This is a genomic window from Nitrospinaceae bacterium (assembly GCA_018669005.1).
GTDB lineage: Bacteria > UBA8248 > UBA8248 > UBA8248 > UBA8248 > UBA8248.
The window spans coordinates 1-52,214 of sequence record JABJAL010000112.1 but is presented as its reverse complement, the minus strand read 5'-3'; the positions used below and the strand labels follow the sequence as shown (position 1 = coordinate 52,214).

Here is a 52,214-nt window from a genome sequence, read left to right as displayed (position 1 = left end):
GACGTGGTTATCGGCGACTTCACCGAGAAAGACCCCGCTCGCCCCTTTGAGAAAAAAGGCGCTCTACACCATCGGTAACCAGTGGAAGCAGCGCTACATCACCAAAATCGACGATGAGCTATACATACTCCCCGCCCAGTACAATCTCGAATCGGGCCGCTGGGTTCCCTACCATCCCAACAACTGGAAAGAGCGCCCCTGGTTGAAGAACTGCGGCGGCTGCCACGTCACCGGGCTCGACTACGAGAAGAAAACCTTCTCGGAAACCGGCGTGGGCTGCGAGGCCTGCCACGGCCCCGGCGACAAGCACGTAGATGCCAAACCCGGTGAATTCGCCCAGCACATCGTCAACCCGTCCAACCTGCCCGTGGGCGCCGCCGTTCAGGTTTGCGGCTCGTGCCACACGCGCGGCAAGGACAAGACAAAAAAACACGGCTATCCAATGGGCTACAAACCGGGCAAAACGCTCTTTGCCTACTACAATGAGGTTAAACCCGGAAAAGACAAGAAACGCTTCTGGCCCAGCGGCGATTCAAAAAGCCACCATCAGCAATACCTCGACTGGAAGCAAAGCCGCCACGCGAAAGAGGGCGTGACCTGCATCAGTTGCCACACCGTTCACTCCACCGGTTCGGCCACGCGCTATCAAACGCGCCTGCCAGGCAATACGCTCTGCATGTCGTGCCACCAGCAGCTCAAGCAAAACCCCTCGCTCTCTCACAGCATCCACGACTTCGGAAGCTGCGTTGGTTGCCACATGGCTCGCATCGTCAAATCGGCAGAGTCGGGCGACCTGCACAGCCACACCTTCCGTGTAACGGAGCCCAAGGCGACTATTGCCGCAGGTGGCGAGAAAAAGCAGCCCAACAGTTGTAACGCGTGCCACGCCCACAAAGGGGACGACCCGGCCAAGCTCCAGGCCGCCCTCGACAAGGTACGATCAAACAACAATTGGTACGGCGATAAATAGGCTGGCTGCCGGCGCCCTCACCTGGGGGCGCCGGCCCAACTTTCATCCTATGAATCGAATGGGCGGCTTTCTATGAGACTTACATTCGGCGTTGTATTAACAGCTGTGATAGTTCTTTTGCTCTCTTTGAGTGCGGGCGGGTTTTACTACACCTCAAGTTCCAAGACCTGCGGCACCTGCCACGAGATGCAGACGATGTACGTCTCTTGGCAAAACTCGGGCCACGATCAGGTCCAATGCATGCAATGCCACTCCGATCCCGGTTTCGTTGGCCAGATAAAAGCCAAGATGCAAGGGGCCAAGCGGCTCATCTCGCATTTCAGGGGAAAATTCGACTACATCAAGGCCACGGTTGATAACGAAATTTGCTTGCAGTGCCATGCCGACTTCAAGGATAACGACAAAAAGGTTGCTCTCTCTAGCCATCCTCTTGTTGCGACCTTCCCGGTCCACCAGAGCCATGAGGCGCTAAAGCTCCAGTGCAATGATTGCCATTCACGAATGGTCCATGGCGCCCTTTACCGAAACCTTCCGGTGACGGTTGAAAACTGCCGGAATTGCCATGAGGAGCGAGGGGTGCTTAATCCCAGCGGATTGCTCCCGAACCTTATTCGTGCAGGCAGAAACCTTCAGCCACTGCTCACCAAATCCAACTAATTTCAAGAACACCAAGCTAGTCCAGCAAGTCCCTTTCCAGGGGCTTGTTGCGTCCGGCACGCGCGGGTAAGATCCTTTTTTACAATATGAAATCCCCAAGGAGGGATCTGCGTGAACGATCATCATGGTCATCACGACATGGGCGGCGAGCCGGGCGGCGGCCCCATCGACCAAAATGAGCACGAATACGCCCTTTGGGAAAAACGCGTCGATGCTTTCCTCATGCTCCTCTCGAACAAAGAGCGCGATCTCGTCAAGGTCGATGAGCTTCGAAAGGGAATCGAGGCTATTGGCCCGCAGGCCTACGAGGAAATGAGCTATTACGAGAGGTGGATTACCTCGATATCGAACGCCCTGCTGGAGCGGGGCGTCTATACCTCAGAGGAGCTGAGCCGCAAAATGGCCGAGATCGAAGTACGCTTGAAAGGGGACTGAGGATGGCGGCAAAATACCAGCCGGGCGAGGCGGTTTATGTAAGACGAGCGCCCTCCATCGGCCATGTCCGAACCCCCCACTACATCAAAGGGAAAACTGGCGTCATCGAACGAATTTGCGGGGACTTCGCCAACCCCGAAGAACTTGCATATGCACGGAGCGGCTTGCCGCTAAGAACACTCTACCGCGTGCGCTTTAACCAGCATCGCATCTGGCCTGATTACGCGGGCCCTGACGGCGATACGGTGGATATCGAAATTTATGAGCACTGGCTGGAGCCAGCCGGAGATTTGGAGGCATGACTATGAACGATACACATCATGACCACGCCCATCCGCCCAACCAGGATGGACCTCTGACTCACTACCAAATACTCGAATCGGCTGTGCGTGAGCTTCTCATTGAAAAAGGCGTGTTCACTGCAGACGATGTACGCCGCGAGGTCGAGAAGATGGACCAGCGCACCCCCGCCCGGGGAGCGAAAGTCGTCGCCCGCGCATGGACCGACCCGGCTTATAAAGAGCGGCTTCTAGAAAACGGAACTGCCGCCTGCGAGGAACTCGGCCTCGACATGGGGCAAACCTACTTCCTCGTCGCAGTCGAGAACACCGAGAGTGTGCATAACGTCATCGTCTGCACGCTCTGCTCATGCTATCCGAGGAACCTCATCGGTCTTCCGCCGGATTGGTACAAATCCCGCGCTTACCGAACACGCGTCGTACGCGAGCCAAGAGAGGTGTTGAAAGAATTTGGGCTAGAGCTTCCCGAGAGTACGACGATCCGGGTGCACGACTCGACCGCCGACATGCGCTACATGGTGCTCCCTCGGCGGCCTGAGGGCACCGAGGGGATGAGCGAGGAAGAGCTTGCCGCCACCGTCACAAGAGACTGCATGATCGGTGTGGCAGCGCCGACCGCCGAGCCAGTCACTACGTAAACCATTGCACTACAAAGGCTTACATATGGACGTGTCCGAAAAGATCCTTGAATGGTACACGAATCTCACCTTCAAAGACCTTCCGCCCGAGGCCGCCGAGGCCACCCGCTCCCTCGACCCCAACCGCGTTTCAGAAGCTCTCAACTGCCTTGAAGCCGCCGAGACCCAGCCCAACCTCCCCGCCGTCTGCGGCATGCTCATCGCGCAGGTGGCAATGGTCTGAGCGATTTATTTCCTTGCTAGATATTATTGGATTCGCAAATACCTAAGTTGAATCACACCATCTGAATATGACTCCGTTCCAACTAATCTTAGATTCTCTGGCATGCTGTGCGGTTCGAATAAGGGAATACCAGCACCAAGTATCACCGGCATGACTGAAATTATATATTCAGTTATCAAACCTTCTTTGCGGAAGGCGGTAGCAAGTTTCGCTCCTCCAACAAGCCAAATTCGGCGTAGATTGCGTCCCTCCAACTCAGGCACGACTTCTTTAGGACTTTTGTTGGTCAGGGTAACTTCGGGTTGCTTTGTTTTGAGATGTCGCTGAGAAAACACACAACAGGATTTTTCCGGATACGGCCACTCACCGAATGAAAGAATCTGCTCATAGGTCCTGCTACCCATAACAGTTGCTTCGACCGATTCGTAGAACTTTGAGTAACCATAGTCTTGGTCGGAGGACTCAAAAGGGGAGAGCCAATTAACATCACCCTCAGGCGTTGCGATATAACCATCAAGACTAGCCGCGACGTAATAGATGAATTCGGGCATTGGATTTCCCCTAGAAATTTACTGCCCTGCTTAACGATATCCGGCGAAGCAATTTTTTTGTGCAGGCAGCCCACCCCCTACAGGCTGATCACCGACCTCAAGGTCTCGCCTCTTTCCATGGCCTCAAAAGCCGCCTCGGTGTCGCCCAGTCCGATGGTGCGGGTGACCATGCGGTCGAGATCAAGCTCGCCTGATTTGTACCAGTTCGCGAGCAGCGGAAAGTCCCGCGAGGGGAGGCAGTCCCCGTACCAGCTCACCTTGAGCGCGCCCCCAAGTCCGAAAAATTGCTGAATTGGAAGCTCCATCACCATCTGGGGGTCTGGCACGCCAATCAAAACGGCGGTCCCGGCAAGGTCGCGCGACCAGAGCGCCTGAAGGAGCGTTTCGGGCGCTCCCACGGCCTCGAAAACAAAGTTCACCCCATTGCCGCCGGTCAGCTCTTTAATTTGCTCGACGGGGTCGCCGTTTTTCGCGTTGACGGTGTCAGTTGCGCCGAACTCGCGGGCCCACTCAAGCTTGTTCTCGGCGATATCGACCGCAATTATCTGCTCGGCGCGGGCAAGTTTGGCACCCTGGATGACACTACAGCCAACACCGCCGCAGCCAAAAACGGCGACCGAGCTTCCCCGCGTGACGCCTGCGGTGTAGAGCGCGGCGCCCACCCCGGTCATTACGCCGCAACCGATAAGACTGGCCTGCTCGGGCGGACACTCTGAGGGCATGGGTATGGCCTGCTTAGCCGAAACAACAGTGTGGGTGCAAAAAGTGCCGATGCCGAGAGAGGGGCTCAAAACGAGACCGTCTTTTTTCGCGCGCATCCGAGGCTCGGCATTAAGACTCGCGGCGCAAAGATGAGGCTGGCCGATTGCACAGAAGCGGCAGTGCCCACAAGGGGCACGCCAGGCAAGGACAACATAATCGCCCTTCTTTAATGTAGTGACGCCCTCGCCCACCTGCTCGATAACACCCGCCCCCTCGTGGCCCAAAAGATAGGGGAACTCATCGCCAATTTTTCCAAGCTTGTAGTGCAGATCAGTGTGGCAAACCCCGCTCGCCTGAATCTTCACCAACACCTCGCCCGACCCGGGCGCATCTAGAATGATGTCCTCCAAAAGCGCGGGCTCGCCCGCGCGCCGCGAAATGACACCCTGACCTTCTATTGTCACATCACACCTCTATGCGTTTGTCTGCTGCATTTCGGATAATTTCCGGTGGCCTCATCTTACCCCGCTTTCGCGCGGAAATGAAATTCGGCTGGATTGAGACACGCCGCCGGGGTTTAGGGACGCCCGAATATGCTAAGATCCCTTCTATCCACCAATCCTCGCTTCGATAGGCGGGAGGCTTCATTCATTCCGGACACGATGAGGGGGGGAGTCATGCCGGAAAAATTCACCGCAGCGGTTGTTCAGGATTGTTCCGTTGTTTTCGACAGGGAAAAAACCATCGAGAAACTTGTGCGCCTCACCGCCGAGGCGGCGGGAGGGGGCGCCAAGCTCGTTTTGTTTCCCGAGGCGTTCGTCTCGGGCTATCCCAAGGGGCTGGACTTTGGGACCCGGGTGGGAGGGCGATCCCCCGAGGGGATGGACGAGTTCCGCCGTTATTACGATAGCGCGCTCGATCTGGATGGACCCGGCAGCGCCGCCATCGGCACCGCCGCGCGGGAGAACAACGTCCATCTCGCGGTGGGCGTCATCGAGCGCGGCGGGGAAACGCTTTATTGCACAGTGGGTCTCTGGGGGCCGGACGGCGAACTCCTTTCCAGGCACCGCAAGCTGATGCCGACCGCGATGGAGCGCCTGATCTGGGGATACGGCGACGGCTCGACGCTCACGGTGACGGACACCCCGCTGGGCCGGATCGGGGCGGTCATCTGCTGGGAGAACTACATGCCCCTTCTTCGGACGGCCATGTACTCGAAAGGCGTCCAGATCTACCTGGCCCCGACGGCGGACAGCCGGGACACCTGGCTGCCCACCATGCAGCACATCGCGCGGGAGGGCGGCTGCTACGTCCTGTCCACCTGCCAGTATCTCACGCGGGGCGACTGCCCCGAGGATTACGACGCCATCCAGGGAAACGCGCCCGAAACCGTCCTGATGAGCGGGGGCGCCTGCATCATCTCCCCGCACGGCGAAGTTCTCGCCGGACCCCACTTCGATGGCCCGGCCATTCTCACGGCAGAGATCGACCTCGGCGAGATTACACGCGCCAAGTTCGCTTTCGACGTGGTGGGCCATTACGCCCGGCCCGATGTCTTCCGCCTTCACGTCGATGAGCGGCCCATGCCGCCCGTGGTTCATACGGCGGCCGACCCACGGGATTCGGACCATGGCGGCAGAGAATAAAAAAATAGGCCCCGGCGACTTTTAAGCCGCCAAGGCACACCACCGGGAGACACAGCATATGCCAGACGATCAAATTCGAACGAAAGAAGATCTTAGAGATTTTTTCGGAGAACCTGTTCCGAGGACGGTGCAGCGCCAGCTCGACCATCTCGATAATCATTGTCGCCACTTCATCTCACTTTCGCCTTTTCTGGTAATAGCCACCTACAGTCCAGATGGCGCGGACGCATCTCCCAAAGGCGACCCGGCGGGTTTCGTGAAGGTGGTAGACGATAATACCCTTCTCATCCCTGACCGGCGGGGAAACCGGCGGGTGGATTCGATGATGAATATACTCGACAACCCTGGAGTGGGGATAATATTCTTCGTCCCTGGTGTCGAGGAAACACTTCGAGTAAACGGCGAGGCGCACATTACAACAGACGAGGCGCTGCTAGCGCCATTGTCGGTAAATGGCAAGCCCCCCGAAGCGGGACTACTCATCACGGTGAAAGAAATTTTTTTTCACTGCGGGAAATCAATCATCCGATCAAAACTCTGGGATGAGGAAACAAAAATTGATCGGAGCGCGTTTCCTACTCTGGGCAAGATTGTCGTGGATCAGGTACCGGGCAAGAATTTAGAGGAAGAAGACGCTCTCACCGAAAGAATCTACCGAGAGGAACTTTATTAGACTAAAATTTCTTTAATTTTGCGTGGATAACTACAATTAATTCTGTGCTATAATTACTTCAAATTCTAGCTGGTGCGGTTTTTAGGTAATTAAGACTGTTGACGAAACTTGACTGAGTCACATTTACCTGATTTTTCATTTCTCGTTTAAAGGAGCTAATAAGCCATGCGGTATTCGAACATCCTGAAAAGCGGCGCCATTCTTCTTCTTGGCGGAGTAATTGTCGCTGGCTGCACCCAGGTTAACCCTACTCTTGTAGAGGTGCTTCAAAGCCCAGAGATAACAGCCCGCAAAGCCGTAATGCGTGGACTCGGCAAAAACATGAAAGCCATGAAAGCCGCTGCGAAAGCAGGCGACAACAAGGCAGTGGGCAAAGCAGCCGGCAAAATTTATAAATTGGCTGGAAAAATTAGCAAGACCTATAAGAAAAAAACCATGGACGGCATTACTCGCGCCAAGGGAAACATCTGGAAGAACATGGGTGATTTTAAGCAAAAAGCTGAGTTTCTCGCCGTAAGCGCAGCCGTTCTTGCGCAGGTCCACTCCAAGAGTGGGAACAAGGCGAGAATTGGCAAGGCTATTAAAAATGTCGGCAAGAACTGTGGCGGCTGCCATAAAGTCTACCGTGCCAAGAAAAAGAAAATGTAGCCAACCTTTTCATCAAAAATGCCCTCCGGCATCAGTCGGGGGGCATTTTTTTGCTTAGCTCATTTATTTTATCAAACACACAGTATCGCGATACGGGCTTCTAACCTTTCTAATATTCTGTTCAGGCGGCACTGCCCTCCTCACGGAGCCGTTTGATATCGTCCTCGGATTTTCCAATCTCACGCAACACCTCGTCGGTGTGCTGACCGAGGAGAGGCGCAGGGCGGCTAACTTTCGGAGGTGTTCTGGACATCTTCGGTGGAATCGCAATCACCCGCATGGGCCCTGCCACTGGATGCTCCACCTCGACGGCCATCTCGCGCGCCTGAATCTGAGGATGATCAAACGTCTCTGTCATGTTGTGTATTGGCCCACAGGGAACATTGACCGCCTGAAGGCGCTCGATCCACTCATCGCGCCCCCCCTTCATCAAAGCCTCCTCAAGCTCACGGGCAAGGACATCCTCGTTTTTCCCTCTATTCCGCGGGGTGGCGTACTCTTCCCGCTCAAGGAGATCCTCGCAGCCAATCGCTTGGCACATACGCTCCCAATTGAGTTGGCTCGTCCCACCAATAATGACGTAGCCATCCGCACACCGAAAAGCCTGATAGGGTGCCGATATCTCATGCTTCGTCCCCTTCGGCACAGGCACCTCTCCTGAGGGGAAGAACTGAGATGCCTGCCAGACAGAATAGCCCAGACCAGCGTCGGTGAGAGAGGTGTCGATCCACTGCCCCTCCCCGGTGCGGTCGCGATGATGCAAGGCTGCGAGAATGGCAATCACCGTATACATCCCGCCGTTCAAATCACAGAGGGGAACCGGAATCTTCACCGGATCGCGACCCGGCTCGCCAGTGAAACTCATCAAACTAGAGAACCCTTGCGAGATAAGATCGTAGCCACCATGTTCGGCATAAGGCCCCGTGCGCCCAAAACCCGAGATGGAGGCATAAATAATTTCAGGCTTTACTTTCTTCAAATCCTCATAGCCAAGCCCCATCCGCTCCATCGCGCCGGGCCGCACATTCTCAACCAGAATATCCGCTTCCCTCACAAGCTCCTCAAGAACGTCCTTGGCACCTTCCTTTTTAAGATCGAGCACTACACTCCGCTTGCTTCGATTGAGCGTCATAAAAGCGTAGCTTTCATCGCCCGCGAAGTGCCGACCAATGCCACGAGAGTGATCTCCACCGGGCGGCTCCACCTTAATGACTTCAGCCCCCATATCTGCCAAGACTGTACAACAATAAGGGCCCGCCAAATTTTGACAGACCTCTATAACGCGTAATCCGTCGAGTGCACCCCCGCCTTTGGCCTCTGCATTCATCTTTCGGATTCCGCCCTTTCTAAGTAGTTCGCTAGTTAAATTTTCGAATCAAATCAGCCAGGTCATCCAACTTGGGAAGCAATTCATCGGCGCCCTTGGGCTCAAGGTAGAAAATAAATCGGTGAAAACCCTCCTCACGATATTTCTCCAGCTCAGCCTCATCCGTGGGAGCAAAAAACATGGTCGCTGGAATCGGATCGCGACCCGCTTTGGCGGCAAGCTCGTTCAGCTTTTTTATTTCGTCCGCATAGGAAGTATCCCCCCGACGAAGAGGCATCCATTCGTCCCCATACCGAACCACCCGCTGATGCGTACGCTCGCCATGACCACCTACGAGAACCGGGGGGTGAGGCTTTTGCACCGGCTTGGGCCAGCACCAAATTGAATCGAAGTTAACATGCTCACCATGGTAGCTGGCCTCATCCTTGGTCCAAATTTCCTTCATCGCCTCGACACGCTCGCGGAGCACTTTCCAGCGACTACCATACTCGGTGCCATGGTTGGCCATTTCCTCTACATTCCAACCTCCCCCGATCCCGAACAGAGTACGCCCCCCGGAAATATAATCCACACTAGCCAGCTCCTTTGCCATAATAATCGGGTCACGCTGTATCGCCAGGCATATGCCGGTTCCCACCTTAAGTTTTTCCGTTGCCGTTGCCGCAGCAGCCATGGCAACGAACGGGTCAAGATTTCGGGGATACTCGTAGGGAAGATCGGAACCACCAGGCCACGGCGTTTTACGCTCGGAGGGAATATGGGTGTGCTCGGGAAAAAGCAAAGACTCAAAACCACGCTGTTCGGCCTCCTGGCCCAGATTGGCAGGCGGCAAAGTGTCCGCCGTTGGAAAAATAGCTAAGCCGAATTTCATGATATAGACCTCCTAAGATTTCTAAAAAATTAATTGAACGGCGCAAGACCTTTCAGTGTACGCCGCATCGCCGCTGGATAATCCTCTCCCGGCACGGCCGGATCTATCATCATGATTGGCACATCCACGCCACTCTCCCGAAACGCATCCAACCTTTCACCACAACGCTCAGGCGGACCGACCAAACAAAACTCATCGATAATAGCATCCGTGATCCCGTTGCGAAGGGCCTTTTGATCACCCCGGGCGAAGGCATCCCTCAACTCGTCAGCCTCCTTTTCGTAACCACTCTCACGGATAGAGGCATTATAGGCCGGAAGCGCCAGCCAGTAAGTCAGGGTCTCTCGGGCCTTGTCGCGAGCGACTTCCAAGTCGTTTGAGAGAAAAGTGTGAACACCCAGGTTAACCTCTACCTCAGAGGGCTCGCGCCCCGCCCGTTTGGCACCGTTGTCCCGTGCTTCAATAAGCCTTTTCAACCGCGAATGCGGCACCATGTAAAGCATCAACCCGTCTGATAGCTCCCCTCCCAACTGGGTCATTTTCTCGCCCACCGCCGCCGTGTAAATCGGCAAAGGATTTTCAGGAAGCCTAAACCGAAGCTCCTCTCCTTGGTAAGTCTGAGTAGGAATATCATAAACGCGTTCTCCGTTGAGCAGGGCGCGCACTTCATTCACATAATTACGTATATCCTCTGAGGGCTTGCCCATCTTCATGCCCATCCCTTTAACACGCGGGGGATGGCCAAGCCCCAGACCCAAAATATAGCGCCCGCCCGACATTTCGCTGATGGCAACTGCACCCTGGGCGACGATGTGCGGATGCCGGTGATAGATGATGGCGATGAAACTTCCAACAATGATTCTGCTCGTTTTCATGGCCATCACCATGTGAATGGCCAGTGAATCTGTCAACGATTCAGTCGTGTAGGCGCGATCATAGCCCAGTTCCTCGGCTTCATGCGCAATCTCCCCCATCTCCCCAATCGGCATATCCACGAACGACAAAAGACAATATCCAAGTTTCTTGGTCATCGAATTTCCACACCTTAAGCAATGCACCATTAAACGGGGAAAAAACCGGAGCAATGTCTCGGGTCCTTCTACCTACTCAAACAATGATACCGATATCTGTTTTTATCACGAGGAGGCGAAATACTGAAAATGCCCTGGGATTGATTAAATTCTGGGTGGCCCGACAAATAATTAATTCACTCAAACAGGTCCTGGTCGGGCATAATGAAAAAGCATGCGATAATAACTTCTCACCGTATTTTATTGTTATTTGCTCAAAAAGGGTGACCATCATGAAAAGCATTCCGTTCTGGATTTGGTCACTCATCCTTGGTGCCATAGTATTGGTGGTCACTTTACTTATCCCTTCCCACATCACACAGGCCAACCCTTGGTCATTCGGACTCTTATCCCTCATCGGCGGCATCGCCTGGATCAACGCTGCGAGCGAATCGCTTATCCACGGTTCGGAAATTCTTTCGTCCAAAAAGAACTGGAATCATTTCGTAGGCGGAACGATAGGCGAGATTATTTCGACTTTGCCCGAATTCGTTGTCATCGCCTTTATCGTATCTGTTGATCCGATAGCCGCTTTGCTCATCGCCATCGTGACAATTTACAACAACGCAGTTATTTTTTCGATTTACTCTTTTTTCCTACCCAAAACGACAAACGAAGGCGAATATGCGCTACCCGCCCCCATATATAAAATAGGGCGTGAAATTCTCATCGTTGGCAGTACGGTGTCGCTCATCATCGGACTCGTTTTCATAACCGGCCGCTTAGCCACCCCGCCCAAAGAAGTTTTGACAAGCACTGAATCTGCGATTATCGGCCTCGTCATGCTCTTTATTTTCACTCACTATCTCGGCTCACTAATCTCTCATTACAGCGAAAATGAAGTTCCGGAAACTCATCGTCCTGAGGAGCGCTTTAATGAACCCTCCGGCCGAATGACCCTTCTGTTCGCCACCGGCACCCTGGCAGCCTTTGTCGGGGGCCACATGGTTTCAACATTTGCGGAAATCATGCTTCACAAGGTGCACCTCTCGCCGGTACGCGCCTCCCTCGTTCTGGCCTTTTTCGCAGGCATCGCCGAAATTTTCATCATTATCGAAAGCCACCACAAAAAAGAATATGAAATAGCCCTCTCTAACGCCTTCGGTGGAATTACACAGGTAAATTTTCTGGTTTTCCCGTTTACCCTACTCCTCATCTCCGTTGTGCAAATTTTCGGACTAGCTCCCGCAGGTTTCATCGGAATTCCCATCGATAGCACTTTGATTTTCCTTATGGTCCAGCTCTTTCCAGTGTTTTTTGTGCTCTTCGAATTAATGCAGGACGGCCATACGCTCTCGAATTTCGACGGAGCGGCCATGTTGGGACTTTTCCTGCTAATTCTCTATTTCCTGGTGACAAACGGCTAGAGGAAGTACGCGGGCGCTACAAAAACCAATTTCGGCATCCACATCCTCCGGTGGTGGCGTGCCCCTCTCTTCCCATTTACAATTCAGCCACGGCTTTAATTCGGCTATTTAATTTCATATTCACGAGGGGAGAAGCGCCATGTTTGAAACAACTAAGGGCAATGTCGATATCGGTCTTACAACACGAGACATCAAAGCCATGCGCAATTTTTATATTGATGTTCTGGGCCTTGAAGAGGTGGCAATCGTCGATATCCCAGGCGATTTTATTTCTAGCGTAGGTTTCGGTACAGGCTCATGTAAGCTCCACGCCCTTAAGTTCGGCGATATCCTCATCAAGCTTCTTGAGTGGAACGAGGCACCACCCGCAGCGGATCCTCTTGCCGACAAACTGGCGGGCTTTCGCTATCTAACGTTCTGGGTAAAAGACATGGAAGCAGCTGTGGACCACCTCAAGGCCAAGGGCGTAAAACTTGAGTGCGAAATTACTTCGCGTGTTCCCGAACGAAAGCTCGTCTTTTTCAAAGACCCGGACGGAAACCTACTTGAACTCAACTGGATCGATCCGGCATCAGTGTAACCACAACTCCTGTCTCTACTAGAGGAAGTCCCATGGACGAGATCAAACAAAAAGCACTCAACTACATTGATTCGCAAAGCGGCGAGGCACGGGAGATTTCCCGCGAGATATGGAAGTTCGCCGAGGTGGCACTTGAGGAATTTCAGTCCGCAGAGCTCTTGGAAGACCTGCTTGAGCAAAATGGCTTCACGGTCCAGCGAGGGGTGGGCGATCTGCCCACTGCTTTCATCGCACGGTCGGGCAAAGGCGGACCTGTCATCGGCATCCTCGGCGAGTACGACGCACTACCCCATTGCGGCCCCACCCATGATGCGCAAGGACACGGGTGTGGACACAACCTTTTTGGAACGGCCTGTGCCTATGCGGGCATCGCCATCGCACGCGCTCTGCGTGACTCTGACACACCAGGCCAGGTTGTCGTATACGGTTGCCCGGCCGAGGAAACGCTAGAAGGAAAAGTCTACATGGCGCGGGACGGCGCCTTCGACGGCCTAGATGCAGTACTCACTTGGCATCCGCACTGGGGAAACTACACACGGGCCGGCTCGACGAACGCGATGGATTCAATGGCGTTTGAATTCTTTGGCGAGAGCGCCCATTCGGCTCGCGACCCCTGGAATGGTCGGAGCGCCCTCGACGGCATCGAGATCATGAATTACGGCGTCAACATGATGCGCGAGCACATGATCGAGGAGGCACGAATACACTACGTCATCATGGACGGCGGTGTCGCCCCGAACGTAGTGCCCTCCTATGGTCGGGTTTGGTACTACGTGCGGGCACCGAAGCGGACCATCGTCGGCGAATTGAGCGAGCGGGTGCGCAATTGCGCCCGGGCGGGAGCACTGGCCTCTGGAACCGAGATGAAGGAAACCCTACTAACCGCCGTCTATGAAACCTTGCCTAATCTCGCAATGTCGAACTGTGTTCAACTCAACCTTGAGGCCATCGGCGCGCCAACCATAACAGACGAAGAGCGCGCCTTCGCTAAAAGCCTGGGCTTTGAGGAGCCGCTATCAGAGGAGATTCTTCCCCTCAACCCCGAGCACACCCGTCCCAGCAACGAGCGCGGCAACGTGAGTTGGCTGGCACCTCTAGGTAATCTCTACACTGCCTGTCACGCACCGGGGACACCAGGCCACAGCTGGCTCGCCACCCAGCAATACGGCATGGAAATCGGCGAGAAGGGCATGATCACCGCCGCCAAGGCAATGGCCGCCTCGGCCCTAGATCTAATCATCGACAAGGACTTAATGAAGGAAGTACGGGCGGAATTCGAGGAGAAGACCCGCAACTTCACCTATGACCCACTCATCCCTGCGGGCCAGAAACCCAACCCGCTTGGGGTGCGCTAGGCCCCGAGCTTCTCGGCAGTCCAGTCGGCCATATAGGAAATGACGGGCTGAATGTAGTCCATATGGCAGTGTTGCGCCCCGCCTTCGGGACCAGAGTAGACGCGCAGCGTCTTGTCTTTTGAGCCCGCCGCCTTTAAAAGCTTTTTCGCATCGACCAAGGGAATTTGCTGGTCGTCGTCCCCGTGGACAATCAAGAACGGGCACTTCATCTTTTGCACCACACCATCGAGACGGAACCCTTCGAGTTTTTTGAGAGCCTCCTCGGATGTTTTAGTATTGAAGCTCCAGGCTAAGTGCGCCCCCGGGGAGGGAAGCTGAATCTTGTAGGCTGCCTCGATGCGCCGCTTCCAGATTTCGTGATAGTCCCACTGCGCCCCCCAAGCGATGCAGGCTTTGAAGCGCTTCTCCATCGAAGCCGTGCGCGGAGCATAGTAACCGCCGAGGCTTGAGGCGAAGATGGCGGCCTTTTTGGCATTCACATCCTTTCGCTTCTCCAGCCAATTGAGGATCGCGGTCCCGGCGACTTCGTAGTCATGCCGGAGGTAGATTCCCCTGAAACGAATAGCCTCGCCCACCCCCGGAGTGTCAGGAACAACAACGCTCATCCCGCGCCGAACCAACTCAAGCGTCGCCATCGAGAAACCACCTTCTTTTGTTCCGTCAAAGCCTGTGTACTGAACGACGACAGGTGGCTTGGCCTTTTTTGTGTTCTGGGCATGGACGAAGTAGGCGGGCAGCTTCTTTTTGCCCTCGAAGGGAATTTCAACGATTTCTGTGCGCGGGCTATCGGTCAGTGTGACGTAGCGGTGAAAACAATCGATAGACTTCCGATAGAGCGCTTTTGATTTTGCGTTTTTGGGAAACATGAAGCGATCCGCCGCCTGATAGTAATTACAGGCCCGATTATAGAAATCGGCCGCGCTATAGAGATTTTTCTTTCGCTGGGCAGCTTGGCCCATCTCCCGAAGGCGGTCGCCCATCCGCGTCCATTCGCGCACCCAGGCTTTATCGTCGCCATCTTTTCCCTTGAGGCGTCGGCAAATTTCGAAAATCTCTGAAGTGTTGGCAGCCCCACCCGACACACGCTGAAGGCTGATCGAAGTGATAAACGACCAGCGGTAGTCTTTGGGAAACGCGGTGAACCACTCTCTTTTACGCTTTGCATTGACGGCCATTTAGAATCTCCTTTGAGAAAAAACCAGATTGCGGATATATATATCAGCTTACCATTTAAACGATTCCAAGTGCGCTTGATGCGGCAGGGAGTGAGACCTTTCCAATATTAAAATCTCGCCTCAATCTGCAACAAATCCCATTGACTCATCGCTCGGCTGGAGTTCGAGCACACCTTCTCCTTGGTTGGTGACAATCGATCCAACCCATTTAATTAAATGGAAAAGAATATCCTTATTATAGTTTGATCCCTGACGCTACGAAACCGCAAATGAGCAATTACACCACTCACCTCACGTGTACCGACACAAATCCTCGCGGCATTCAAAAGTCAATTTTCACATTAGAACGGCAAGAAAAATACGATGGAGAGGTCAGTCAAGAAATGAATAACCATTCGGTGAGGTGGTAGCCTAACGAGGAGACGTAAAACCAGCGATTAATAATTTGACCTTTTCTTAAAATAATTTGGCGGACGGTACATTAAGCTGGGTCGGCCCTCCCGTAGGCACCATCTCCAGCAGCCCGCTCAACATACCGTCCGCCAAAATCTTTTTTCCGGCCTGTTGCTGCCGGACCTTAAAATTTTATTGACGGACGATGCATCAAGATGGGTCGGCCCTCCCTCAGGCACCGTTTCCAGTAGCCCGCTCAACACATCGTCCGTCAAAAATCCTCCCTTTAAAAATAGCCTTTTAGTTCCCTCTTCCAAATAAATTGCAAATCTTGAGCCAATTCCCAACACAAATTCCAAACCATCATCTATCCATAAGTCTTTTTATTTCAACGTGTTACTTTTCCCCTCTTCATATCTAAAAAGCGGCAAGAGCAACAACGTCTCATTATGGCAGACCTGTCAGGACACAATGTCCCAATCAATAGGTATCCACCCGAGCAAACACCACACCAAAATCAGTCACCTGCGACTAAGAGTTCCCTCTAATGACAAAAACCGGACATGGCGCGTGACGAATTACACGCTCAGCTACACTGCCCATGAGAAGGCGGCTCAAACCTGTTCGTCCGTGGGTGGACATCACAATCAGATCGTAGTCACCCTCTTTCGCCATACGCACAATTTCATTGCTCGAATCGCCCATGAGGGTTTGTCGCTCCACCTGTTGATCCGCCTCAGCTACGGCCACAAGCGCCTCCAACTCTTTTTCGGACTCTTGGTATTTCTCTTCTCTTAAAGCCTGCCAGTTCGCATGGACAACGGACTCCTGGCCATACGTGTCTGGAAAGGAAGGCTCCTCGGATACGTGTAGCGCCGTAACCCTTGCACCCCGAATTTCGGAAATTTCCAGAGCCGTCTTAAGAGCCTCGATACTGAATTGGGAGAAATCGACTGGGGCAAGAATTTTTTTTGGTTCGAAACGTTTCATGGCATCACCCCTCAAAAATATAGGAAGGGAGGGCCTATATCAGAAAAGAATGCATATCTTGTGCCCTATAAAGGCTATAAAATAAGGTATTCCGCCATTTAAAGCGTTATTTGTCGGGGGTAAGTATGACTTTGAGGCAATCTCCCGTACCGGTGATTTCGATGCCCGCCTGTACCTGAGAAAGCGGCATCCGGTGCGTAACAATGTCATCGATGGGGAGTGTGGTTCTCGACAGCATATCGAGCACCGTCTCGAACTGGACCTGGGGATAGGCCCAGGAGCCAAAGATGTCTACATCTTTATTACAAATCTGATGAGGCCGAATTTCGACTCCGCCCGGATCGCCATAGTGTCCGACCTCGACGAGTTTCCCACCCCGGCGAACCAGATCAAGACCCTCCTCAAAAGCCGCTGGGACGCCCGCAGCCTCGAGCACCACATCGGGACCCACTCCATCTGTCCAGGAGAGAACCTGCTCCTTTCGCTCCTCTCGGGAGAGTTTCGAGAGATTCACCGTACGGGTAGCACCCAATTTTCTAGAAAACTCAAGGCGTGCATCTGATAAATCAAGGGCAATGATCTCCCCCGCCCCCATGTTTCTGAGCGAGGCGACGACAAACAAACCAATTGGCCCCACACCCATCACCGCACAACGAGAGCCCGCGCCGAATCCCTCGCCTGCATATGGAACACCGGGGGAAAGGGCTCGGCTAACCGCTCGCTGGGCCACCGCAAGCGGCTCGGTCATCGCAGCACGCTCAAGAGAGAGTCCATTCGGGAGTTTGAGAACAAACGCATCACCCGGAACATAGACATATTCAGAAAATGCCCCGAACAGATGGGGCGACTCCGCAGAGGACCGAAACCCGAATACGCTGCGATTCGGGCAAAGCTGCGGGCGATGAGGAACGTGGATACAATACCAGCACTTACCACAGGCCTGGGTTCCCGGAACAACCGTCACGGCATCGCCTTCTTTAAGAGGACCTCCCACAACCTTCATCGAATCATTCGCCCGAGGGCCAATGGACTCGACAATACCGCTGAATTCGTGCCCCGGAATTACGGGCCAGTCCAGGTTCATCTTTCCGGCAAACATGTGTTTGTCCGAGCCACAGACACCGACCGCCGAAACTTTCAGCAAAAGGGCATCATCGGCCACCTCGGGCTTCGGGTATTCACGAAGGGCGATCTCTCCCGGCTGGATCATGGTAGCGGCCTGGACGGTAGCCATGGTAGTTCTCCTTGTATAAAAGAAAATTCGACAGATGTGTTGCAGAACGTTGTTCTCCACCGTAATCTAACCTATCTTCCCGGAGCGCAAAAGGCGCAACATCCGGATGATTCGACTTCGATAAAGGAGTAATCCGTTGGCCCTGGAAAAAACGCTCGCGATCTTCGGCTACCCACTTGGCCATACCATGTCACCGACCATGCACAACGCCGCCGCCGAAGCACTAGGACTCCCTTACCATTTCCTCGCCTTTGAGGTGCGGCCTGAAAATATCGAGGCGGCTTTCCGAGGCTCACTGGCAATGGGATTCGGCGGCCTCTGCATCACAATTCCCCACAAACTCGCCATACACGATCTCGTTGACGAGCTCAGCGAGGATGCCCGGATAATGGGCGCGGTCAATGTTGTCACATTCGGCACCGACGGAAAAACGATGGGCCACAATACCGACGGCATAGGATGGCTTCGCTCGCTTGAGGAGGAGACTGGAGAAACACCCAAGGACAAGCGCTGCATGATCATCGGAGCTGGTGGGGCGGCAAGAGCTGTAGCGATAAAACTTGCACAAAGCGGTGCCGCACACATCGAAATACGAAATCGAACAGTGGAGAAAGCTGGTGCTCTTGCGCAATTTATCGAGAAAAAAATTCCGGGCGCCAGGACATCTAGCGGCGGTCTCGATGACATCTCCTCTGCAGCGGCGGATTACGAAATCATCGTCAACACAACGAGCCAAGGGATGAAGGGCGACCCGGCCCAGGAGGCGGCCACCCCGCTTGACACAAAATCTATTCCTGAAGGGGCAATCTGCACGGATGCCGTCTACAATCCCGTGGACACGACTTTTTTAAAAGGGGCAAAAAGCCGAGGGGCACGAACGGTGAGCGGGGTCGGATGGTTCGTCAATCAGGGCGCCGCCGCGTGGGAGCTCTGGACCGGCACCAAAATGCCCACGGATCTAATTCGAAACAAAGTGCTTGAGGCGCTTGGCGCCGTCTAAAACCATCGCACGAGATAATTCTTTCTTGTTAAATAAGGACCATTGCCATGACCTCTCCACTCGAAGGACTTAGAGTTCTCGACCTCTCCCGCGTTCTCGCAGGCCCATTTTGCACCATGATGCTTGGTGACATGGGTGCCGAAATCATCAAGGTTGAACACCCCGAGGGCGGAGACGACACGCGGGGCTGGCCACCTTTCTATGACGGTGGCGAGAGCACCTATTTCCAGTCCGTCAATCGTAATAAGAAAAGTCTCACTCTCGACCTCAAAGCCGAGGAGGGAAAAGAGATCGTCCGCCAACTGATCGAAAAATCCGATATTCTCATTCAAAATTTTCGCCCCGGCACAATCGAGCGCCTGGGATTCGGTTGGGATACATGTAGCGCCATCAATCCGAGGCTCATCTATGCCTCCGTTTCGGGTTACGGACAGACGGGCCCTAACCGGGAACGCCCTGCATATGACATCCTTCTTCAAGCCGAGGGTGGCCTGATGAGCATCACCGGTGAGCAGGAAGGCGGCTCGGTCAAAACCGGAATCGCCATCGCCGATCTCACCACCGCCCTGTTTTCCATCCAAGGGATACTCCTTGCCATCATCGCCCGCGAAAAAACGGGTCGCGGCCAGTACATCGACATGGCGATTCAAGACGGCCAAGCAGCGCTAATGAGCCACGCTGCCGGCAATTTTTTTGGGACAGGCGTGCCCCCAGGTAAAATGGGAAACCGCCACCCGAGCATCTGCCCCTACCGGGACTTTCAATGCTCAGACGGCACCCTCATCGTAGCCGCCGCAAACGATAGCCTCTGGGATCGTTTTGCGCGGGCAATCGGTCGGGCCGATCTTGCCGATGACCCAAAATGGAAAATAAATGACGATCGAGTGAAGGGACGCGATGAGCTTGAGGCTATCCTTGATGAAACCATGAAAAGTAAAACCCGAGCCCAATGGGCTGAAGCCATCTCAAAAGGTGGTGTTCCTTGCGGACCGGTAAAAAATGTTGGAGAGGTCGCCTCGGACCCGCAGGTGCTACACCGCGAGATGGTCATCGAAATGGAGCACGCCACAACAGGGACCCTCAAGATGATGGGAATTCCCGTTAAACTTTCGGATACCCCGGGAGAGGCAAAACTCCCTCCCCCCCTCCTTGGCGAGCACACCGACGAAATTCTGGGGGGCCTTCTCGGCCATTCCGACTCAAAAATAACGGAACTCCGGGATAAAAATGTGATTTAATCTATTTATCCACCACCTTTCCTTTTCGCTTATCCAGCCTGAATACAACTCCCTTCAAGGGCGACAGACTTGATTCCCAGCCAGAAATCTAATCGACCCCTAGCTTCCGTCCTGGTCTCTAACCAGATAGTATCTGGTCAAAGAAGTTTTCATCAGCCTTTCCGATGGGGGCATAAATTGACCCAGAGAGTCATCACGTATTCTGCTAATTTCACGCTGGCGACCACACTGTGGTGCGTGAATCGCTGCGGCTACTGTAGTTTCAGAAGCGATGCACCAATCATGATGCCGCTAGATGAGTGCGAGCGCGTCGGACGGGCGGCAATTGAGGAAGGGGCTGTTGAGGCGCTGATAATGACTGGCGAGGGTATCGACCGCCACCGTGGGCTTCGCGACCAGCTCGCGGGCTGGGGATTTGACTCCTACGCCGCCTATACCGCCGAAATATGTCGGCGGTATCTAAACATGGGTCTACTTCCTCACACCAATATTGGCACCCTTGAGGAATGGGAGCTTGAATTACTCAAACCCTACAACGTGAGCATGGGCATGATGGTCGAAACCGTGAGTTCCGAGGCAACTCGCATCGCCCATCGCGCCGCCCCGACTAAAATGCCTGAACTACGCCTTGCCAGCCTTGAGGCTGCCGGGCGCCTCGGCATTGCCTTCACCACAGGCATTCTTGTTGGTATCGGAGAACGCCCTGAGGAGCGCATTCAGGCCCTTGAGTCCATTGCCGAAATCCATTCGCGCCACGGCCATGTACAGGAAATTATCCTCCAGCCGCTCAACCCTCAAGCAGAAACTCCGATGGCCAGTTGGATGAGACCGACAGACGAGGAAATCGCCACTTTAATTTCCGAGGTGCACAGACTCATGCCAGGCGTTCATGTGCAGATTCCCCCGAACCTGGTGGACGATCTTTCTGCGCTCCTTGAAGCCGGTGCGGATGACATCGGCGGAATCGCCCCTGAGCCCGACTACATTAACCCCGACCGCCCATGGCCAAAGCTCGCCGCCCTAAGCGATCAATTGGCCAAAAAAGGCATGTCGCTACGACCACGCATGCCGATCTATGATGAATTTATTGAAGCTGGCTGGTGCCCCGAACCTGCAATTGAGGCACTAGACAACCAACTTACTCGGCGGGCTGAAACCATAGCCGCTGCCTTGGAGATGTCATGATCTCGCCTACGAGTTTAGAAATTCTTGACGCCTTCGAAGCCGGGGAGGCGCTTTCGATTTCGAGCGCCAGTGCCCTAATCGAGGAAACCTCCTCCGGCACCAACGAGCGGATCAATCATCTCGCAGATGTCGAAAGAAAGGCCGCTGTTGGTGATGAAGTAACTTACATTGTCAACGCTAACGTCAACTTCACGAACGTTTGTTATACCGACTGCAAATACTGCGGTTTCTATCGTCGACCAAATGACCCGGACGCCTACACACACGACGACGATGTGCTGCGAGAAAAATTTGCGCGCGCACGCGATTTCGGGGTGACCGAAATTTGTATGCAGGGTGGCCTGAATCCAGCCATCTCTCTCGACCGCTACGAAGAGGTATTGCGCTTGGCGCAAGAGGAAATCCCCGGTGTTCATATGCACGCCTACTCGCCTGCCGAAATCGATCACATCCAGAGAAAGACCCGTCTTCCCCTAGAAGTGATTTTAAAAAGGCTAAAGGAGGCGGGCCTGGGCTCGATACCCGGTACCGCCGCAGAAATCCTCGTCGAGCGCGTAAAAAGCATGATCAGCCCGAGACGTATTCCTGTTGAGCGCTGGTGCGAAATAATTCGGGCAGCCCATTCGGTTGGCATCCCGACTACATCCACCATCATGTACGGGCATATCGAATCTGCCGCCGATGTGGCCGAACACATGGGAATCCTTCGCAGCATACAGGCAGAGACAGACGACGAAGAGAAGGGCCGCTTCACTGAATTCGTGCCTCTGCCCTTCATACCCTACGACAATACAATGGGCCCCGAGTTTGGCATCAACAAAGTTGCTGACCTTGACTACATTTTCCGTATTCATGCTGTCGCGCGGCTTTTCCTCAAAGATTCCATCAAAAACATCCAGGTAGCCTGGCCCAAAATCGGAATCGGCGCGGCCAAACAAGCTCTCTCGCTGGGCGTTAATGACATGGGCGGCACATTGCTCGAAGAGAACATCACGCGAGAATCTGGTGGGGAGTACGGACAGGCCCTGACTGTCGGCCAATTCCGAGAAGCCATCGCCACTGCAGGACGGACACCCGTTCAACGCTCGACGACCTATGAGAGAATTCCCGAGGACGATCCGCGCTACCGCCCCCCTCGCCCAGGAGACGACGAAATGCTTGGGGAAAAGTCCACGGGCGGCGAAAAACTCATCTCCCTGTAAACCTTCCAAGGAAAATGAATTGAGCGATTCTCTTTATCATCCGTTGTTCAAGGACATGATGAACGATGTGGTGGATGCGGGAAGCTGCTGCCAGTGCGGAAGCTGCGTTTTAGTTTGCCCCCACAATATCATTGAATACATCGACGGATATCCGAAACAAACGGCTAAGGCGAGTGCTGCTTTCGACTACTGCGGTATCAGTGAGGGTGTGGGTTGCGATGTATGCGCTTCGGCCTGCCCGCGCCTCTGGCCTCGGGAAATTCACCTTCGGGACACCGTATTCCAGGACGACCGGCCTTATGAGGGCATCTTCGGCGTCTATCGGAGAGTTTTCGTAGCCCGCACCAATCGGGATGAAATCATGGCTCGTGCCCAGGACGGTGGGATTGTCACCGCGTTGCTGTCCTGGGCGCTCAGAGAAGGTCGTATCGATGGCGCCATAGTATCGGCGGTCGGAGAGGATGACCCTCCCTGTTTTCCAAGCCCGAAGCTTGCCACCACAGAGGAAGGCATCCTGAATAGCGCAGGAAGCTGGTACACCTACTGCCCAAACGACCTCGCGCTGGAGGAAGCCAAGGAAAAAGATCTGAAAAAAGTTGCTTTCATCGGAGTTCCTTGCCAGATCACGCCTCTTCGAAAGATGGAATTGATCGATCCCTCGTTTCTTCTGAGCCATAAAAAACGCCCACAGCATATTGAAAAACAGCGGAGCTTCCTTCGCGGATTTCAAGAAAGGGTGGCTTTTAGTGTCGGGCTGTTTTGCACCGAAGTATTCACCCCCGAACTGATGACAGAAAAAATTGAAAAGGAAATGGGCATCCCGCTTAGAGACGTCACCAAATTCAACGTAAAGGGCGAAGTACTCATCTATAAAAAAGACGGGGATGTAGCGACACTTCCTCTTGCGGAGGCAATGGAGAACTACCAGCGGCCCGAGTGCCGACACTGCGGCGATTTTTCAGCCGAGTTGGCTGATATCGCCTGCGGTGGAGTGGGAACGCGCGGCTGGACAATCATTGTCCTGCGCACGAAAAAAGGAGAGGACATATGGCGCGAATTTGAAAAAGACGCCCTTGTGGAAACGGCTCCCATACAGGAAAACAAAAGGGCCTGGAACATCCTCCAGATACTGGCACGTCGGCAACGCAACCGGATTCCAGAGCTCGGCTCAAGAAGCGGAACCACTTCCGGGCTAGCTCAATACAATCCCGGAGAGGAGGCCGATCATACATCATCTGTCATGGCCGATAGCGGCAAAGCCACCGAGGAGCTAGATGCGTGCATAGCCGCCGCATACCAGGATGAAGAACAGCCAGGAGAGGTCTCGGGTTTCATGGCTGGAAATCCCATTCCTGGTGACCCTGGCGACCCAACACCCAACGAGAAGCGAAAACTCCCGCCGCCGCCGACACCAAATCAAGGGGGAGCGTCACCAGGATGGTCGATAGGCGACAACTCTAAATGAACGAAATCCTTTCCAAAACCTCAATCGAATCCATCTCGCTGGGAGATGCCCTGAGAGGGCGCCGTTCCATCAGGCATTTCACCGACGAACCCGTCGATCCGGAAATTATAAAGCGCGCCATCACGGCGGCGACACTCGCCCCCAGCCCGCACGGAACCGCGCCATGGCGATTTTGTGTACTATCCTCAGAATCATCGAGGAAAAAACTCGCAGAAGAGATGGGACGAAATTTCCTCAGCGACATGGAAAAAGAAGGCGTGCCCATTGAAGAGCGTATGCGCAGGCATAAAGGAAGCATCCAACTTCTTAGCGGAGCGCCCGCCCTTATACTCACGGCGCTTTCCTTCGATGCACTCGACACCTATGACGATTCCGAAAAACAAGAGAGAGAGAACATGATGGCCGAGCATAGCCTCGGCGCGGCCCTGCAGAGCCTGATGCTTGCTCTCACGGCGGAGGGCATGGCTTCGGTTTGGCGGTGCGCCCCACTGTTTTGCCCCGAGACCGCCCGTGATGCGCTAGCGCTTCCTGCCGATTGGGTACCACGCGCACTAATTCTCGTGGGCCACCCCGCCGCGCCGCCACCTCCGAAAAAAACATCCAGCCCCGAGATCATCACCCGATGAGCGCTGAGGGTCCCGTTGTCGCGCTCGCTGGAGGGGTGGGCGGAGCGAAACTCGCCGTTGGACTCGCTAAGGCACTTCCATCGGGCGCCCTGACAGTCATCGTCAACACGGCCGACGATCTGACTCTCCACGGGCTTCATATCTCCCCCGACCTCGATACGGTGATGTACAACCTCGCGGGGTTATCCGACCCCTCGCAGGGTTGGGGAATCAAGGGTGATACCTACGGGGCGCTAGATTTGCTTGGCCTCTACGGCGGCCCTACCTGGTTTAGGCTGGGCGATAAGGACATGGCCACGCACATAAGGCGAACCCAACGACTCTCCGAGGGAACCCGTCTTACGGTGGTGACAGCCGAGCTATGTGCCGCTCTGGACATAAAATCTCGTGTGCTTCCGATGACTGATTCTCCAGTTGCCACACGCGTCCAAACCCCCGAGGGAGAACTTGAATTTCAAGATTATTTCGTCGCCCGCGGAACACGACCAAAAGTCACAGGCGTCCGTTTCCAGGGAGCGGACGAGGCAAGAGCAACACCCGAAGTACTTGAAGCCATTGGCGCGGCGAGAACCATCGTATATTGCCCCTCGAACCCAATGGTCAGCCTGGGTCCGATTCTGGCGATAAAAGATATCAGCGAAAAATTACAGAATCTACCAGGAATCCCCAGAGTGGGGGTCAGCCCTATCATTGGTGGTGCGGCTCTGAGGGGCCCGGCCGCCGATATGCTCAATAGTCTGGGACATGAGGTATCGGCGCTTGGTGTGGCAGAAATCATGCGAGAATACTTGGATGGATATATTTTTGACGACAAAGACACCCATCTAATGCCGTCCTTCGAGGAGAGGGGCATTGCCGCGATGACCGCGCAGAGCGTGATGACCGACACTTCATCTAAGACTACCCTGGCCCGAGTTGTTTTGGATTTCGCCGACAAATTTCGCGACCCTCCCCCAACCAACTGATGGTATGATAGATTCCAACATTCTCACTTGAGTCGAAAGGTCGCCTGATGGACTCTCAACATTCATGCATCGCGCTTGTGCCGGCGAGAGATTTCAGAACAGGGAAATCACGTCTGGCTGGCACCCTGAACGACGATGCACGATGCGAGCTTGGGAAATGGATGTTTGAGCGCGTTCTGGATGCTGCCGCAGCGGCCTCGGGCATCGACACCATCTCCGTTTTAAGTGACGGGGACTTAGCGCTCTCTCTCGCGGAATCAAAAGGCGCCGTGGCTCATAAGTGTCCAGGAATTGATCTGAATGCCGACCTGGAAGCGGGAAGGAAATGGGCGGTCGAAAAGAATGCGGAGATGATTTTGGTCATTCCCGCCGATCTTCCCGCTCTCGCACCCTCGGATATTGAGGCGATACTCGACCTGGCGACTAGAAATACCAACCCCGGCGGATGTTCAGTGATTACGCCCTCTCCCGACGGCGGGACAAATGGCCTTCTGCTTCGCCCGCCCGGTGAAATGCCCTTCGTTTTTGGGCCAAACAGTTTCGCCCGACATCGTTCAGCAGCCATCGACAACTCTATCCAACCTGTCTTATTTGAAAATCCAGGATTTTATTTCGACATCGATACGGCCTCAGACCTAGTCCTCCTCGCAGAAAGAGGCATCGAGGTTCCGGAATGGCTGTCGGCGATCAGTCACGCATGAATTCAGTCGAACTTATACCGCTGGCAGGTATCCCCGAAGTGCGAGCCGAGGATAATCTCTCCGAAATTATCCTTTCCGCCATTGGCGAGTCTGGTCTAACTTTCCTTAAGGGAGACATTCTCGCGATTGCCCAAAAAATCGTAAGCAAGGCCGAGGGACGTTACGTTCGCCTATCCGAAATCGAGCCCTCGGAAGAAGCTACTCATATCGCCGAGCGTGACGGCAGGGACGCGCGACTTGTCGAAGTTGTTTTGCGTGAATCCAATGAAATTGTAATCGCCTCTAACAAAGCCTTGATTGTCGAGCATCGCTCTGGTGCCGTATGTGCCCATGGTGGTGTTGACCATTCCAATCTCGCAGGGGATGCAGACCAAGTCCTTCTTCTTCCCGAGGACGCGGACGCATCCGCTCGAAAAATGAGAAAGGAGCTGGAAAAGAAAATCGGTTTCCCCCCGGCTGTACTGATAGTGGATACACAGGGACGCGCTTTTCGAAGCGGTGTAGTCGGTGTTTCCATCGGCTGTGCCGGAATCGAACCGCTAGTGGATATGCGCGGGGAACTTGATCGTTCGGGACAAAGACTTGAAATCACACAGGTCGCCCAAGCTGACGAAATTGCCGCAGCAACCAGCATCATCATGGGACAGGGAGCAGAAAGCATTCCCGTCGTCATCGTACGTGGCTACGCATATCACCCCGGCGAGAACTCTGCTTCCCGTTTATTTCGAAAAAAAGAAGACGATCTTTTCAGGCAATAGGTCCTAGGAGAGGGCTAAAAGCAACTTTCCTTTATCGCAGCCCATCTTTCAAATTTAATTATTTTCAGCGATTGAATGAATCCTGCCTAGCTTGATACTATATTAGAGGTAAGTTGGTAGGGGTCGCCTATACACTGGCTGGCCTGAGCCCCATCGTAAGCTGAGGAGATCACGATCTTGTCTGGCCCTACTGGAATGAATCAATCGAGTGCTGTTTTGTCCGAAGCATCTGGGGGGGCAGCATCTCTTTCCTCGCCTTCCATTTCGCAATCTCGACCTTGCCCATTCCTGGGCTCTCGAAAAGGGCAAAGCACACCTTTCGAGAGGCCATCCAAAGGCAACGTCTGCTTTGCCCAAAGCCGGATGAAATTCAAATATTTCCGACGCGTATCGGTCCCCTACACTGCGGTATCGCGAAAAATTCAAACAGATCTATGTATGGGATCATTCGATGACTGTTCGATACATAATGAATATTCCTTGCAACTCACAGACAAAGCAGCATCTGACTTTACATCAGAAACGGGTCAACTTGCAGGTATCGAACAAACGTCAACTAGTCATCATCCGACCCAAAAGAGAACAAGAAAAAAAAGAGCCTCTCATGGGTTTTCCTATCACGCCCTCTCAAAGCGAGGAAAAACTACCGTCCAGGCAGGGGCGGCTTTCACGGCTTGTATCATCGCAGCTATGGGGCTATCCCTGTTAATGTCCGCAAGACCCTCGTCGTTCATTGAATATATTTTCATGACGGTAATGCGAAATGACATCAAATCCTTCGGAATGAAGCATCTTGGGATAAAAGACAAATTTGGCTCTTCGGGTGGATTGGTAACTGGGGGGAATTTACGCTCCCTAAAAACAATGTCCAGTTCAACCAAGCAGAAACTAAAAAAATCTAAAGCGTTCAAAAATATGTCTCGGGCTCAAAAAGAACGCCTTCGAAAACAATTCAGCGGCAAATAATCTTCGTGGTTTATTTAATCTTGCAACCATAATTCACATCGTAAAGTTAAAATCTTCTACAAGAGCGCCTGGCATGCGGCTGCTGGAAGTGGAGCGGGCTTTGTAGGTGCCGGCGCTAAGGAACACTTCGCGCTCCCGCGTCAGACCGATCAAATTCTCTCCTAACACACGTTGGAGCGTTTCATCAAAGCGCATAACATTAATTGGCGCCTGAATTTCACCATCCTTCACCCAGAAACTAGCGAACCGCGTCAGGCCCGTCATCCGGCACGATGTTAAATCCGAGTAGTTCAGATACCATAAATCACCGATATAAATACCCTCATCCAACCTTTCCAATACTTCAGAGGCCCGAATATCTCCAGCTGATAGCTCCAACGCTTCCGGCATCTCGCGATCCGATGCCCCGTTCGACGAAGTGGACCACTCTTTTTCTGATCGGGGAGACACCAGACAATCAGCAGGCTCGCCGGACAATATTAGCGGCACCCTCGGCGGCTTGATAAAACCCTGCATTTGGAACTCCGGGCCGAATCCATCCTCTGTATTTTCTGTCAAATTTATCTCGGGATGAAGTCGATCATTATTTTCAATTAACTTTTGCAGCGAACTCTGTTTCGTTTTACGTCCCCGCAACCCAAATCCACTTCTCGACACCATCCACATAAATTCAGACAATGCCGATGGCGAGAGATAAACACAAAATTTTCCGCGTGGCAGAGTCACCGATGGGCGCGAGAGCACTTCCAAATGTCTTACTGCCCCCTGAATTTTTTCAAAAAAAACATCCGGCTCCCAACGAGAACCCGCATAATGACTTTTTGCCGCCTTGTCACCCTCAAAATAAAAAGTCCAGTCGAAGTTGAAATTAAATGTTGAATACCAATTGCGCTGCCCGATCGAATTAGAAAATCCGGCATAAATTCCGCCCGAGGAATAAATACCAACGAGGTCCCTACCCTCACCCGCATTTATAATGGCATTCAAAACATTTCCTTGCGCTGGGAGATTATTTTCACCGCTCTTTTCGCTTGATATTCCATCGGTGGAGTAAGCCAGATGAGGATCTTCGGGCAATTCAGGGAGCATTTCCCGCAAATCTTCCACGACATTTTCCACGTTGGCCCTGTCGTCATCCCACTCCCCGGACAGCGAAACATTTGCTTGCGCATGACGAAGTCCAGAGATCAGGTCAATTCGAAAAAACATCTGCGTAACGGCACCTGCCTGGCGAACAGAATTCTTATTAAAACGCACAAAATCTGAATCTTCGGCAGTAAAAAAAGACGTGCATATTTCTTGACCTCGGACGAGGCCGTTGAGGTGATCAGAAATTCGTTCAAACACTTCTCGCAAAATTATTCTCCGCCAAAGACTTCAATATTGTTGAACAAACAAGCCGGAGTCGCATGGCCGACACGTACCATCTGATTAGGCTCTCCCTTGCCGCAATTTGGAGTACCCAGTACTTCAAACGTATCTCGATTCCCTAGCATCGTCAGATTTTGCCAGAACTGATCTGTGACACCCCGGTAATTAGGGTTCTTGACAACGCTCATAAGCTCCCCATTTTCAATTAGACGAGCCCATTCACAGCCGAATTGAAATTTTCGCCTCGAGTCGTCTATCGACCAAGAACAATTAGTCTTCATGTAAACGCCGCGCTCAACGGAAGCAATCATTTCCTCAAGACTGGAATCACCAGGCTCGATATTAATATTCGCCATTCGATCAATCGGCGGGCGATTCCATCCCACCGCACGAGAGCAAGACACACCAGGAACTCCTGATCGTGCCTGTGAGAGCTCGCCACCGATACCTCTAACCAAAATTCCGTTTCGAATTAAATACTCCCTACTCGCCGGGCTCCCCTCATCATCAAAGGCATAACTCGCCAGTTCACCTAGTTCACCCGGATCAAATACGACATTCAGAAGATTCGAGCCATATCGGAAGTCACCGAACTTATCGAGCGTAATGAAACTCGTCCCTGCATAATTCCGTTCATCACCCAAAATACGGTCAAGTTCCAAGGGGTGTCCGATTGATTCATGAATTTGCAATATCATTTGATCGGGAGAGAGCAGAAGATCCATATCCCCTTCGGGACAATTGGGGACGAACAATAATTCTTCAGCCTCACGAGTCACTTCAGGAGCTGCACCCAGCATTTCGCCTTGTCTTACGGACTCCCATCCGCCTTGCCGTGCATGACCTCTTCCGCCATAGGTTCTTCGCTGGGATTCGGATCCAGCATTTGCCACCGCTCCCATATTGGGTATCAACGCACAAATCATTTGATGCACTGAACCCCCAGCAGAGGTAACCAGCAGACTTTTCTCTTCCAGATAATTAAGAAATGCGAACCATTCAATGATTCGCCCTCCGGTATTCAATTTATTATTTACTTCTTTTAAAAAATCCAATTTCTCGGCCAGCGATATCTGCTCCCAAGGGGTGCCCACGGGACTACTGTAATCTCCTTCGTGGCAAGAAGGCTCCGATTCAAAGAGCCCGGGCACCATATGGCTGGCCGACCGACGAGCCCAGGCAAGCGCATTTTCGGCCGATTTCTTCAATCCTTTCTTCGAAAAATCGCTTGCTGCAGCATAACCAACACCACCTTGATCCCATATGGTGATCATGGCACCGGATTCGTGTGTTTTCACAAACGGTTGTGGGATATTTTTACGAACAGATATTTGCTCTTCTTTTTCTTGTAAAATACGAATGGACCAGGAGTCCACATCGGGAACAATTTCCTTGAATCGCTCAGCAACAGATTCATGCATATGGATAACTCCCAATATTCAAATTCCACAAACCTGTTTTATAAAGAAACGCCTGAATGGCGAACCTTCCGCCATCCACATTACAATTACCGATCTCATGTAAAAAAAGAGTACTATAACCAACAGTGCTTCATGACTTGCCGGATACCAAGGCGCTTATCATAGAAACGCCAATCCGGCCTCATGTTATGATTGTCTAGCCTTCCGCTCAACACCCCGGAAGGAGAGGCTGTACATCTGATATAGCTTCGATAAGTGGATTATTGCCGCCTATGAATGACGACAAATCAAATTTTGAGGAGCGCATCCAGTTTCTGGAGAGTGAAGTCGAAAATCTCAAGCGCGTCCAAGAATGCACAGCGTCCTTAATTTCCTCGCTGGATTTCGATGAGACACTTCATATTATATTAAGAACGGCTCGGGATACCGTCGGGGCTAAACAAGGTTCTATTCTTCTCTACAATAGCGAACTTACGCACCTGGCAATTGCGTATGCTGTGGGCCTCAGAGAAGAAACTGTTAAGCACACCCGTATCATCCCGGGAGAAGGAATCGCTGGGCAAGTTGCTCAGTCGGGCGAACCAATTCTCGTTGAAAATATCGATGAAGATCCTCGTTACAAAGAACGGCGCACTGGCTCTGAGCGCTCTAACGCATTTGCATGCCTTCCGATGAATTGCCATGGAAAGACATTGGGTGTTATGAATTTAAGCCACCCAGGAGAAGAAATTCCTTTCAATCAGAATTCCCTGCCCTTACTCGTCGCACTGGCAAACCAAGCCGCAGTTGCAATTGCTCACTCCGAGCTACACAGGTCTCTTGTCGAGAAAGAAAAACTTGAGCAACAAATCGAGACTGCCCGCTCCATTCAAGAAAGCTTTATCGCTCCTCAAATTTATATCCAGAATGAGGAATTCATGTTCTCGGCACGCAACGTGGCGGCAAGGACCGTAGGAGGCGACCTCTACGATGTTGTGGAAGCCCAAGAAGGTTGCACAGCCTTTTTTTTAGGCGATGTTTCGGGAAAAGGAATTCCGGCCGCGCTTTATATGGCTAGGCTCTTTAGTGAAGTTCACCATTTCATTGGCCTGAACCCCGAACCTGCGGCAGTGCTGACTGCCTTAAACAATTCTCTGTGCAAGCGTCCTCACCGCGGTATGTTCGTGACCATGGCATATGGACTCATCATTCCGAAAGAAAACAGAGCCCTTATATGTAATGCTGGACACCCTTCTCCGATAGTGAAAGAAAAAAACGGAGCAGTCCACATCCTTCCACCGCCTAAACATCCACCTCTTGGTCTTCTGGCTGATATTTCTTTCACCTCCCACGAAGTCCAACTTCATCCGGGCGATCTAATGCTCTTGCACACTGATGGCGTAAATGAGGCCACGAACACATCAGGAGATGAGTTCGGTACATCTCGTCTTGAGCAGGCAATAAGACAATTCAATGGAGAAAATGACCCCGTTGATTTCCTTATTGACCAACTAGAATCTTTCACCGGAAACCATCCCGCCCACGACGACATTACGATGCTTTCAGCGACGAGAAACGCTTAAAATCTACCCTTTGACCTGCTCCCATCTACTTCCAGTTGTCACCGTTCTTTTTATTCCGATTTTCCAGCCTCTTACTCGGGCCAGGTGGGAGAGTACATATCGAGCGCGGCAACATCTTCGATAGCGTCAAGATCAGACTGAATCGTGGTAGGGAGATCGCGTAGCGCTTGTTTTCTTGCCACAACAGCAGCCTTTTCCACTACGTCACCAATCTCGTCTGCAATCATGTAGTTCGCGTCTTCATTTACTAGACGAGCGTTGCGCTCTTCGCGGATACCGGTCAACCTGATTGTACGAGCCTTTGTCATATTCATAGCGACACCCGCTATTGGGTCAAACTCCCGTGCGCCCTTGAACGAACCTTCATATGGCAGAGAATTAGCTTCAACCGTAAGGTTCGGCCTTGCGTCCGCCACCCTCTTGGCCACGAGTACCACCGCATGAAGTGGATGGCCTATGTTCTCGGTGAGCCATTTTGCGGGGCTATCGCAGAAATCGTCCTGCCCGGCCACCTTTTGTGTGTGATAAGGTTGCGGGCCAACAACATCAGGCATCTTCATCATCTCGCCCACAAACCAATCGTCCAGGTCTTCAATGAGCTGCTTGCCGCCTGCCGCAGCCTCCACCGGGTCGAGCGTGAGCTTCCGCCAGTTCGGCTGCATCACTCCCACTGTACCATCAAGCATTTCCACTACTCTTACCTGTGCCATATTATTGTTCTCCCACGACGATCATCGAGCCGTTCTTGTCCGCGAGGGTGCCGGTTGAGTCATCGACGTTAAGACGGGTCGATCCGGTGGCGAGCGTGACCTCCTCAAGCATACCGACCCGGACAACAGAACCCGCCACTGCGTAGGTGGCGTTCGCCATCGCCGTTGCAAAATTAAAAGTGTAGTCACCCACCCCGTTATCTGTGATGGACGAGACATTCACATCGTCATCAATCGAGGGCGCTCCCCCGCCGCTCCAGTTGCACCAAGCACCGACCATCTTGTCCTTGTAAAGATGATTCGCGGTGGGTGTGGCTGGGGCTGCCGTTGTCAGCGCCCCGTGTGTCCCGTCGGTGTTGTGCTCGATAAGCGAGTGTCGATTCAGGGTGTCGGCTTTTGTCCCGTGGCCCGCGCCCACCATCTCCTCTGTGTACTGAATGCTCTGGTCAGCCATTTTTTTCTCCTTTAAAGCGAGAGGCCATCGCCTCCAAATATCTCACCCTCTAGAATATTCTGGGATGAGCGTTTTATGCGTAAACACTAGTATCTCGCGCGCCTCCCGCGAGCTTTGAGCCATCGGCATAATTAGAATCCTTGGGCCCTTGGGCGGCGCTGGCCGCCCCCACAAAGGCCGCGTTTCCCGAGAGCGTTCCGTGATTGAGATTTACCGAGGCGTCCCGCGCCAGCGAGCTCGCCCCCTCGTTCAGCGGCCAGTAGCCAGCGAGATCCGTTTCGTCGTTAAAAATGCCGTTGTAATGCTCGGCCACCTCGGCAGCCGAGAGGATGCGGCCCTTGTAAATTCGCACCTCGTCGATGAAACCGTCGAAGGAGAGAGCGTCATCCGTTCTGTCGCCGATGAGTAGGTCATTTCCAGCATCCGTGAGCCTGGTTCCTGAGGCAGCCTGTGATGATGCGAGGGTGGCCGCAGTGCCTGCGATGTAAATTATCGGCGTTTCGCCGGACGACGCCGTGAATGTGAGGACAACGTGTTGCAAGGTGTTTGTAGCGACCTCCACCTCCGTGGCGGCTTGCGCGTCCGTTACATCAAAATCGATGTCAATATTTACAGCTACCATCCCGCCCGATTCGCTTTTCACCTGAAGGCGATACCCGTCGGTGCCAGGGAATCTTTTTGATACAAGGATGCCCCCGTTATTTTCTCCGTCTGTTCGAGCGTTAAACCAGCATTCGATGGTGCCACCGTCATCAAAAATATTTTGAATCGCCGCATCGTCCGACACGGTTACCGCCCCGCTGGCACCGTCGAACTCGATCGCGCCCACAGCTTTTCGCCCCAGACCGGCACAGGTGCCGTCCGCCAGACAAGCCGTAGTCAGGAAATACCCCGTGTCTCGTAAGCTTAGTTCAAGCGTCTGCTCCTTGAGATCAGGCGCTGAAGAAATTACTTGCCCAATCTGATTATGAAGCGGCATCATTTCTGCAGATCGAAGCCAAGGAACAGAGAAAACAATATAGTCATCGGGCTCGACCTCAAGCGCCCTAAAAGTCTCGTCCTGAATCCGAAATACCCTTGCTGGCTCCTCAAAACGCTCAACTATTCGCGCCTGAACGGTCCGCGCCACCGCCTCGCTCCTCATCCACGTCAACTCCAACCGGCCACTTGACGGCGTCCGAACTCCATAGAGCACCTGGGAGGCAGCGCTTCGCTCGGCAATTCCGTCTTCATGCAGCAGGAACTTCCCCTCGACATCATCCCAAGCGTAAAGAGCTGGCACCTGGTTAATTACCCCGTCACGGCTAACCTCGAGTTCCACTTCAGCTGCCTCAAGCTCGGGCATTACCTTCACCGGATGTATCGACCCCGTCTCGGTGCCCTGAAAAATAATCTTCAGCCGCCCAAAAGCATCCACTTCGAATCTCCCAAGAAAATTTCCGAGCAGATCGGTGAGAGCGTCCGCTGGCGCATGATCGTCAGAGATGACAGATGCCGCCGCGTATCCCTGCGACTGAGCAGAGGCGGCGGCCCGGCTTAGTGTCTGACGGTCGATATCCTGCTCGAAAAATCCCCAGAAGTTGAGAGCCAGATCCTCAGCAATCAGGGCCGGGTTTTCGAGAAGAATGCTTGATGAATCTTTTTTCCCCTTGCACACCGCCGTTACACTGCCACTTGGTGCAACACTGAAGACCGCCGTTGCGATCTCGCCGTTGCCCTCGTAATCATTCGCCAGATTCAGTGTGTATTCGCCGGGATTAATCAGCCCGTCGTCGTCGAAAAGTGACACGCTGCCATCGATGGCGTGGCCCGCGATGCAATAGGTACCGCTCCCCCCCGTGTTGATCTTGGGAAGCGAGTAGACTCCCGCCTCGGTACGCGCCGGCACCGTCAGATCGCCATAAATGATCGGCAGTGCATCCCCCCCGCTCTCGGGCGCTGAATACTGTGATGCCCGGGCGATCAGATAATTATCGGCCATGCGGTCCTTCGTTAGATCAGCCACTTATCCACTCCTTAAACGCCTTCACACTCGAGCACCGCCACATCCCGACGCTCGACCACCCGGCGAACAGTAAACGAGGCCAACGAAATCACATCGTCGATATCCCCGCCTCGAAAGCCAACCCGGACATCCAGCTGCCCGCCCACCATTGGTTCATTCGCCAGAATTCGCGACATCCGCGGGTGCCCCTGTGTGTCAGGCTCATTCGATAGCGTAAGCGAGAGCCCCGAAATTTCTTTTTCCAGATAAACGTCCATCGGCGAGCGCCCCGCCGACTTTCCCGCCGAGAACCCGCCGCCGTCCACAACCCAATCGTGCACTCCGAGCATCACCTCGGCCCCCTCTCCCGCCAGCGCCGAACCGTCTGCCACCCAGGTGCCGTCCGCAAAGCGCACCCGGCCCGAAGTGCCGAGCAGGGCATCTGGCGGAATTTGACGGCAAAACACCCGGAGCCCGCTCGCCGTCGTCAGGTGATAGAGCACCAGCGCCCGCTCCCCGTCCCCGTGCCGGGCCAGGCACGCCTCGGCCACTTGTGTTGCCCATCGCATTTCTCACCTCCTTTTAAAATTTCCCCTCCGGGCCCCTATGCCCGGAGAGAGGCCAACATAGCCTGCCCGTCCCGAAACCCACCTACAGGAAATGCGTGGTAACTTTCAGTTCAGATATGGACTCTTACGCTTTGGTTTTGTTGCGATTACGAAACCCGCTTCTATCCGGCTTCCACTCGGACATTATCCGCCAATAGATTTTCTTGGTGATTACGGCTGATTGTTGCTGAAATGCTTAGGAGAAAGGTTTTGCCTACGAAGAGCCCCGGCCGTATCGCCTTCGGCTTCTCTGTTTGTCTTCGATTTTATCGGTCAGCTTGGTCACGGTCCTGTCGTCTAAAACAAACATTCCGCGCATGTCGAAATGATTGTGGATGATCTGCCCGCCGCCACTTTTCCCCATCGCGCGCTCAACAGCGGGCCCCACGCTCCGCTCGACAGCCTCGTTGAGGGCGCGTTGGCTGGTGGGGTGGTTAAGGTTCAAGGTGTGCTCGCCCTTGTGGACCCGGCGCACGGTGTCGTCGGTGTAGAAGCGCCCCTCCTCATCCCCATCGTCCAGATCGTAGGCCGACTGGCGGGTGGCGGTGAGGCCGTAATCATCGTTGAGATCGCGGAGAAGATTTTCACTCGTCCCGGCGGGAAACGGATTGAGTCGAAAAAATGCATCCAGGCTCGCCTCCGTATGGCTGGGATGTCCCAGGGTCGGCGCATCGAGGATGGGATAACGTCCCGCCCCGAGGGCCCGGGCAATCGCCTGATTTGTGCCCTCAAGGATGCGCTTGGAGGCCGCGATATTCGCCAGCCCCCGCGTGTGGGGATCGACATTTTTTTTCCCGAAGGCATTAAGGCCAAGAAATTTATCGAGCACCACCTCGTTTAATTTATCGCGGTTCTCGTTGATCTGGAGCGCCTCTCTGTTCTGAAACGCAGCAACGGCCAGCGCGCCAAAGGGCCCGCCCGCCGCGAAATTCGTCACCCCTGATTTAAAGCCGGCCCGGAAGGCCTCGGAACCACTGCCCCCCTGGGCAAGGGTGTAGAGGGCGGCCAGCGCCGCCACCGTTCCCGAGGTGCCCGCGAGTTTTGAGCCCACAAGGTCAGCCGTGTAATTTTGCCCGGCGAGCGCCGCGCCCTCCTCTCCGGCCCCGCGAATCGCCGTCGCCTGGGCGGCCTCGCCCCCCGACGTCACCAATGAGCGCCCGGCAACTGATTCGAACACGGCCTTGATCTGATCGAGCGGAATCACCAGCTCAGGCCCCGCCTCGCCGATCATGGCAAGGGTGGGTTGTTTGACGAGCCCGCCCTTGGCGAGGCCGATGAGGCTGCCAAAACCCTCGCTGATAAAGCCGCCAAAAGAGCCGGCGATATCCTTGAACATGCCCTTTAGTTCCGAGAGCGCGCCGCCGAGCGCGGCCTTGCTGTGTGTTTTGATGGGGTCAAATACCGCGCTCTTGATGATGTCGCTCAGCTCATTTTTGGCGGTCTTGGCCAGTTCCTTGAAGGGGCTGGTGATGACGTCGGTGGAGATCCCGGCCGCCATGGATTTCACTGAATCCTTGAAGGAGGTTTCGAGCCCCTCGGCGAAGGTCTTGAAATTCCGGTTCGCATTCTTGAGCTTGTCCTGGCCCAGCGACGCAAAGAGTTTCTCAAAAGCGGCCCCGGCCCCTTTTCCCATCTGCTCCATGGAGTCCTTGGCCGCCTTTTGCGCAAACTCGAATTCGGCGGTTTTTTTGATCAGCTCATCAAGGGCTTTTTCGTATTTCTTGCGAAACTCTGGCAGCGCCTTGCTGAGTTTTTCGTAAATATCTGCACGAATCTTGGTGGTGAAATCTTTTTTTGGGGTTATTTTGGGTACTAGAGTTTCAACTTTCTTTTTAACTTTTTCAAAATCTTTTGTTTTTCCAGTAATTAAAACTTCTAAATTATTTTTTGGAACAGACATTTTCTACCCTTTCCAGTTTTCAAATCGTGCACTTTCATTCCCGCCGACGCCCCGTTGGCGGCGGCAGAACGCACACTAAACCGAAATGGAGAAATTCGACCTACAGGAAATTCGTAGTTAAAAAAAGTTCGCCAAAAGATATAACTATTTGATTATCGATGGGGTATTCCAGATAATCTTTCCTTTTTCATCAAAATGAACGACCCAGGGTGTTCCTCCTTTTGTAAGCCTTACGATGGAGCGAATCGTCCCATTTTCATCTTTTTGGTAAATCATGGGGTTGCTTTCTGAAATTCCAATATAAATACGTCCTCTCTCTTTTCGGTCACTAAGAGATATCAAGGGATCTCCGTTATCCGAAAGCGTCAAAATAGTACGACTTTTTTCTACGCCATCTCTCAGAATAAATGCCGGAACACCTTCCGAAAATGTCAGCATAGTTCGAGTTAGACCCTTATTATCATTGAACGAAAAAACAGGATCACTCTTGTCCACAAGCTGAAGGGAAACACGGTTAATGCCCGCATGGTCGGTGTATTTGATCGCGGGATTCCCGCCGAGGATGCCGAGTGTGCTCGATGTGCCCGCTTTGGGGTCGCTGAAGATGAGCACTTCGCCTTTGGGCCCCTGGGTGGCGAGGGTGATGCGGTTGCGGCCTTGGGGGTCAGAAAGATTCACCACCGGATAATCGCCCAGTTTTTCATCCTTGAGCACGCCGAGTGTAAGGCGGGTCTTGCCGCTGGAGTCGGTAAGCAAAATCCCGGGGCCCGCCTCACCGTAGCGAAGCCCAAGATTGCCCCGCTCTTTGCCCATCAGAACGAACGAGGGGCCGCCAGCGTCCGCCCCCCAGATACCCACCGTTCTACCTTGAGAATTTTTCAATACGAATTTTCGCGCCTCGATTACATCGGCCACCGGCCTCGTGGCCGCAAAGGCGGCGGCGCAGACAACTATGACCATGGCGATGAGGCCGAGGCGCTTATGGAGGCGGAGTCTTGTTTCCTGGCGCTGAATCTTATCTTCGAGGGTTTTAAATCTGGCATCAAAATCCATCGTTATCTCTCCTGAGCAAAAGGCCGGGTATGGTTAAATTAGTTTACGCAGTTCAGACGTTGCGCTCAAGGGGAGAGCTGGGGGGGGTGAAGAGATAAATTATGTGCGGGTTTTCGAGGAGGGCGTTAGCGATGCAGGGTGTTCGCGCAGGAACAGGAAACTACGCAGCGAGGGGGCGGAGATAGTGCAGAGTACATACCAAGCCCCCCGTCGGAAGGAGAGGCAGGGAGGGGCCTCCCCTCCCGAAACTGGAGGGCTGTGTGGGCGGCGGATGCTACGCATTTAAGATGCCTACATCAAAAATACCCCGTACCGGGAAGAGCTACCGCCCCGCAAATGAAAAATAAACGGTTCATCGCCCCCTAGGTGAAGGCGATTTTGATTTCATCGTTGCCAGCGTTTCGGGCCATCGAAAAAGGCGCGTCATAGGTGAGCATGCCGTCCCGATCGCCCAGACCGACATCGGTGTACTGACACTTGGGCGCTGTGATGGTGCAGATGTTGCCTGCGCTCTGGCCAATCTGAATCGACAACGCGACCTGGGTTCCCGCCTCCCAATCGGCGAACACATCTTCAGTCGCTTTAAGCACAGCCTCGGGGTCAAAGCTTCCCGAGGGGGCGCGCCCGGTGAGGAGGCCGTTGATGTGGCCGCCCGAGGTGTTGGCGCTCTGGCGCAGGGTAACCTCGTTGTTCATGGCAAAACTCACACTCGTGGCGTCAAAATTAAAGCCTGCGAATGAAAAGCCAGCGACGAGCACAGGCTCGGGTATCTGACTGTCATAAGCGGTGCCCTCGACGATGGCGGCATCGCTCACCTCGAAATCGGCGGCCTGGAAATCCCAATCAACGGTGGGTACGCCATCGAGCGGTGCGTTGATGGAAAAGGTGCCCATGCAACCCAGGTACATGATGCGCAGGCCATCGATGTAGGCGGTGATGCAGGTGCGGACATACTCGGTTTTATCCGAGGTGGGATCGTAGGTAACCGATGTGCCACCGACGAGTGTCTCCTTCATCCCGCAGGCACGAAAAAGCACGCCATAGTCGGGGGCGGTGCCCGCCGTGCCCGAGCCCCTGAGCTCGGTGGTGAACGATAGTTGGGCCGAGCGCTTTCCGGAGACGAAGGGAAACGGCGAGAGGCTCGCGTCCTTAACGGCTCGCTGCAGCTGCTCGACGTTCAAATCGTGCGAGAGGTTGCCTCCTCGAAAAAGCTCGGCCGCCGGCGCTGGCCGGTCGATGAGATAGACGCTGCCCGAGTCCGGGTTGGTGTCCCAGGATGCGGAAACCGTCATCGTGTCGGAGACAGCGTCGAAATCGCTCACCGTACGGCGCTGACCAACGCCAGTGCCACGAATGGTGCGGATGATCGAGCCGTTCCAGTGGTCGTCAGCCTCGGTGAGGGCAGCGTCAACGAGGGTGGTCGAGGTGGCCGAATCGGCCGTTTCCTCTTGCTCCTCGGTGGCGCCCATACTTTGGCGGTCCATCAACAGGGTGTCGCCCATGATGTTTCTCCTTGTGGTTTAAAGGGCTGAAATGTTAAGCGCGCACAATGCGCTCGATGGCCTGGATGCGTATCTCGACCGTGTGGCAGAGAGTGCTTCCGAAGGCGCGAAAGTCGATTCGGTCCACCTGGGGCGGGGTGAGACGCTCAAGGGAGGTAATATTTCCTCCCAGCCGAAGCGCATCGCCTGCTCGAAAACGACCGCAGATGGTTTCGATGAGATCCTGAAATTCGATTTCGCTCGCGGTGTCGTCTTCAAGCGACATGACACCAAAAAGTAAGAAAGTGTGGGTGCGCCGATTGACGCCGGCGGGGGTGAAGGCGCCTGGGGAGCTTGAGGCAAAAGAGCCAAGTTCTTCCTTCACACTTTCCCGGGTGAGGACCCAGCCGCGTATCTGATCTTTCCCGTCCGGCGCGCGCCAGCGAAAAAGGTCGATGTAGCGACCGATGTCCGCCGCCCAGCGCTGATAGAGATGAAGCCTTCCGGCCTCACTTAGTGCAGCCACCTCAGCCCCGATGGCGTCGCCGATTTGTCGATAATTTGAATTAGCCACTTAGTCTCTCCGTAATGCGGGCGCCGAGAAGAACAACTCGCTCATCGATGGCGCCCTGGCTGTCGTTGAGGGCTTTCGTGAAAATCCCCTGCCCGCTCGTGCCCCGTCGAGCAATGGCGCGGGCGATAAGAAACGAAACGCTCAAGCTTCGCTCGCCGGGGACACCGAGTTTTTGCTCGACCCATTTGTGAAGGGGCGAGCCCTCGCTCCAGGGCGGCAGCTTGCCGGGCCGTCTGCCGAACTCGACGGCCTGCGCGTGGGGCGAGTCTGAAAACACCCGGCCTCTTAAGGTGTCGAGTGAGTTACCGCTCACCTCGGAGACAATCGATCCCCTAAGGACGCCCGTTGCGCCCACCGGGGCACGGCGGAGCCAGGCCCGCTCGACGATGCGCCCGATGTCCTCCAAAGCGCTCTCGGTTTCGGAGAAAACGATGTCCTCCCACGAGCCGTCAATGAGCGGGCCCTTTGCCTCGATTTCAACACTGATCATCTAGCGCTCCCCCGGTGCGCCGTGGGTGAGGTAGTCGCCCCGGCTCTGAGAGAGCGTTTCATCCCAGTCCATCGAAGCCCCTAAGGGCCCGGCGGTATCGCCTTCTTTAAGTCCAATGTGATTTTGATATTTGCGCTCAAGCTCGCGCCCGAGGCGGGTATATTCGGCAGCCTTGCTCGTGTAGTTCACCGAATCGGCGCCTAAGATTGGTTCATTCGTCTGGGCGTAGCGCCGAGCGAGGATATGACAGCCCTCGGCCGCACTTAGCCAGGCAAGACACTTGAGATCGTTATTGGGAACCGTCGCCGTGGTGTCATCAGCCGTGTGCGGCAATGTGTAGGTGAGGCGCACGGTTTCGCCCGAGGCGGGAGTGAGACGAAGGAGCCGCAGCATTTCCGCCGAGGTGCCGCGTGCATAAATTGTCCAGTCGCGCCGCTGGAGATAGACGGGCTCGCGCTCGCCCTGGGGATATTCCACCGAGGCGACAACAGAGAGAGCGCCATCCCAGGAGACGGGCAGCGCAAAATCGTATGCCGCGCCGTCACCCGCGTAGTCTTGATACGAGAGCTGGGAGCGATCTTTACTGTAGCGCGCCAGCGCCGCTTCGATGAGATCCGTATAGTCAGCCTCATCGAGCGAGAACTCACGCGGAAGTGCCCCCGCCTTTAAAAGCGTTTTGATGTCTTCGGTTACCGTTTGCCTGCTTGCCATATCGATTTACCTGTCGGTGTGGGGAATGAATCAGGTCTTGAGTGTGATCTTCGCCTCGAAGGTGAACGAGGGGCCTGAGCCTCCGATGTCCCACGAGAGGCGGAGCCACTTGCCCAGGTTGGTGAGATTAACGAGCGTCTTGCCCGTCCCTGTTATTTGGGAAGGCTCGGTGTGGATAAACGCCATCTCATCGTCCGCTGGCCCGCACTCGACGTCGAAGTCAAGCGTAGGCGAGGAACCCGAGGCCGCCGTCGTGTCGATAAAAAGCAACGCCTCCGAGAAACGCTCGATGTCGAAAGCCGCGCTCTCCCCCGCCGCCGTCCGGGCGGAGGAGGAAGCCAGCGCAATTATTTTTGTTCGCCTGTCAGCCATCTTGGTTCACTTCTCCTCTCGCCTTCCCCTCACGGGGGCGGCGTTAGATGTCGAGATAAAACTTGGCTCCGGTGCCGGAGAGGACGACGTAGATCCCGGTTCCGAAATGGACTCCGCCCTCGGTGATGCCGAGCGGGGAAGAAGTCCCGGTCAGCGCGGAAACTGTTCGAATGACAGTTCCCGAGGCGGCAGTGTTGTCGTAGACAATCGCAGTCGCATCAGCAGCAGCGGCTGACAAAAGACCACCTCGGAGAATGCCGTTTCCGGTTTTTACGGTCCCCGAAGCGGAGACTTCGTTCGATTCACTAAAATTCATGCTCACCTCGGAGGGGCCGGGCCGTGGAAGCCCCGGCCCCTTGGTTAAATTAATGGCTAGTTGGCGGACCACTCCACGATGGCGATGCCTGCTGGAACAGCTATGCTGGTGCCTATCTCCTCGAACTGGAGTCCGATAAGATTGTTCTGTGAAACCGACAGCACGGTGGAGGGCGCATAAAGCTCCTTGCGCTCGCCCTTCGTCAGATCATTTCCGCTCGTGAGATCGTAGCTACCCAGCTCGGTCGTGCCTGTACCGGCGGTACCTATGTCAATCACATTCAAATGGGTGGTGTTCGTATCGACACCCGTCACCGCCGCGCTCGGCCTGAAAATCACTTTTTCGATCTTCGCGGCTACGGGCGCCTCAAAGACAGGAAATAATTCGGTGGCCGCAGCCGACGCATGAGCTGGGACGGCGACAAAAGATCGCCGCGTGCCTGGTGTGTCGTATGCCTGAAGTTCACTCATTGATTCATCCTTTTTTCGTGAGCCGAGGTGGCGCGATCACCGCCCCGGCGGGTTGTCGGAGTCCGCGCTAGGCGGGCGCGCCGCGATAGAAGCCCCGAAAATCGAGGACGGCACCGCCATAGACGTGGCGGATTTTGTAGCGGACCTTGTCGGCGTTGAACGGAGAACCCGAGGCCGGATTATCTTCGATGAAGAGTTCAGGATCCTGCTGATCGTTCAGGAATCCAATCTCGATGGTGTCCATCAGGGCCGGGTCGGCCACGAGAAACCAGTCGTTCGCGTCGGTGAACTCGGGCACCCAGAGAGGCTCAACGCCAAGTCGGTTGATCACGCTAGGCTGGGTCGAGTCCTCGTTCGTGACGATCTTCACCGAGGACTGGGTGACGTCGAAGGCCTCTTCAAGAAGCTCGGTCGGGTGCAGCAGGTATTTCGGTTGTGCCTGCGATGCCACCTCGACCCCCGATTCGTTGTAAAAGGTTTGCTGTCCCATCGACTTGATTCCGGAGATGACGTTCGCATAGGTCAATGCGTCCGTTGAGGTGTTGTTCCCGTGGGTTGAATGGAAAAGCGCCACCGAGTCGTATATTGCGGCGTTCCCTGAGATAAAATCGAACACGAAATTATTGAGGGTGCGCTGAGCCGCCCGCGCGAGGCGTTGGGGAATCATCCTGATCGAGCCCATGTCATCGTTTTGAATCATCTCCCAGGTGAGATCCTCGATGCCGCCTCGCTTTGCGACGGCGTACGTCGCTTCCTCATCCGTCGGCGAGGTAAGGGAGGGATAGGTTGCCTGCTCGGAGACGGTGGAGAGATCGCCGTAACCACCGACGCGCACCCGGCGGTTGGTGCGAAAATCCTTCACCGGCACGACAGAGGAGACGATCTTCTTCCAGGCCTGGAAACGGTCGTCCCTAAAATCACGAAGCAGCGCCCGGCGAATCGAGTCGCCGAAGGCCTGACCCCATGTGCTCGTGTCGAGGGCGGCCGAGAGGCGCCGGATGCCGTTCCAGTCCTCCGACGCGCTGTGGTAGTGAAAAGTTTCGGCAAAAAATCGCTGCGGCGTAAGGCGATGCCCGGTGAAATCCTGAAAACCCTCGCTCAGGAACCGATATGGACGGTGGCCCTCCACCACACGGGGCGAGCGCTCAAAAAGACCATCGAGGGCCGCCTGTTTCCGATCGGCTTCATCCCTGACAACCTCGATGCTCGCGCCAAATCCGCGCAGGGCGCCGCTTGCCGTGAGCTTTTCGAGAGTAGACGACTCAAGGCGAATCGCCTCGTCAATGTCGCTCTCGGAAAAGGCTCGTCCGGCAAATTGGGCGCTAAGTTTCTCTTTTACGGCCTCAGGCAACGCGGTAGCGGCAAGACGGCTGGTGAGGCGATCATTGACGCCAGCTAGCTCCCACCCGAGACCTGCCTCTTCACATGCCGCTAAAAGCTGCTGCGGCGTCCACCGGGTGCCTAGTTTTTCGGCGGCAGCCGGCGCTGATGCTTTCAACTTCTCCAACATTGCTTCAAACATTTTCACCTCCATCACGGGATTGGAAACGCCTGCGGGGACATTCCCCTCGGCGCCCGGGTCGGCTGCGGCGAGCCCCAAAAGCACACCTCCCAGCCTTCCCTTGTGAACAACATCGACCGAATTGACAGCCACGATTTTCAAAAAATGAAGCACCAGCGATCCGGCCTCACCTCGGAACTCGGTTTCGGCCAGAACATCAAACGAGAAACCAAAAGGCTCATCGATTCCGCGAGCGAGCGCGTCATGCGCCATCCGATAAAACCACTCGGCGGATTTAGACACGGTGAAGGTGCTGACAAGACCCTCGCTACTCATTCGAACTTCCCGATGCCATCCAACGAGATTCTGGATGTCGGGCCCCGCTGGGGGCGCATGGTTGGCAAACGCCTGAGCCTCCTCGAACAGGGAGGCAGCCTCGGCCAGCACTTCGCGCGGGAGAAACCAGCCGCCATCCCGCGAAGGGCCTGGGCGGGCGATCACCACCTCGAAGTCCCATCCCTCCTCATCCCCGCCATTTGGGCTGCCTGCCGCCTTGCGAAGCAGCGCCCCCTGGAGGCGGAGTTGGGTGGGACTCTCCACCATGGCCACACCACCCGAGATCGCATCGAGCGAAGCAGACCCATTCCAGCCCGACCGCCAACGCATCAACATTTCTTTCACGCCACTCTCCTTTCGCGCCTCGCTCGATTCGAAGTTTTTCATCGCGCGCGGCGGGCGCCATCCGCGCGACGAGAAGGAGAATAGATCGAGTGGCGCGAAATCCACCTTCAGGAAATGCGTAGTTGTTTTTGGCTGCCAAAACAGACATAACTATCTGATAAAAAAGAGATATTCTCTCTTGTCAGGTGCACCAGTATTGCGAGAAGATATATTGAGGGTGGGAAAATTAATATTTTTTTGAGAGGAGAAACGCCGTGGGCGGCATTTTTTCCAGGCTTTTGGAAATCCCATGGAACCATCTAATTGACATCTTCGTCATGTGGTTCATCGGCTACCAAATCTATATGCGCTTTCGCGGAACGCAGGCGATGCGCCGTATGATTCGTGTGTTTTTCGTCTGGCTCGCCTACCTAACGGCGCAGGCGGCGGGCCTCACCCTCACTTCGTTTTTATTGTGGGCTCTTTGGATCGCGGGGCTGATTTTTTTCCTCATCACTTTTCAGGGTGAGATTCAGCGAATCTTGATCCGCATCAATCCCATGCGCCCGCTGGGGGCGATTCTTCGCATGGCTCGTAGCGTGCGACTTCCCGACGAAACGCTGACCGACATATCGGAGGCCGCCTTCCGCCTCGCCTCGAAGAACACTGGCGCGATTGTCATCTGGGAGCGGCGAGATCCCATCGAGTCGCTACTGAGAAGCCCCGGCGAGATCATTGACGCTGCGGTCAAGCCAGCGCTTGTCGAAACACTTTTTTTTCCCGGAGCGCCCTACCATGATGGGGCCCTCTACGTTCAGGAAGATAAAATCTACCGAGCCGGATGTGTGCTCCCGCTCTCGGAGGACAGCAGCCTCGCCGCGCATCTGGGCACCCGCCATCGCGCTGCGGTCGGGCTCACCGAGCGCTCGGACGCAATAACTCTTGTCGTCTCCGAGGAGCGTGGCGAAGTTTCTGCCGTCGAGCACGGAGAGATCACACCGCTCGACTCGCCCGAGATGCTGACCGCCTGGCTAACTGAGCGCCTTAAAGGGCGTGAGGATGAACAAAAAATTGGCGCGGGAAACTTACAGGAACTCATCCGCCACAACTGGCGTGTGAAGTTATCAGCACTGGCTCTCGTCATCGCGTTGTGGGCAGTGACCAGCGAGCAAAAGGAGAGCCCGCAAAACTTCTTCGCCACTCTCGGCCCCGGGGTGGAGCAATCCTTCCTCGTGCCCGTCGAGTACGACAACCTGCCCTCTGCCCTCTCGCTCACGAACGGGGGCGTTAAGCGAATCAATGTGCGCCTCAAGGGTGAGGCCGACCTGTTAAAATTTCTCGACTTGGGGCGTCTTCGCCTGCGGGTCAATCTGAGCGGAACAAGCGACGGAACCATCACGCACAAGGTTACAAACCGCGACATTGATCTTCCCTCGCGCATCCGACTCCTCGGTGCAGAACCATCAGAAATCCGTCTGACCCTTACTCGAAAATCAAACGCGGACAAATAAAACTCTTGAATGTATTTTGTTCCATTAAAAAAATCCCAGATCACACAAGGGGTTGTATACGCCCCCCCCACGCCGTTTTTTTGTTGATGAAACAGCGGCCGGAACACATATTGTTATTGGTTGACCGGGGTGAGTTTCCCCGGACGTCGGCCGGCGAATCCGGCCAGTTCCCGGCAGGAGCCGGGTGAGCGGAGCGAAGCGGATTTGCTCCAAGGGCGCACCATGAAATTACACGGAGGGTCTTTATGAGGACACAAAGAAACCCGGTGCTTCAGGTCCAGTTGCTTGGCTCTCCGATCGCCCGCGACAGCCGATCAGAGAGGATACTTTCCAGCTGACGCAACCCACACGGGCGGCAAATCGTCCGGCGCGGCCAACGGGGAAATTCTCCCCGGTCGCAAAGAGAAAAGAGCAAATCGAGCGGGGTGCGATGCCCCGCTCTTTTTATGCCAAGATTTTCACATAACATTCAAATACTTATATATATTTTTCTCGTTTTTTCGCCTGAAAAAACTCTTGCACAATCACGTCCCTCGGCCAATATTGTTCGTGTAGCAAGCAGGACTTTTTTCCCACTCTATTCGGAAGGAGCCAATGAGCGAACCCGACCAGAGAAGCTCTCCGGTGAGGTTTCGTGCCACCCTCCTCTGAGAGCCACAACCGGAAAAACGGCGCGGCATTTCAAGGATAACGAAAGTTATCCGCCCGTAATCTGGAAGGAGCCGATGCATAACGGCAAGATAGTGAAGTTCTTCGGCGCGGCCAGCACCGGACTACCGGGGAACAATCACCAAATATCCGGCGCACATGAAAACTAGATAAAACGAGTGGCTATCTACTCGACGCGGTCTCTCCCTAAATAGCTCCCTCATAAAGGAGCTTGGGCGGCCGAAAGAAAACGAGAGCATAGAGGCGGGGTGTGATGCCCCGCCTTTTTTTGTATTTTGTTAAAAAAGTATATGCAGGCTACGATTCTAGATACACGTTCCTTCACCCGTTTTTCACAGGGGAGCCATGCATGAAGCAAGGACTTGTCCTCACCCCGCCAGAGCCCGCCACACTCGCCGAATGGGCGCGTCTTACCGAGGCCGCAGGCTTCGATGCCATCTGGCAGACCGACTCGCAGTCCCTCTACCGGGAGGTGTTCGCCTCGCTGGGCATCTGTCTCGCGTGGACCGAAAATATCACTTGCGGCCCTTGCGTCATCAACCCCCTCACCCGCCACCCGGCGGTGGCCGCGAGCGCCGTCGCCACCATCTCAGAGATGCACGAGGGGCGCGTTGTCCTCGGCCTCGGCAGCGGAGACAGCGAGATCCTCAACCTGGGGCTGAAGCCGGCAAAGGTGGACGAGGTGCGAGAGTATTTGATCGCCCTGCGCGGCCTCCTTAAAAACGGCGAGGCCGAATTCCAAGGACGCACCGGAGCAAATTCAACCCGATTTCCCGCCGGGTCGCAGACATAGAATCGCTCCCACTCCTCAATTGGCTGCGAATCGAGAATAATCTCAATCCCCACCCCACAAAGCGCCGCCTCGGCCCGAGCCAGGTCATCCACCTCGAAGCAAACATGCCGCTTGCTCCCCTCGTTATTTTATGAATCCTCGACAGAAAAGTGAAACTCGTTATCTGCCCACTTGAAATACATCCCTCCGTTTTTAAGAAGGGGCGCAGGCTTGGGGACTTCCTCTAAGCCGAGCACTTCGCCGTAAAAACGGCGACAAGCCGCCTCCTCAGGTGGGCGCACAGTGATTTGCACATGATGAATGCCCCGTAGCCAGTCCACCATTCGCATTCTTCTCCTTAATAGTCGTGAAAAAATCACCCCTATTTACGCTTATCTTTTTTCGCGCAACCGCCCTAGAATGATTGGTAACGTCGCTTTTTGAGGATTAAATGCTCATCCGTCTCATACTTGCTTTTATGATCGCCCTTCTTCCCCAAGGTGCAGCCCCCGTCTGGGGAGCCTTGGAAAAGGCGCCGATGGTCCTCGTTCCCGCAGGGCCATTTCGTATGGGCACCTCGGTGACGGACATCGCACAAATGCTCCGCATATGCCCGCGCTGCGGGAGCCAAGATTTCAAAGACGAAACCCCGGCGCGGCGCGTTTATCTCGACGCATTTAAAATCGACAAATATCCCGTCACGGTACATTTTTTCAAGGTATACATTTATGAGACGAAGCGCCGCACACGAGCGGAGAAAGACGGCTGGGGCTGGGTGCTTGATAAAGGGAAATGGCGCAAAACGGATGATGCAAATTGGCGGCACCCAAACGGCCAAAGCACGGCATCCTCCGGTCATCCCGTCACACAAGTTGCATGGGAGGACGCTGATGAGTACTGCCGCTGGGCCGGAAAGCGTCTACCCTCGGAGGCCGAATGGGAAAAGGCCGCGCGGGGCACCGACGGTCGCCTATTCCCTTGGGGCAATACATGGGTAGGCTCGCGGCTCATCCATAAAGGAAACAGCCGGGGGAGCACCCATCCGGTGCGCCGTTTCTATCTCACGCACGACAGCCCCTACCTCGCCTCCGACCTCTCGGGCCACGTATGGGAATGGGTCGCCGACTGGTACTTGAGTAAAGCTTATCGACAGGGCGCGGCCCGAAATCCACGAGGCCCCTATTCGGGCACCGAGCGCGTAAAAAGGGGCGGCGCCTATAACATCGCCAGCCACCTAGCATTTCGCACCACATTTCGCGACTTCCACAACCCCGCGATTCGAAACAATATTTCGGGGTTTAGATGCGCCGCGGATGCCAGATAGCACAAGCGCCCCAGAATAATTCACCCTACATTATCAATAGCGCCGCGAATGCGCGGGCATTTGATTTTATCGATCTTTTATGAAAAGGCGGATGCCGGATGAACATCAAGAAAATCGGACTCATTACTACACTCGTCCTGATCGTCGTGGTGGCGCTTATCGCGACTCGCGATCTTCGCCCCACGCCTCAGCGCTACCGACTTAACGTGTCATCGCCAGTCCCAAAAGCAGTCCCGGCAAAAACAGTCCCAGAAAAAGCAGCCAAGCAAATTCCAAAACCAGGGCTCGCCAAATCGCCTCAGCCCTGCAGCGTCCCCCGAAAAACACCCACGCTCACCAAGGAGGCCTGGAAACTCATGGACGATCTTCAAGACCCCTGCGCGGGGGGATGAGTTAGCCAAGCCTGAACCAGTTGAATTATTCACGCCCCGCTGAAAAAATCACCCCTCATCCCCTAACTGCCCGGCCATATGGGAAAACAGGGCGCTCGCGGACTCATCGGATGTCCAGCCGCGGGCGGCGGCCAGATCGAGGGCCTCGGTGACTTTTAAGAGCGAGGCGCTGATCTTCTCCGTGTCCCGGATAGATATCTCGGGGAGAACCGGGCGGGCACCGGCTCTGAGGGCGGCCTCGGGCAGTCGGCCAGCGCGGTGGGCCTCTTCTAGTTGTTTGTCGGCCAAGGCCTGCAGGATATGACGGATGGTGCGCTGGCGACGGGTCATTTTTTTAATGGTGGGCTGGTCCATCGACTCGGCCGAGGCGCGGTTAACATCATCACCCTGGGCGAACCAATGGGAGGGTATTCCCATCCCGCCGAGAACAAGGCCGCGCATCATCTTGGCAATACCCTGGCTGCCGCTTTCCCCGCTTTTCAAATCCGGGGTGACGGCGCGCCACTCTTCTTTTTCGTTGTGAACGCGCACGCTTGAGGGCCGGGGGGCGACCCCGTTTTCATCGAGCCATTTGGCGACCCCCTCCGGGCCTGCACCCTTCAGCGTTACATCGTAGATAAAACTGTTTTGCACGCGGGCGCGCTCGGCGGCATCGAAGATGAACCGCTCGTAGATGTCGATCCAGTCGATGGCGGCAAGGAGATCGCTCGTCCCCCGCGTGGCATCGCTCGCCTTATTAATCTGGAACAAGAACGCCTCGCCGTCCCGGAAGCGCTCGCGCTCCCTTTGACCCGCCGCGCCCAAATATTCCCTCGGATCGCCACCAAGAACTGTGCGCACACGGCGCTCTTTTCGTTTTCCGCCAAGGGTGCCCTCCTCCCCCCGGATGATGACGCCGATGGGCAGCGCGCAGTTATCAGGATCGGGCACAACCTCCTCGATAAGCCTGGGGCTCACGTAGCCCAGGCGCACCCGCCCCTCATACTCAGAGATGGCGGCGGGCAGTAGCAGTTCCCCAAATATTCCAAGCTCAGAAACCAGCCGCTCGAAGCGAAGGTCCATCTGATTAACCGGATCGCTCCAAAAGGCGCGGACAGTATCGAGCGCAGCCGCATCCTCGGAGTGCCAGGCGACGCCCTCGCCCACAACATGATCCGTAACAACCTCAATAAGCCGCTGCCCCATGAGGTTGGTGAGCCAAAGCTCATACGCCAGGCGCTGCATCCGGCTATGGGTGTAGCCGGGAATATCCCGGTCGCTCCCCGATAGGCTTCGCCAGAGGCGCTCATCAGGGTCTATCAGCGCACTCGACACTTCACGCCCGGCAGCACCCTGCCGGGCAGCAGAGGGCGAACCTGATTTTTTACGCCGTGCGCGTCTGGCTGCACTCTTTGAGCGTTTCGCTTCGTTCTTCACTTGGTCATCACTCATAATCTTCTTCCTCCTCGCCCGCCGCCGAAGCCGGGGGGGCGTAAATGGGGGCCGCCAGATTGCGGATATTGCGGGGAAAGCGTTCCGCCCGCAGGGGCGGCAAGCACACCCTCGGTCTCGGCCAACGCCTCGGCGAGCCGCGCGTAGGCGCAGGCAAATCCAAAGTGGTTCTCTCCCCGCTCGTAGACATCAACCTCCTCGCCGCCAGCCCGCAGGCGGCGCGTTTTTTTCAGATTCAACAACTGGGCCTCGACTGTGGTGAGCAACACCTCCTCGATCTCATCAACGGGGCTCGGCCAATGGACGGCCTCCGGGCCCTCGCGGAACTCTTCGACCAGCATGTTCAAAAGCTCCTCACGGTTGAGGCGCACCTGCCTGCGCTCAACACCCATGAAAGCCTCCTCCTTCACCACCATCGCACCCTCCGTATGCCGCCAGATAAAGCCTCCCTCCGGCAGGAGGTCATGCACCTCCCGCGCGATAGTGGTGTGCGGGCCCCCGTCGATAACGAGGGAGCAAACATTCATCGCCTCAAATATGAGAGAGCACCTCTCGACCAGCCGATCG

54 protein-coding genes are annotated in these 52,214 nt (G+C 54.8%); 27 read left to right on the top strand and 27 right to left on the bottom strand.

What is annotated here, in order from left to right; genetic code table 11:
- The 6 genes from HOJ95_17470 to HOJ95_17445 all read left to right on the top strand — a co-directional run.
- Nucleotides 1-970, top strand: a 970-nt coding sequence (locus HOJ95_17470; protein MBT6396486.1) for a hypothetical protein, incomplete at its 5' end; no start/stop codon positions are given.
- A 72-nt stretch (nt 971-1,042) separates the two neighbouring features.
- Nucleotides 1,043-1,627 (top strand): hypothetical protein, encoded by a 585-nt coding sequence (locus HOJ95_17465; protein MBT6396485.1) that lies wholly within the window; start codon nt 1,043-1,045, stop codon nt 1,625-1,627.
- A 138-nt stretch (nt 1,628-1,765) separates the two neighbouring features.
- Entirely contained in the window at nt 1,766-2,062 is a 297-nt protein-coding gene (locus HOJ95_17460) for a nitrile hydratase subunit beta (protein ID MBT6396484.1), read from the top strand.
- A 2-nt stretch (nt 2,063-2,064) separates the two neighbouring features.
- Complete coding sequence (locus tag HOJ95_17455) at nt 2,065-2,364, top strand: nitrile hydratase subunit beta (protein MBT6396483.1); 300 nt, start codon at nt 2,065-2,067, stop codon at nt 2,362-2,364.
- Nucleotides 2,361-2,999 carry a nitrile hydratase subunit alpha gene (gene nthA, locus HOJ95_17450; GenBank protein ID MBT6396482.1) on the top strand — a complete coding sequence of 213 codons (639 nt, stop codon included), beginning with the start codon at nt 2,361-2,363 and terminating at the stop codon, nt 2,997-2,999. Before HOJ95_17455 ends, nthA begins: the two co-directional genes overlap by 4 nt.
- Nucleotides 3,000-3,030: 31 nt before the next feature.
- A complete protein-coding gene (locus HOJ95_17445) occupies nt 3,031-3,222 on the top strand; it encodes a hypothetical protein (protein MBT6396481.1) in 192 nt (63 codons plus the stop codon).
- A gap of 23 nt (nt 3,223-3,245) precedes the next feature.
- Here HOJ95_17445 and HOJ95_17440 read toward each other — a convergent pair whose 3' ends face one another.
- Together HOJ95_17440 and HOJ95_17435 are read right to left on the bottom strand one after the other, a co-directional pair.
- Nucleotides 3,246-3,773 carry a dihydrofolate reductase gene (locus tag HOJ95_17440; GenBank protein MBT6396480.1) on the bottom strand — a complete coding sequence of 176 codons (528 nt, stop codon included), beginning with the start codon at nt 3,771-3,773 and terminating at the stop codon, nt 3,246-3,248.
- Between the two features lie 77 nt (nt 3,774-3,850).
- A complete protein-coding gene (locus tag HOJ95_17435; protein ID MBT6396479.1) occupies nt 3,851-4,939 on the bottom strand; it encodes an alcohol dehydrogenase catalytic domain-containing protein in 1,089 nt (362 codons plus the stop codon).
- A 213-nt stretch (nt 4,940-5,152) separates the two neighbouring features.
- Here HOJ95_17435 and HOJ95_17430 point away from each other — a divergent pair, with 213 nt between their 5' ends.
- The 3 genes from HOJ95_17430 to HOJ95_17420 all read left to right on the top strand — a co-directional run bounded on the left by HOJ95_17430 (nt 5,153) and on the right by HOJ95_17420 (nt 7,442).
- Nucleotides 5,153-6,121 carry a carbon-nitrogen hydrolase family protein gene (locus HOJ95_17430; protein ID MBT6396478.1) on the top strand — a complete coding sequence of 323 codons (969 nt, stop codon included), beginning with the start codon at nt 5,153-5,155 and terminating at the stop codon, nt 6,119-6,121.
- A 58-nt stretch (nt 6,122-6,179) separates the two neighbouring features.
- Nucleotides 6,180-6,794 (top strand): pyridoxamine 5'-phosphate oxidase family protein, encoded by a 615-nt coding sequence (locus tag HOJ95_17425; GenBank protein MBT6396477.1) that lies wholly within the window; start codon nt 6,180-6,182, stop codon nt 6,792-6,794.
- 165 nt (nt 6,795-6,959) lie between these two features.
- Nucleotides 6,960-7,442 carry a cytochrome c gene (locus tag HOJ95_17420; protein ID MBT6396476.1) on the top strand — a complete coding sequence of 161 codons (483 nt, stop codon included), beginning with the start codon at nt 6,960-6,962 and terminating at the stop codon, nt 7,440-7,442.
- A 121-nt stretch (nt 7,443-7,563) separates the two neighbouring features.
- On the opposite strand, the gene HOJ95_17415 is transcribed toward HOJ95_17420, so the two are convergent.
- From HOJ95_17415 to HOJ95_17405, 3 genes are read right to left on the bottom strand one after another with little or no spacing between them, the layout of a single operon-like run.
- Nucleotides 7,564-8,769, bottom strand: coding sequence for a CoA transferase (locus HOJ95_17415; GenBank protein MBT6396475.1), 1,206 nt, complete (start codon nt 8,767-8,769; stop codon nt 7,564-7,566).
- 31 nt (nt 8,770-8,800) lie between these two features.
- The gene (locus HOJ95_17410; protein MBT6396474.1) at nt 8,801-9,640 is read right to left on the bottom strand and encodes an LLM class F420-dependent oxidoreductase; all 840 of its coding nucleotides are present in this window, start codon (nt 9,638-9,640) and stop codon (nt 8,801-8,803) included.
- Nucleotides 9,641-9,669: 29 nt separating this feature from the next.
- Complete coding sequence (locus tag HOJ95_17405; GenBank protein MBT6396473.1) at nt 9,670-10,671, bottom strand: LLM class flavin-dependent oxidoreductase; 1,002 nt, start codon at nt 10,669-10,671, stop codon at nt 9,670-9,672.
- A gap of 272 nt (nt 10,672-10,943) precedes the next feature.
- Between HOJ95_17405 and HOJ95_17400 the strand changes: the two genes are divergently transcribed.
- From HOJ95_17400 to HOJ95_17390, 3 genes are all read left to right on the top strand, one after another.
- A complete protein-coding gene (locus HOJ95_17400) occupies nt 10,944-12,077 on the top strand; it encodes a hypothetical protein (GenBank protein MBT6396472.1) in 1,134 nt (377 codons plus the stop codon).
- A gap of 139 nt (nt 12,078-12,216) precedes the next feature.
- Nucleotides 12,217-12,657 carry a VOC family protein gene (locus tag HOJ95_17395; protein ID MBT6396471.1) on the top strand — a complete coding sequence of 147 codons (441 nt, stop codon included), beginning with the start codon at nt 12,217-12,219 and terminating at the stop codon, nt 12,655-12,657.
- 32 nt (nt 12,658-12,689) lie between these two features.
- The gene (locus HOJ95_17390; GenBank protein ID MBT6396470.1) at nt 12,690-14,012 is read left to right on the top strand and encodes an amidohydrolase; all 1,323 of its coding nucleotides are present in this window, start codon (nt 12,690-12,692) and stop codon (nt 14,010-14,012) included.
- Here HOJ95_17390 and HOJ95_17385 read toward each other — a convergent pair.
- The 3 genes from HOJ95_17385 to HOJ95_17375 all read right to left on the bottom strand — a co-directional run bounded on the left by HOJ95_17385 (nt 14,009) and on the right by HOJ95_17375 (nt 17,804).
- The gene (locus tag HOJ95_17385) at nt 14,009-15,187 is read right to left on the bottom strand and encodes an alpha/beta hydrolase (GenBank protein MBT6396469.1); all 1,179 of its coding nucleotides are present in this window, start codon (nt 15,185-15,187) and stop codon (nt 14,009-14,011) included. The genes HOJ95_17390 and HOJ95_17385 overlap by 4 nt on opposite strands.
- 924 nt (nt 15,188-16,111) lie before the next feature.
- Nucleotides 16,112-16,570 carry a universal stress protein gene (locus HOJ95_17380; protein MBT6396468.1) on the bottom strand — a complete coding sequence of 153 codons (459 nt, stop codon included), beginning with the start codon at nt 16,568-16,570 and terminating at the stop codon, nt 16,112-16,114.
- A 106-nt stretch (nt 16,571-16,676) separates the two neighbouring features.
- Nucleotides 16,677-17,804, bottom strand: a complete 1,128-nt coding sequence (locus HOJ95_17375) for an alcohol dehydrogenase catalytic domain-containing protein (GenBank protein MBT6396467.1) — start codon at nt 17,802-17,804, stop codon at nt 16,677-16,679.
- 136 nt (nt 17,805-17,940) lie between these two features.
- Between HOJ95_17375 and aroE the strand changes: the two genes are divergently transcribed.
- The 10 genes from aroE to HOJ95_17325 all read left to right on the top strand — a co-directional run bounded on the left by aroE (nt 17,941) and on the right by HOJ95_17325 (nt 27,910).
- On the top strand, nt 17,941-18,804 hold the full coding sequence (aroE, locus tag HOJ95_17370; GenBank protein MBT6396466.1) for a shikimate dehydrogenase: 864 nt from the start codon (nt 17,941-17,943) through the stop codon (nt 18,802-18,804).
- A gap of 47 nt (nt 18,805-18,851) precedes the next feature.
- Complete coding sequence (locus HOJ95_17365; GenBank protein ID MBT6396465.1) at nt 18,852-20,042, top strand: CoA transferase; 1,191 nt, start codon at nt 18,852-18,854, stop codon at nt 20,040-20,042.
- A gap of 177 nt (nt 20,043-20,219) precedes the next feature.
- The gene (cofG, locus tag HOJ95_17360; protein ID MBT6396464.1) at nt 20,220-21,227 is read left to right on the top strand and encodes a 7,8-didemethyl-8-hydroxy-5-deazariboflavin synthase subunit CofG; all 1,008 of its coding nucleotides are present in this window, start codon (nt 20,220-20,222) and stop codon (nt 21,225-21,227) included.
- Nucleotides 21,224-22,429, top strand: coding sequence for a 5-amino-6-(D-ribitylamino)uracil--L-tyrosine 4-hydroxyphenyl transferase CofH (gene cofH, locus HOJ95_17355; GenBank protein MBT6396463.1), 1,206 nt, complete (start codon nt 21,224-21,226; stop codon nt 22,427-22,429). Before cofG ends, cofH begins: the two co-directional genes overlap by 4 nt.
- Nucleotides 22,430-22,448: 19 nt before the next feature.
- Nucleotides 22,449-23,894 carry a 4Fe-4S binding protein gene (locus tag HOJ95_17350; protein ID MBT6396462.1) on the top strand — a complete coding sequence of 482 codons (1,446 nt, stop codon included), beginning with the start codon at nt 22,449-22,451 and terminating at the stop codon, nt 23,892-23,894.
- Nucleotides 23,891-24,520: a nitroreductase family protein gene (locus HOJ95_17345; GenBank protein ID MBT6396461.1), complete on the top strand. Its 630-nt coding sequence runs from the start codon at nt 23,891-23,893 to the stop codon at nt 24,518-24,520. Before HOJ95_17350 ends, HOJ95_17345 begins: the two co-directional genes overlap by 4 nt.
- Nucleotides 24,517-25,485, top strand: a complete 969-nt coding sequence (locus HOJ95_17340; protein ID MBT6396460.1) for a 2-phospho-L-lactate transferase — start codon at nt 24,517-24,519, stop codon at nt 25,483-25,485. The genes HOJ95_17345 and HOJ95_17340 overlap by 4 nt, the downstream gene beginning before the upstream one ends.
- Nucleotides 25,486-25,532: 47 nt before the next feature.
- Nucleotides 25,533-26,186: a 2-phospho-L-lactate guanylyltransferase gene (cofC, locus tag HOJ95_17335; protein MBT6396459.1), complete on the top strand. Its 654-nt coding sequence runs from the start codon at nt 25,533-25,535 to the stop codon at nt 26,184-26,186.
- The gene (cofE, locus tag HOJ95_17330) at nt 26,183-26,944 is read left to right on the top strand and encodes a coenzyme F420-0:L-glutamate ligase (protein ID MBT6396458.1); all 762 of its coding nucleotides are present in this window, start codon (nt 26,183-26,185) and stop codon (nt 26,942-26,944) included. Before cofC ends, cofE begins: the two co-directional genes overlap by 4 nt.
- Nucleotides 26,945-27,121: 177 nt before the next feature.
- On the top strand, nt 27,122-27,910 hold the full coding sequence (locus tag HOJ95_17325) for a hypothetical protein (protein MBT6396457.1): 789 nt from the start codon (nt 27,122-27,124) through the stop codon (nt 27,908-27,910).
- Nucleotides 27,911-27,943: 33 nt separating this feature from the next.
- Here the strand turns inward: HOJ95_17325 and HOJ95_17320 are convergent, their stop codons facing one another.
- Both HOJ95_17320 and HOJ95_17315 read right to left on the bottom strand, forming a co-directional pair.
- Entirely contained in the window at nt 27,944-29,257 is a 1,314-nt protein-coding gene (locus tag HOJ95_17320) for a TldE/PmbA family protein (GenBank protein ID MBT6396456.1), read from the bottom strand.
- Between the two features lie 11 nt (nt 29,258-29,268).
- Nucleotides 29,269-30,702 (bottom strand): TldD/PmbA family protein, encoded by a 1,434-nt coding sequence (locus tag HOJ95_17315; GenBank protein MBT6396455.1) that lies wholly within the window; start codon nt 30,700-30,702, stop codon nt 29,269-29,271.
- Nucleotides 30,703-30,974: 272 nt separating this feature from the next.
- On the opposite strand from HOJ95_17315, the gene HOJ95_17310 reads away from it, so the two are divergent.
- Entirely contained in the window at nt 30,975-32,264 is a 1,290-nt protein-coding gene (locus HOJ95_17310) for a SpoIIE family protein phosphatase (protein ID MBT6396454.1), read from the top strand.
- A 71-nt stretch (nt 32,265-32,335) separates the two neighbouring features.
- Here HOJ95_17310 and HOJ95_17305 read toward each other — a convergent pair whose 3' ends face one another.
- The 14 genes from HOJ95_17305 to HOJ95_17240 form a co-directional block, all read right to left on the bottom strand.
- Nucleotides 32,336-32,974, bottom strand: a complete 639-nt coding sequence (locus HOJ95_17305; protein MBT6396453.1) for a hypothetical protein — start codon at nt 32,972-32,974, stop codon at nt 32,336-32,338.
- A gap of 1 nt (nt 32,975) precedes the next feature.
- Nucleotides 32,976-33,428: a hypothetical protein gene (locus HOJ95_17300; GenBank protein ID MBT6396452.1), complete on the bottom strand. Its 453-nt coding sequence runs from the start codon at nt 33,426-33,428 to the stop codon at nt 32,976-32,978.
- Between the two features lie 73 nt (nt 33,429-33,501).
- Nucleotides 33,502-35,433 carry a LamG domain-containing protein gene (locus tag HOJ95_17295; GenBank protein MBT6396451.1) on the bottom strand — a complete coding sequence of 644 codons (1,932 nt, stop codon included), beginning with the start codon at nt 35,431-35,433 and terminating at the stop codon, nt 33,502-33,504.
- A gap of 11 nt (nt 35,434-35,444) precedes the next feature.
- A complete protein-coding gene (locus HOJ95_17290) occupies nt 35,445-35,981 on the bottom strand; it encodes a hypothetical protein (protein ID MBT6396450.1) in 537 nt (178 codons plus the stop codon).
- A 253-nt stretch (nt 35,982-36,234) separates the two neighbouring features.
- The gene (locus HOJ95_17285; GenBank protein ID MBT6396449.1) at nt 36,235-37,920 is read right to left on the bottom strand and encodes a hypothetical protein; all 1,686 of its coding nucleotides are present in this window, start codon (nt 37,918-37,920) and stop codon (nt 36,235-36,237) included.
- A 144-nt stretch (nt 37,921-38,064) separates the two neighbouring features.
- Nucleotides 38,065-38,973 carry a hypothetical protein gene (locus HOJ95_17280; GenBank protein ID MBT6396448.1) on the bottom strand — a complete coding sequence of 303 codons (909 nt, stop codon included), beginning with the start codon at nt 38,971-38,973 and terminating at the stop codon, nt 38,065-38,067.
- 362 nt (nt 38,974-39,335) lie between these two features.
- Complete coding sequence (locus HOJ95_17275; GenBank protein MBT6396447.1) at nt 39,336-40,475, bottom strand: hypothetical protein; 1,140 nt, start codon at nt 40,473-40,475, stop codon at nt 39,336-39,338.
- A 34-nt stretch (nt 40,476-40,509) separates the two neighbouring features.
- On the bottom strand, nt 40,510-41,028 hold the full coding sequence (locus tag HOJ95_17270; protein ID MBT6396446.1) for a hypothetical protein: 519 nt from the start codon (nt 41,026-41,028) through the stop codon (nt 40,510-40,512).
- Nucleotides 41,021-41,518 carry an HK97 gp10 family phage protein gene (locus HOJ95_17265; protein MBT6396445.1) on the bottom strand — a complete coding sequence of 166 codons (498 nt, stop codon included), beginning with the start codon at nt 41,516-41,518 and terminating at the stop codon, nt 41,021-41,023. Before HOJ95_17265 ends, HOJ95_17270 begins: the two co-directional genes overlap by 8 nt.
- Nucleotides 41,519-42,229 carry a hypothetical protein gene (locus tag HOJ95_17260; GenBank protein ID MBT6396444.1) on the bottom strand — a complete coding sequence of 237 codons (711 nt, stop codon included), beginning with the start codon at nt 42,227-42,229 and terminating at the stop codon, nt 41,519-41,521.
- A 30-nt stretch (nt 42,230-42,259) separates the two neighbouring features.
- Nucleotides 42,260-42,601, bottom strand: a complete 342-nt coding sequence (locus HOJ95_17255; protein ID MBT6396443.1) for a hypothetical protein — start codon at nt 42,599-42,601, stop codon at nt 42,260-42,262.
- 43 nt (nt 42,602-42,644) lie between these two features.
- Nucleotides 42,645-42,917 (bottom strand): hypothetical protein, encoded by a 273-nt coding sequence (locus HOJ95_17250; protein MBT6396442.1) that lies wholly within the window; start codon nt 42,915-42,917, stop codon nt 42,645-42,647.
- A 56-nt stretch (nt 42,918-42,973) separates the two neighbouring features.
- Complete coding sequence (locus HOJ95_17245; GenBank protein ID MBT6396441.1) at nt 42,974-43,387, bottom strand: hypothetical protein; 414 nt, start codon at nt 43,385-43,387, stop codon at nt 42,974-42,976.
- 67 nt (nt 43,388-43,454) lie between these two features.
- On the bottom strand, nt 43,455-45,569 hold the full coding sequence (locus HOJ95_17240; GenBank protein MBT6396440.1) for a hypothetical protein: 2,115 nt from the start codon (nt 45,567-45,569) through the stop codon (nt 43,455-43,457).
- 254 nt (nt 45,570-45,823) lie between these two features.
- Between HOJ95_17240 and HOJ95_17235 the strand changes: the two genes are divergently transcribed.
- Together HOJ95_17235 and HOJ95_17230 are read left to right on the top strand one after the other, a co-directional pair.
- Nucleotides 45,824-47,059, top strand: a complete 1,236-nt coding sequence (locus HOJ95_17235; GenBank protein MBT6396439.1) for a hypothetical protein — start codon at nt 45,824-45,826, stop codon at nt 47,057-47,059.
- Between the two features lie 1,018 nt (nt 47,060-48,077).
- On the top strand, nt 48,078-48,521 hold the full coding sequence (locus tag HOJ95_17230) for an LLM class flavin-dependent oxidoreductase (GenBank protein ID MBT6396438.1): 444 nt from the start codon (nt 48,078-48,080) through the stop codon (nt 48,519-48,521).
- 128 nt (nt 48,522-48,649) lie between these two features.
- Here HOJ95_17230 and HOJ95_17225 read toward each other — a convergent pair whose 3' ends face one another.
- The gene (locus tag HOJ95_17225; protein MBT6396437.1) at nt 48,650-48,844 is read right to left on the bottom strand and encodes a hypothetical protein; all 195 of its coding nucleotides are present in this window, start codon (nt 48,842-48,844) and stop codon (nt 48,650-48,652) included.
- A 107-nt stretch (nt 48,845-48,951) separates the two neighbouring features.
- Here HOJ95_17225 and HOJ95_17220 point away from each other — a divergent pair, with 107 nt between their 5' ends.
- Both HOJ95_17220 and HOJ95_17215 read left to right on the top strand, forming a co-directional pair.
- Nucleotides 48,952-49,824 carry an SUMF1/EgtB/PvdO family nonheme iron enzyme gene (locus HOJ95_17220; GenBank protein ID MBT6396436.1) on the top strand — a complete coding sequence of 291 codons (873 nt, stop codon included), beginning with the start codon at nt 48,952-48,954 and terminating at the stop codon, nt 49,822-49,824.
- 98 nt (nt 49,825-49,922) lie between these two features.
- Complete coding sequence (locus HOJ95_17215) at nt 49,923-50,216, top strand: hypothetical protein (protein MBT6396435.1); 294 nt, start codon at nt 49,923-49,925, stop codon at nt 50,214-50,216.
- A gap of 48 nt (nt 50,217-50,264) precedes the next feature.
- On the opposite strand, the gene HOJ95_17210 is transcribed toward HOJ95_17215, so the two are convergent.
- Both HOJ95_17210 and HOJ95_17205 read right to left on the bottom strand, forming a co-directional pair.
- On the bottom strand, nt 50,265-51,647 hold the full coding sequence (locus HOJ95_17210) for a hypothetical protein (GenBank protein ID MBT6396434.1): 1,383 nt from the start codon (nt 51,645-51,647) through the stop codon (nt 50,265-50,267).
- Nucleotides 51,644-52,214: hypothetical protein (locus HOJ95_17205; protein MBT6396433.1), on the bottom strand; the 571-nt coding region annotated here is incomplete at its 5' end. The genes HOJ95_17210 and HOJ95_17205, both read right to left, overlap by 4 nt.

Bases quoted from the DNA above. Each gene is read 5' to 3' on its own strand.
- HOJ95_17385 (MBT6396469.1), bottom strand. From the start codon at position 15,187: ATGGCCGTCAATGCAAAGCGTAAAAGAGAGTGGTTCACCGCGTTTCCC.
- HOJ95_17280 (MBT6396448.1), bottom strand. From the start codon at position 38,973: ATGGATTTTGATGCCAGATTTAAAACCCTCGAAGATAAGATTCAGCGC.
- HOJ95_17275 (MBT6396447.1), bottom strand. From the start codon at position 40,475: ATGGGCGACACCCTGTTGATGGACCGCCAAAGTATGGGCGCCACCGAG.
- HOJ95_17285 (MBT6396449.1), bottom strand. From the start codon at position 37,920: ATGTCTGTTCCAAAAAATAATTTAGAAGTTTTAATTACTGGAAAAACA.
- HOJ95_17440 (MBT6396480.1), bottom strand. From the start codon at position 3,773: ATGCCCGAATTCATCTATTACGTCGCGGCTAGTCTTGATGGTTATATC.
- HOJ95_17310 (MBT6396454.1), top strand. From the start codon at position 30,975: ATGAATGACGACAAATCAAATTTTGAGGAGCGCATCCAGTTTCTGGAG.
- HOJ95_17420 (MBT6396476.1), top strand. From the start codon at position 6,960: ATGCGGTATTCGAACATCCTGAAAAGCGGCGCCATTCTTCTTCTTGGC.
- cofC (MBT6396459.1), top strand. From the start codon at position 25,533: ATGGACTCTCAACATTCATGCATCGCGCTTGTGCCGGCGAGAGATTTC.
- HOJ95_17250 (MBT6396442.1), bottom strand. From the start codon at position 42,917: ATGAATTTTAGTGAATCGAACGAAGTCTCCGCTTCGGGGACCGTAAAA.
- HOJ95_17410 (MBT6396474.1), bottom strand. From the start codon at position 9,640: ATGAAATTCGGCTTAGCTATTTTTCCAACGGCGGACACTTTGCCGCCT.
- HOJ95_17340 (MBT6396460.1), top strand. From the start codon at position 24,517: ATGAGCGCTGAGGGTCCCGTTGTCGCGCTCGCTGGAGGGGTGGGCGGA.
- HOJ95_17400 (MBT6396472.1), top strand. From the start codon at position 10,944: ATGAAAAGCATTCCGTTCTGGATTTGGTCACTCATCCTTGGTGCCATA.
- HOJ95_17415 (MBT6396475.1), bottom strand. From the start codon at position 8,769: ATGAATGCAGAGGCCAAAGGCGGGGGTGCACTCGACGGATTACGCGTT.
- HOJ95_17375 (MBT6396467.1), bottom strand. From the start codon at position 17,804: ATGGCTACCGTCCAGGCCGCTACCATGATCCAGCCGGGAGAGATCGCC.
- HOJ95_17265 (MBT6396445.1), bottom strand. From the start codon at position 41,518: ATGATCAGTGTTGAAATCGAGGCAAAGGGCCCGCTCATTGACGGCTCG.
- HOJ95_17220 (MBT6396436.1), top strand. From the start codon at position 48,952: ATGCTCATCCGTCTCATACTTGCTTTTATGATCGCCCTTCTTCCCCAA.
- HOJ95_17210 (MBT6396434.1), bottom strand. From the start codon at position 51,647: ATGAGTGATGACCAAGTGAAGAACGAAGCGAAACGCTCAAAGAGTGCA.
- HOJ95_17255 (MBT6396443.1), bottom strand. From the start codon at position 42,601: ATGGCTGACAGGCGAACAAAAATAATTGCGCTGGCTTCCTCCTCCGCC.
- HOJ95_17430 (MBT6396478.1), top strand. From the start codon at position 5,153: ATGCCGGAAAAATTCACCGCAGCGGTTGTTCAGGATTGTTCCGTTGTT.
- HOJ95_17305 (MBT6396453.1), bottom strand. From the start codon at position 32,974: ATGGCACAGGTAAGAGTAGTGGAAATGCTTGATGGTACAGTGGGAGTG.
- cofH (MBT6396463.1), top strand. From the start codon at position 21,224: ATGATCTCGCCTACGAGTTTAGAAATTCTTGACGCCTTCGAAGCCGGG.
- HOJ95_17465 (MBT6396485.1), top strand. From the start codon at position 1,043: ATGAGACTTACATTCGGCGTTGTATTAACAGCTGTGATAGTTCTTTTG.
- HOJ95_17460 (MBT6396484.1), top strand. From the start codon at position 1,766: ATGGGCGGCGAGCCGGGCGGCGGCCCCATCGACCAAAATGAGCACGAA.
- HOJ95_17260 (MBT6396444.1), bottom strand. From the start codon at position 42,229: ATGGCAAGCAGGCAAACGGTAACCGAAGACATCAAAACGCTTTTAAAG.
- HOJ95_17365 (MBT6396465.1), top strand. From the start codon at position 18,852: ATGACCTCTCCACTCGAAGGACTTAGAGTTCTCGACCTCTCCCGCGTT.
- HOJ95_17380 (MBT6396468.1), bottom strand. From the start codon at position 16,570: ATGAAACGTTTCGAACCAAAAAAAATTCTTGCCCCAGTCGATTTCTCC.
- HOJ95_17455 (MBT6396483.1), top strand. From the start codon at position 2,065: ATGGCGGCAAAATACCAGCCGGGCGAGGCGGTTTATGTAAGACGAGCG.
- HOJ95_17300 (MBT6396452.1), bottom strand. From the start codon at position 33,428: ATGGCTGACCAGAGCATTCAGTACACAGAGGAGATGGTGGGCGCGGGC.
- HOJ95_17390 (MBT6396470.1), top strand. From the start codon at position 12,690: ATGGACGAGATCAAACAAAAAGCACTCAACTACATTGATTCGCAAAGC.
- cofE (MBT6396458.1), top strand. From the start codon at position 26,183: ATGAATTCAGTCGAACTTATACCGCTGGCAGGTATCCCCGAAGTGCGA.
- HOJ95_17230 (MBT6396438.1), top strand. From the start codon at position 48,078: ATGAAGCAAGGACTTGTCCTCACCCCGCCAGAGCCCGCCACACTCGCC.
- HOJ95_17315 (MBT6396455.1), bottom strand. From the start codon at position 30,702: ATGCATGAATCTGTTGCTGAGCGATTCAAGGAAATTGTTCCCGATGTG.
- HOJ95_17345 (MBT6396461.1), top strand. From the start codon at position 23,891: ATGAACGAAATCCTTTCCAAAACCTCAATCGAATCCATCTCGCTGGGA.
- nthA (MBT6396482.1), top strand. From the start codon at position 2,361: ATGACTATGAACGATACACATCATGACCACGCCCATCCGCCCAACCAG.
- HOJ95_17245 (MBT6396441.1), bottom strand. From the start codon at position 43,387: ATGAGTGAACTTCAGGCATACGACACACCAGGCACGCGGCGATCTTTT.
- HOJ95_17395 (MBT6396471.1), top strand. From the start codon at position 12,217: ATGTTTGAAACAACTAAGGGCAATGTCGATATCGGTCTTACAACACGA.
- HOJ95_17290 (MBT6396450.1), bottom strand. From the start codon at position 35,981: ATGCGATGGGCAACACAAGTGGCCGAGGCGTGCCTGGCCCGGCACGGG.
- HOJ95_17405 (MBT6396473.1), bottom strand. From the start codon at position 10,671: ATGACCAAGAAACTTGGATATTGTCTTTTGTCGTTCGTGGATATGCCG.
- HOJ95_17225 (MBT6396437.1), bottom strand. From the start codon at position 48,844: ATGGTGGACTGGCTACGGGGCATTCATCATGTGCAAATCACTGTGCGC.
- HOJ95_17425 (MBT6396477.1), top strand. From the start codon at position 6,180: ATGCCAGACGATCAAATTCGAACGAAAGAAGATCTTAGAGATTTTTTC.
- HOJ95_17215 (MBT6396435.1), top strand. From the start codon at position 49,923: ATGAACATCAAGAAAATCGGACTCATTACTACACTCGTCCTGATCGTC.